General features: G+C 73.2%; 47 protein-coding genes (1 of these 47 running past the window's edge). 23 read left to right on the forward strand and 24 right to left on the reverse strand.

Annotated elements, in window-relative coordinates; translation table 11 throughout:
- On the reverse strand, window positions 1–340 hold the 5' portion of the coding sequence (locus ACGF4C_RS10180; RefSeq protein ID WP_051823151.1) for an RNA polymerase sigma factor. 203 nt of this gene lie to the left of the window's left edge; 340 of the gene's 543 nt are visible here — the first part of the coding sequence; its start codon is at window positions 338–340; the stop codon falls past the left edge of the window.
- Window positions 337–612: a hypothetical protein gene (locus ACGF4C_RS10185; protein ID WP_393564933.1), complete on the reverse strand. Its 276-nt coding sequence runs from the start codon at window positions 610–612 to the stop codon at window positions 337–339. The genes ACGF4C_RS10180 and ACGF4C_RS10185 overlap by 4 nt, the downstream gene beginning before the upstream one ends.
- 770 nt (window positions 613–1382) lie before the next feature.
- Between ACGF4C_RS10185 and ACGF4C_RS10190 the strand changes: the two genes are divergently transcribed.
- The gene (locus ACGF4C_RS10190) at window positions 1383–2084 is read left to right on the forward strand and encodes a transglycosylase family protein (RefSeq protein WP_393564934.1); all 702 of its coding nucleotides are present in this window, start codon (window positions 1383–1385) and stop codon (window positions 2082–2084) included.
- Window positions 2085–2288: 204 nt separating this feature from the next.
- On the opposite strand, the gene ACGF4C_RS10195 is transcribed toward ACGF4C_RS10190, so the two are convergent.
- On the reverse strand, window positions 2289–2723 hold the full coding sequence (locus ACGF4C_RS10195; protein WP_030411793.1) for a CBS domain-containing protein: 435 nt from the start codon (window positions 2721–2723) through the stop codon (window positions 2289–2291).
- Window positions 2724–2841: 118 nt separating this feature from the next.
- Here ACGF4C_RS10195 and ACGF4C_RS10200 point away from each other — a divergent pair, with 118 nt between their 5' ends.
- A complete protein-coding gene (locus ACGF4C_RS10200) occupies window positions 2842–4914 on the forward strand; it encodes a M3 family metallopeptidase (protein WP_393564936.1) in 2073 nt (690 codons plus the stop codon).
- 66 nt (window positions 4915–4980) lie between these two features.
- Here ACGF4C_RS10200 and ACGF4C_RS10205 read toward each other — a convergent pair whose 3' ends face one another.
- Window positions 4981–5598, reverse strand: a complete 618-nt coding sequence (locus ACGF4C_RS10205) for a maleylpyruvate isomerase family mycothiol-dependent enzyme (protein ID WP_393565022.1) — start codon at window positions 5596–5598, stop codon at window positions 4981–4983.
- Window positions 5599–5702: 104 nt separating this feature from the next.
- Here ACGF4C_RS10205 and ACGF4C_RS10210 point away from each other — a divergent pair, with 104 nt between their 5' ends.
- On the forward strand, window positions 5703–6668 hold the full coding sequence (locus tag ACGF4C_RS10210) for a LysR family transcriptional regulator (protein ID WP_393564937.1): 966 nt from the start codon (window positions 5703–5705) through the stop codon (window positions 6666–6668).
- Here ACGF4C_RS10210 and ACGF4C_RS10215 read toward each other — a convergent pair.
- The 5 genes from ACGF4C_RS10215 to ACGF4C_RS10235 form a co-directional block, all read right to left on the reverse strand.
- The gene (locus ACGF4C_RS10215) at window positions 6647–8107 is read right to left on the reverse strand and encodes an SDR family NAD(P)-dependent oxidoreductase (RefSeq protein WP_393564938.1); all 1461 of its coding nucleotides are present in this window, start codon (window positions 8105–8107) and stop codon (window positions 6647–6649) included. The two genes, ACGF4C_RS10210 and ACGF4C_RS10215, sit on opposite strands and share 22 nt — an antisense overlap.
- Window positions 8108–8242: 135 nt before the next feature.
- Window positions 8243–10831: an MFS transporter gene (locus ACGF4C_RS10220; RefSeq protein ID WP_393564939.1), complete on the reverse strand. Its 2589-nt coding sequence runs from the start codon at window positions 10829–10831 to the stop codon at window positions 8243–8245.
- Entirely contained in the window at window positions 10828–11379 is a 552-nt protein-coding gene (locus ACGF4C_RS10225; protein ID WP_393564940.1) for a MarR family winged helix-turn-helix transcriptional regulator, read from the reverse strand. Before ACGF4C_RS10225 ends, ACGF4C_RS10220 begins: the two co-directional genes overlap by 4 nt.
- A gap of 158 nt (window positions 11380–11537) precedes the next feature.
- Window positions 11538–11882, reverse strand: a complete 345-nt coding sequence (locus ACGF4C_RS10230; RefSeq protein ID WP_393564942.1) for a PASTA domain-containing protein — start codon at window positions 11880–11882, stop codon at window positions 11538–11540.
- 13 nt (window positions 11883–11895) lie between these two features.
- Window positions 11896–12801: a DMT family transporter gene (locus ACGF4C_RS10235; RefSeq protein ID WP_393564944.1), complete on the reverse strand. Its 906-nt coding sequence runs from the start codon at window positions 12799–12801 to the stop codon at window positions 11896–11898.
- 384 nt (window positions 12802–13185) lie between these two features.
- On the opposite strand from ACGF4C_RS10235, the gene ACGF4C_RS10240 reads away from it, so the two are divergent.
- The 12 genes from ACGF4C_RS10240 to ACGF4C_RS10295 all read left to right on the forward strand — a co-directional run bounded on the left by ACGF4C_RS10240 (window position 13186) and on the right by ACGF4C_RS10295 (window position 25967).
- Window positions 13186–13413 carry a ferredoxin family protein gene (locus ACGF4C_RS10240; RefSeq protein ID WP_030411784.1) on the forward strand — a complete coding sequence of 76 codons (228 nt, stop codon included), beginning with the start codon at window positions 13186–13188 and terminating at the stop codon, window positions 13411–13413.
- A 13-nt stretch (window positions 13414–13426) separates the two neighbouring features.
- On the forward strand, window positions 13427–14803 hold the full coding sequence (locus ACGF4C_RS10245) for an ABC transporter substrate-binding protein (RefSeq protein ID WP_393564947.1): 1377 nt from the start codon (window positions 13427–13429) through the stop codon (window positions 14801–14803).
- Entirely contained in the window at window positions 14800–15729 is a 930-nt protein-coding gene (locus tag ACGF4C_RS10250; protein WP_393564949.1) for an ABC transporter permease, read from the forward strand. Before ACGF4C_RS10245 ends, ACGF4C_RS10250 begins: the two co-directional genes overlap by 4 nt.
- On the forward strand, window positions 15726–16505 hold the full coding sequence (locus ACGF4C_RS10255; RefSeq protein WP_393564950.1) for an ABC transporter ATP-binding protein: 780 nt from the start codon (window positions 15726–15728) through the stop codon (window positions 16503–16505). Before ACGF4C_RS10250 ends, ACGF4C_RS10255 begins: the two co-directional genes overlap by 4 nt.
- A 13-nt stretch (window positions 16506–16518) precedes the next feature.
- Complete coding sequence (locus ACGF4C_RS10260; RefSeq protein ID WP_393564951.1) at window positions 16519–19242, forward strand: fumarate reductase/succinate dehydrogenase flavoprotein subunit; 2724 nt, start codon at window positions 16519–16521, stop codon at window positions 19240–19242.
- A 96-nt stretch (window positions 19243–19338) separates the two neighbouring features.
- Entirely contained in the window at window positions 19339–20052 is a 714-nt protein-coding gene (locus ACGF4C_RS10265) for a flavodoxin family protein (RefSeq protein WP_393564952.1), read from the forward strand.
- A gap of 20 nt (window positions 20053–20072) precedes the next feature.
- Window positions 20073–21191 carry a PP2C family protein-serine/threonine phosphatase gene (locus tag ACGF4C_RS10270; RefSeq protein WP_393564954.1) on the forward strand — a complete coding sequence of 373 codons (1119 nt, stop codon included), beginning with the start codon at window positions 20073–20075 and terminating at the stop codon, window positions 21189–21191.
- A gap of 134 nt (window positions 21192–21325) precedes the next feature.
- Window positions 21326–21511 (forward strand): hypothetical protein, encoded by a 186-nt coding sequence (locus tag ACGF4C_RS10275; RefSeq protein ID WP_234442032.1) that lies wholly within the window; start codon window positions 21326–21328, stop codon window positions 21509–21511.
- A 212-nt stretch (window positions 21512–21723) separates the two neighbouring features.
- Window positions 21724–22023, forward strand: a complete 300-nt coding sequence (locus ACGF4C_RS10280) for a hypothetical protein (RefSeq protein WP_362137598.1) — start codon at window positions 21724–21726, stop codon at window positions 22021–22023.
- A gap of 390 nt (window positions 22024–22413) precedes the next feature.
- Complete coding sequence (locus ACGF4C_RS10285) at window positions 22414–24219, forward strand: M4 family metallopeptidase (protein WP_393564956.1); 1806 nt, start codon at window positions 22414–22416, stop codon at window positions 24217–24219.
- A 104-nt stretch (window positions 24220–24323) separates the two neighbouring features.
- The gene (locus ACGF4C_RS10290) at window positions 24324–25529 is read left to right on the forward strand and encodes an MFS transporter (protein ID WP_393564958.1); all 1206 of its coding nucleotides are present in this window, start codon (window positions 24324–24326) and stop codon (window positions 25527–25529) included.
- 45 nt (window positions 25530–25574) lie between these two features.
- Window positions 25575–25967: a DUF6578 domain-containing protein gene (locus ACGF4C_RS10295; RefSeq protein WP_393564960.1), complete on the forward strand. Its 393-nt coding sequence runs from the start codon at window positions 25575–25577 to the stop codon at window positions 25965–25967.
- A 25-nt stretch (window positions 25968–25992) separates the two neighbouring features.
- Here the strand turns inward: ACGF4C_RS10295 and ACGF4C_RS10300 are convergent, their stop codons facing one another.
- Window positions 25993–27231: a cytochrome P450 gene (locus ACGF4C_RS10300; protein WP_393564962.1), complete on the reverse strand. Its 1239-nt coding sequence runs from the start codon at window positions 27229–27231 to the stop codon at window positions 25993–25995.
- Window positions 27232–27531: 300 nt separating this feature from the next.
- Here ACGF4C_RS10300 and ACGF4C_RS10305 point away from each other — a divergent pair, with 300 nt between their 5' ends.
- Window positions 27532–27762: a hypothetical protein gene (locus tag ACGF4C_RS10305; protein ID WP_393564964.1), complete on the forward strand. Its 231-nt coding sequence runs from the start codon at window positions 27532–27534 to the stop codon at window positions 27760–27762.
- Window positions 27763–27790: 28 nt separating this feature from the next.
- Here ACGF4C_RS10305 and ACGF4C_RS10310 read toward each other — a convergent pair whose 3' ends face one another.
- The gene (locus tag ACGF4C_RS10310; protein ID WP_393564965.1) at window positions 27791–28873 is read right to left on the reverse strand and encodes an isopenicillin N synthase family dioxygenase; all 1083 of its coding nucleotides are present in this window, start codon (window positions 28871–28873) and stop codon (window positions 27791–27793) included.
- Window positions 28874–28932: 59 nt separating this feature from the next.
- Window positions 28933–29703, reverse strand: coding sequence for a TIGR03086 family metal-binding protein (locus ACGF4C_RS10315; RefSeq protein ID WP_393564967.1), 771 nt, complete (start codon window positions 29701–29703; stop codon window positions 28933–28935).
- A 52-nt stretch (window positions 29704–29755) separates the two neighbouring features.
- Between ACGF4C_RS10315 and ACGF4C_RS10320 the strand changes: the two genes are divergently transcribed.
- Entirely contained in the window at window positions 29756–30241 is a 486-nt protein-coding gene (locus tag ACGF4C_RS10320; protein ID WP_393564968.1) for a MarR family winged helix-turn-helix transcriptional regulator, read from the forward strand.
- 82 nt (window positions 30242–30323) lie between these two features.
- On the opposite strand, the gene ACGF4C_RS10325 is transcribed toward ACGF4C_RS10320, so the two are convergent.
- Window positions 30324–30587 (reverse strand): hypothetical protein, encoded by a 264-nt coding sequence (locus ACGF4C_RS10325; protein WP_030411767.1) that lies wholly within the window; start codon window positions 30585–30587, stop codon window positions 30324–30326.
- A 164-nt stretch (window positions 30588–30751) separates the two neighbouring features.
- Window positions 30752–33496 carry a SpoIIE family protein phosphatase gene (locus ACGF4C_RS10330; RefSeq protein ID WP_393564970.1) on the reverse strand — a complete coding sequence of 915 codons (2745 nt, stop codon included), beginning with the start codon at window positions 33494–33496 and terminating at the stop codon, window positions 30752–30754.
- A 418-nt stretch (window positions 33497–33914) separates the two neighbouring features.
- Between ACGF4C_RS10330 and ACGF4C_RS10335 the strand changes: the two genes are divergently transcribed.
- Window positions 33915–34262 (forward strand): hypothetical protein, encoded by a 348-nt coding sequence (locus ACGF4C_RS10335; RefSeq protein ID WP_393564971.1) that lies wholly within the window; start codon window positions 33915–33917, stop codon window positions 34260–34262.
- A 254-nt stretch (window positions 34263–34516) separates the two neighbouring features.
- On the opposite strand, the gene ACGF4C_RS10340 is transcribed toward ACGF4C_RS10335, so the two are convergent.
- Window positions 34517–35986 (reverse strand): APC family permease, encoded by a 1470-nt coding sequence (locus ACGF4C_RS10340; protein WP_393564972.1) that lies wholly within the window; start codon window positions 35984–35986, stop codon window positions 34517–34519.
- Window positions 35987–36310: 324 nt separating this feature from the next.
- The gene (locus ACGF4C_RS10345; RefSeq protein WP_393564974.1) at window positions 36311–38395 is read right to left on the reverse strand and encodes a SpoIIE family protein phosphatase; all 2085 of its coding nucleotides are present in this window, start codon (window positions 38393–38395) and stop codon (window positions 36311–36313) included.
- A gap of 448 nt (window positions 38396–38843) precedes the next feature.
- Here ACGF4C_RS10345 and ACGF4C_RS10350 point away from each other — a divergent pair, with 448 nt between their 5' ends.
- Window positions 38844–40388: an AMP-binding protein gene (locus ACGF4C_RS10350; protein ID WP_393564976.1), complete on the forward strand. Its 1545-nt coding sequence runs from the start codon at window positions 38844–38846 to the stop codon at window positions 40386–40388.
- 55 nt (window positions 40389–40443) lie between these two features.
- Here ACGF4C_RS10350 and ACGF4C_RS10355 read toward each other — a convergent pair whose 3' ends face one another.
- The 3 genes from ACGF4C_RS10355 to ligD all read right to left on the reverse strand — a co-directional run bounded on the left by ACGF4C_RS10355 (window position 40444) and on the right by ligD (window position 43340).
- A complete protein-coding gene (locus ACGF4C_RS10355) occupies window positions 40444–40755 on the reverse strand; it encodes a hypothetical protein (RefSeq protein ID WP_393564979.1) in 312 nt (103 codons plus the stop codon).
- A 154-nt stretch (window positions 40756–40909) separates the two neighbouring features.
- Window positions 40910–42139: a PP2C family protein-serine/threonine phosphatase gene (locus ACGF4C_RS10360; protein WP_393564981.1), complete on the reverse strand. Its 1230-nt coding sequence runs from the start codon at window positions 42137–42139 to the stop codon at window positions 40910–40912.
- A gap of 178 nt (window positions 42140–42317) precedes the next feature.
- Window positions 42318–43340 (reverse strand): non-homologous end-joining DNA ligase, encoded by a 1023-nt coding sequence (ligD, locus tag ACGF4C_RS10365; protein WP_393564983.1) that lies wholly within the window; start codon window positions 43338–43340, stop codon window positions 42318–42320.
- 74 nt (window positions 43341–43414) lie between these two features.
- Between ligD and ACGF4C_RS10370 the strand changes: the two genes are divergently transcribed.
- On the forward strand, window positions 43415–44476 hold the full coding sequence (locus tag ACGF4C_RS10370) for an ATP-dependent DNA ligase (RefSeq protein ID WP_393564985.1): 1062 nt from the start codon (window positions 43415–43417) through the stop codon (window positions 44474–44476).
- A 235-nt stretch (window positions 44477–44711) separates the two neighbouring features.
- Here the strand turns inward: ACGF4C_RS10370 and ACGF4C_RS10375 are convergent, their stop codons facing one another.
- The 4 genes from ACGF4C_RS10375 to ACGF4C_RS10390 all read right to left on the reverse strand — a co-directional run bounded on the left by ACGF4C_RS10375 (window position 44712) and on the right by ACGF4C_RS10390 (window position 49314).
- On the reverse strand, window positions 44712–45698 hold the full coding sequence (locus tag ACGF4C_RS10375; RefSeq protein ID WP_393565024.1) for an MASE1 domain-containing protein: 987 nt from the start codon (window positions 45696–45698) through the stop codon (window positions 44712–44714).
- Window position 45699: 1 nt separating this feature from the next.
- A complete protein-coding gene (locus ACGF4C_RS10380; protein ID WP_393564986.1) occupies window positions 45700–46596 on the reverse strand; it encodes a PP2C family protein-serine/threonine phosphatase in 897 nt (298 codons plus the stop codon).
- Window positions 46597–46746: 150 nt separating this feature from the next.
- The gene (locus tag ACGF4C_RS10385) at window positions 46747–48333 is read right to left on the reverse strand and encodes an APC family permease (protein WP_393565026.1); all 1587 of its coding nucleotides are present in this window, start codon (window positions 48331–48333) and stop codon (window positions 46747–46749) included.
- A 189-nt stretch (window positions 48334–48522) separates the two neighbouring features.
- On the reverse strand, window positions 48523–49314 hold the full coding sequence (locus ACGF4C_RS10390; protein WP_393564988.1) for an ArsR/SmtB family transcription factor: 792 nt from the start codon (window positions 49312–49314) through the stop codon (window positions 48523–48525).
- A 64-nt stretch (window positions 49315–49378) separates the two neighbouring features.
- On the opposite strand from ACGF4C_RS10390, the gene ACGF4C_RS10395 reads away from it, so the two are divergent.
- Window positions 49379–50869, forward strand: coding sequence for an MFS transporter (locus ACGF4C_RS10395; protein WP_393564990.1), 1491 nt, complete (start codon window positions 49379–49381; stop codon window positions 50867–50869).
- A complete protein-coding gene (locus tag ACGF4C_RS10400) occupies window positions 50866–51120 on the forward strand; it encodes a hypothetical protein (RefSeq protein WP_393564991.1) in 255 nt (84 codons plus the stop codon). Before ACGF4C_RS10395 ends, ACGF4C_RS10400 begins: the two co-directional genes overlap by 4 nt.
- A 22-nt stretch (window positions 51121–51142) precedes the next feature.
- Here the strand turns inward: ACGF4C_RS10400 and ACGF4C_RS10405 are convergent, their stop codons facing one another.
- Window positions 51143–51526: an acyl-CoA carboxylase subunit epsilon gene (locus tag ACGF4C_RS10405; RefSeq protein ID WP_393564992.1), complete on the reverse strand. Its 384-nt coding sequence runs from the start codon at window positions 51524–51526 to the stop codon at window positions 51143–51145.
- Window positions 51527–51847: 321 nt separating this feature from the next.
- On the opposite strand from ACGF4C_RS10405, the gene efeB reads away from it, so the two are divergent.
- A complete protein-coding gene (gene efeB, locus ACGF4C_RS10410) occupies window positions 51848–53101 on the forward strand; it encodes an iron uptake transporter deferrochelatase/peroxidase subunit (protein WP_393564994.1) in 1254 nt (417 codons plus the stop codon).
- Window positions 53102–53402 lie beyond the last annotated feature (301 nt).

Below are 53402 nucleotides of genomic sequence, written 5' to 3' on the forward strand. Positions count from 1 at the left end.
GGTCGAGCGGTTCGCAACTGCGCAGCTCCTGGAGGTAGGCGGTGTCCGGCGGGTCGGCGTAGGGCTGGACCCGGCTGTTGCGGATCTCGCGGCGGTAGAAGTCGGAGATCACGCCGTGCAGGATCGTGTAGGTCATGGCCTTGGGGTTGACGTGGGCGAGGATGCGTTCCCATTTGACGTACATGCGGCGGCCGGCTTCCAGCGTGGCCTCCTCGGCGTCCCGGCGGTCCCGGAGCCGGGACGCGGCGACGGCGAGGAGGGCCTTCTGCTCGCGCTGGAAGAAGACCTCGAAGTCCAGTGGCAGATCGGTGGGGCTGGCCAGGGGAGAGTGCTCGTTCACCGGCTCTCCTCGCAGCGGGAGCCGGCCGTGGGCCGCAGTGGCGACGGGGTGACGTCCGGGAACGCGCCGGGGCGCGGGCGGTACGGGCCGAGGGGGCCGCGCGGGGCCGGGCCGGCGTACGGACGGGCGGGGGCGTACGGGTGCTCCGCGCGGACCTGCGAGGCGGCGCGGACCACGCGGCGGACAAGGGCGTCGAGTCCTGTGGCGGTCAACCGGTAGGCGCCGACCAGTGCCAGCGCGTACCAGGGCCATTCGTGCCGCAAGTGCTCCACGAGCCCTCCCTTCTTGTGAGGTGCAGCCCCGCTCCGCGTCGTTGCGGAGGGGGGCGGAACGGAAAGCCGTTCCTGTCCCTCTCACCGATGAGAGGGGGCCTCAGGGTTAATCAGGCTTCGCACAGAATCAGCAGAAAGTGATCGATCAATTGCACACTGTGCTCCCGACCTGCGCTTTTGTTCATGCGGCGTGATCAATGCCACATTGACGCGAGGTTTAATCACCGGTAACTAGCGTTCGAAACCCGGGGGTTGGGTTCGCGCCGAACGCGACGGTGCGTCAGCAGCACTGCGCTCACTGGCGATGCGGGTGGCGGCCCGCACACCCTGGTGCCCGACGAGCCGTAGCACTGGCCAGAGGTCTGTGCGCGGTGCGTGCGTGCCTGCGCAGCGCATGCACCAGGAGACCCGGATGCGCTCGGCGGACACCCCCCGGAGCGGGTGGGTGATCGCCGGCAGCACCGGAGGGATGCGCCACGGCACGGGGGATGCGCCCCCGCCGGTCACAGCCGGTGCACCCTTCGCAGGCACGGCCGCCCCGCCGCGGCAAGGGGGCAGGGCGGGCCGCGGCGGCGCTACCGCGCGCTCTCCCGGGCCGAACTCGGCGCATGGTTGTCTCTTGCCCGTCGAATTCACGGCGTCGCACCGGGAATTCGCCGACGAGTGCACGAGCACCCCCGCACCACCGCACTCGGCCGCGAAATCCGATACGGCGTCAGGTGTCCCGAAGAGCCGCCAGGAAACTGCGCGGCGAGCGAGGGGAGCAACGCATGGAATTTCCTCAGGTATCGGAATCGACCGCCCGGGGTGAGTTCCGGGGCAATGGGGTCCGGGGCATCACGGCGGCGGCCGTCCTGCTGGCGGCCGGGGCGCTGAACGTAGCGGCGGAGCAGCCCGCGGACGCGGTGACCGGCGGCACCTGGGACCGGCTGGCCGGGTGCGAGAGCGGCGGGAACTGGCGGATCGACACCGGCAACGGATTCTCCGGAGGGCTGCAGCTCGCCCACCGCACCTGGCGCTCGTTCGGCGGCCAGGCATACGGCTCGCGCGCCGCGCACGCCAGCCGGGCACGGCAGATCCAGGTGGCGGAACGGGTGTTGGCGCGCCAGGGCTGGGGGGCCTGGCCCGCCTGCTCGGCCCGGCTGGGGCTCAACTCGGCGGCCCGGCACACCACTCCACGGTCCGGCACCGCGCACCTTGCACCGCGGCGGCACGTCCAGGCGCCGGACCGCGCCCGGGTCCACCACCCGCACTTCCACGAAAAGCGGTACAAGGCCATTCGGCACCGGAGCAACCACGGCCCGATCGTCGTCAATTCCGGCGACACGGTGAGCAGTATCGCCGCCGCCCACGGATTCCGCTGGCAGGAATTCTACCGGGTCAATCACAAGGTGATCGGCGCGAATCCGGACCTCATTTTCCCGGGGACCCGGCTCGCCGTACCGCGCTCGCGCTCCGGCGCCACCGAGTGAATTCGGTAGCCGCCGAAGGGCGTTGGGGAATTCCTGGAGGTCCGGTGTGCCGGATCATCCGGGCAACCCGGCTCACCGGCTTACCGGTTGACGCACGGTGAGGATTGCAGGCCGTCCGTGGCGCCGCGGACGGCCTGCCCGCATGCCCGGCCGGGGGCCGGGCCCGCGGGCGGACGGGTGCGGGCCGCGCCGAGGGCGTTCCCCTCAGGCGGTCGCGTACACGCGGGTGGCGAACTCGGCGATCTGGCGGTCGCTGAGGTTCTTGGCCAGGTTCTGTTCGGTGATCATGCCCACCAGACGGTGGCCCCCGGCGACGTCGATCACCGGCAGACGCTTGATGTGGTGGTTCTCCATGGTCTGCAGGACCTCGTTGGCGTCCGCGTCGGCGTCGATCCAGTGCAGTTCCCCGCCCAGCGAACCGGCCTGCACGGTCGCCGGATCCACGCCTTCGGCACAGCAGGTGATGACGATGTCGCGGTCGGTGATCATGCCCATGAGCTTGTTGTTGTCACCGCAGATGGGCAGGGCTCCGACTTCCAGGTCGCGCATCATCTTGGCCGCGTCCTGCAGCGATTCGTGCGCGCCGATACAGCGCACACCGCCGGTCATGATCTCTCGGGCTCGCAGCTTGCCGGCCATGATTCCTCCCGTCTCAGGAGCGTTGCTTGCCTCGCCCTTCGATGACACCACGAAAGGACCCCCGACGCTTCCCGGGAACGGCCCCGGCCGAGCCACCCCCGGCGTAGGCTCAAAACCCGTGACGTCGAACCCCTTCTTCGAGCCGAGTGATCTTCCCTACGAGCTGCCGCCCTTCGCGCGGATCCGCACCGATCACTATCTGCCCGCCTTCGAACGCGGCATGGCCGAGCAGCTGGACGAGGTCGCGGCGATCGCCGGCCGGACCGGGCCGCCGACCTTCGAGAACACCGTGGAGGCACTGGAACGCAGCGGCACGCTGCTGGACCGGGTGCGCCGGGTGTTCCACCTCAAGGCCGGGGCGGACACCGACGACGAGATGGAGGCGCTGGAGGCGGAGATCGCGCCCCGGCTGGCCGCCCACGACGACGCACTGCTGCTCGACCCCGGCCTGTTCGCGCACCTGGACGCGCTGTACGCCCGGCGCGAGCAGCTCGGCCTGGACCCGGAACAACTGCGGCTGCTGGAACGCCACCACACCCTCCGGGTACGGGCCGGCGCGCGGCTCACGGCCGTACAGCAGCGCCGGTTGCGGGAGATCAACGGCGAGCTGGCGACGCTGTCCACGCGGTTCGAGCAGAACGTCCGGGCGGCCACCGCCGCCGCGGCGCTGATCGTGGACAGCGCCGGGGAGCTGTCCGGACTCCCCGAGGCTCAGATCGCCGCCGCGGCGGAGAACGCCCGGGCGCTGGGCCACGAGGGCCGGTTCGCGCTGGTGCTGAAGAACTTCACCCAGCAGACCGAGCTGGCCGCGCTGGACGACCCCGCGCTGCGGGAACGGCTGCTCGCCGCCTCCCTGGGCCGCGGCACCGACAGCAACGGCCCGGTCGCCGTGGCGCTGGCCCGGCTGCGCGCCGAACGCGCCGCACTGCTCGGCCATACCAGCCACGCCGCCTGGGAGGTCGCCGACCGGACAGCCGGCACCACGGACGCGGTGGAGGAGATGTTCGCCTGGCTGACCGGGCCCGCCCTCGCCAATGCGGAACGGGAGGCCGCGGCGCTGGCCGAGGCGGCCGGGGTGCCGAAGATCCGCGCGGCCGACTGGCAGTACTACGCGGAACGGGTCCGCAAGGAGCGCTTCCACCTCGACGCGGCCGACCTGCGGCCCTATCTGGAGCTGGAGACCGTACTGCACGACGGGGTGTTCCACGCCGCCGGACTGGTCTACGGCATCACCTTCACCGAGCGGCCCGACCTGGTGGCGTACCACCCGGACGCCCGGGTCTTCGAGGTGCACGACGCGGACGGCGGCCCGCTCGGCCTGTTCCTCGGCGACTTCCATTCCCGCCCGTCCAAACGGGGCGGCGCCTGGATGAACTCGCTGATCCTCCAGTCCCATCTGCTGGGTCAGCGGCCGGTGGTCGTGAACAACCTGAACATCGCCAAACCGCCGGCCGGCGAACCGGTGCTGATGACCTGGAGCGAAGTCACCACGCTCTTCCACGAGTTCGGGCATGCGCTGCACGCGCTGTTCTCGGACGTCCGGTATCCGCTGCTGTCCGGTACCCAGGTGCCGCGGGACTTCGTGGAATTCCCCTCCCAGGTCAACGAGATGTGGGCGGAACGGCCCGAGGTGCTCGCGCACTACGCCTGGCACCACCGCACCGGCGAGCCGATGCCCGCCGAGCTGCCGGCCCGGCTGCGCGCGGCAACGACCTTCGGCGCGGGCTTCCGGATGGTGGAGCACCAGGCCGCCGCGGTGCTGGACTGGGCCTGGCACTCGCTGTCCGCGGACGACGGCCTGCCGGACGCCGACCAGGCCGAGGCGTTCGAGGCGGCCGCACTGGAGCGCGCGGGCCTGGCGTCGGCGGCGATCCCGCCGCGCTACCGCACCGGCTACTTCAACCACATCTTCGCCCACGGCTACGCGGCCGGCTACTACGGCTACCGCTGGGCCGAGGTGCTCGACGCGGACACCGTGCGGTGGTTCCGGGAGAACGGGCGGCCGGTCCGTGAGAGCGGGGAGATCTTCCGCCGCGAACTCCTCGCCCGGGGCGGCAGCGTCGACGCCATGGCAGCCTTCCGTGCGGTGGTCGGACGCGACCCGGACATCGCCCCGCTGCTGGCCCGGCACGGACTGGACGCCCCCAAGACGGACGGCCCCAAGACGGACGGTCCCGGGCCCGCGAGCTGATTCCCGTCGTTCCCGTCGTTCCCGGAGTTCCCGGGGTTCCCGGGGTCCGCGACAGGGCCGGGCGGCTCAGGCGGCCAGGAACCGGTCCTGCTGCGCGCCGTGCAGCCGGCCCGCCGGGAGCTTGCGGCCGAAGGCGACCAGCAACAGGTCCTGGGCGCTGCCGGTCAGCGGGGTGCCGGTGCCGAAGGACCAGTCGAGGTCGTCGGCGTGCAGGGCGAGACCGCGGAGGTCGGCGCCGAAGAACTTGGCGGACCGGAGGGTGACGTGGTCCAGCAGGACGCGCAGCCGGTCCTCGGGGACCCGGCGGTCGATGCCCAGGGGGACGGTGATGTCGAGGCCGTGGACGACGTCGTGGCCCAGGGCCGAGGCGAGTCCGCCGACCGGCGGCTTCCAGGGGTGGTGCGCGTGCTCCCGCAGGAAGCCGGCGAGCTGCCGCGGGGTGGCGGCCGCCGCGTCCTTGCGGGCGAGCCGGTCGGCCATCCGGTTGATGTTCCCGCCGGACTTGAGGAGTTCGGCCGCCACCTTGGGCAGCGGGTGACGGAAGCCCATCGACATGTGGGCCGCGACCTCGCGCACCCGCCAGCCCGCGCACAGCGTCGGCGCGTCCCACCGCGCCTCCGGCAGGCCGTCCAACATGTCCGCCAGCTCCCGGCGTTCGGCCGCTATCGCCGCTCTGATGTCCATACCGTCCATACCGTCAAGGATCTTGGTCCGGCGGCCATAAGTCCAAGAGCAACTGGTTCTGCCCGCCAGAAGCAGTGGTTATGGGGCTGGTTAGGATCGCCGGTATGGAACTCCACCAGCTCCGGTACTTCGTCGCGGTCGTGGAGGAGGGCGGCTTCACCCGGGCCGCCGCCCGGCTGCACCTGGCCCAGCCGGGGGTGAGCGCGCAGATCCGGCAGCTCGAACGGGAGCTGGGGCAGCCGCTGTTGGACCGTTCGGGCCGCCGGGTGACGGTGACGGAGGTGGGCGCGGCGGTCCTCGGGTACGCCCGGGCCGCGCTCGCCGCCGTCGACGGGATCCGGCACACCGTCGACGAGTTCACCGGGCTGCTGCGCGGCCGGGTCGCGCTCGGCCTGGTCTCGGGCGCCGCCCTCGACGCCTTCGAGGTGCCGGCGCTGCTGGCCGCCTTCCACGACGACCATCCTCAGGTGGAGATCTCCCTCACCGAGGACACCTCGGAGCGGATGCTGGCCGCGCTGCGCGGCGGGGAGCTCGACCTCGCGGTCATCGGGCTGGCGCAGGAGGAGGCCCCGCCGGGCATCTCGCTGCGGCTGGTGGTCGACCAGCCGCTGGTCGCCGCGGTGGCCCCGGGCGATCCGCTGCTCACCCCGCCGGACCGGGCCGCGGTCCCACTGGCCGAGCTCCAGGGGCGTCCGCTGATCAGCCTGCCGCGCGGGACCGGCCTGCGCGGGGTGCTGGAGCGGGCCTGCGCCGAGGCCGGCATCCGGCCCCGGATCGCGTTCGAGGCGGCGGCCCCGGCAGTGCTGGCGCAGCTCGCCGCGCGGGGGCTCGGGGTGGCGGTGGTCCCGGCGCTGCCGCCGGACGTCGCGGCGCACCACGGGCTGCGGACCCTCGCCCTCACCGATCCGAAGCCACGCGGCCGGGTCGCCCTGGCCTGGCGGACGGCGGGCCCGGCCACGCCCGCGGCCCGGGCGCTGCGTGACCGGCTGCACACGGCGCTGCCGGTGCCGGTGGGCGGGGACGCGGCACCGGCCGGGCCGGCCCGGGATCACCAGGGGCTGGGCGCGTAGTCCTTGAGGAAGCAGCCGTGCAGGTCCTCGCCCTGTTCGCCGCGGACGATGGGGTCGTAGACCCGGGCCGCGCCGTCGACCAGGTCGAGCGGGGCGTGGAAGCCCTCCTCGGCCAGCCGCATCTTCTCGGGGTGCGGGCGTTCGTCGGTGATCCAGCCGGTGTCGACGGCGGTCATGAGGATGCCGTCGGTCTCCAGCATTTCGCGCGCGCTGGTGCGGGTGAGCATGTTCAGCGCGGCCTTGGCCATGTTGGTGTGCGGGTGGCCGGGGCCCTTGTAGCCGCGGCTGAACTGCCCTTCCATGGCGGACACGTTGACCACGTACTTGCGGCGCGCGGGAGATGCGGAGAGCGCCGGGCGCAGCCGGCTCACCAGCAGGAACGGTGCGGTCATGTTGCACAGCTGGACCTCCAGCAGCTCGACCGGGTCGACCTCGTCGACCTTCTGGATCCAGCTGTTGGTGGCGTGCAGGTCCGGTACCAGCCCGCCGGCGTCGATCGCGGTGCCCGCGGCGATCCGCGCGGGGGTGGTGGAGCCGGTGGTCAGGGCGAGTGCGGTGACGTCGTCGGCGGTCAGGGCGCCGGTGGTGCCCGGGGCGGCGGGCAGTGCCGCCGGGGCGCCGCTGCCGAAGTGGCCGAGGACCAGGGAGACGGGCAGTTCGCCGGCGGGCAGCGGTGCGGACTCGGCGGCGAGGAGCTGGCCGTACGCCTCGGGTGAGCGGCGCACGGTCTGGGCGGCGTTGTTGATGAGGATGTCGAGCGGGCCTTCGGCGGCGACCGCGTCGGCGAGCGCGAGGACCTGCGCCGGGTCGCGCAGGTCGATGCCGACGATCTTCAGCCGGTGCAGCCAGTCGGCGCTGTCGGGCATGGCCGTGAAGCGGCGGATGGCGTCGTGGGGGAAGCGGGTGGTGATCGTGGTGTGCGCGCCGTCGCGCAGCAGCCGCAGCGCGATGTACATGCCGATCTTGGCGCGGCCGCCGGTGAGCAGGGCGCGCCGGCCGGTGAGGTCGGTGCGGGCGTCGCGGCGGGCGCGGTTCTCCGTGGCGCAGTCGCGGCACAGCTGGTGGTAGAAGGCGTCGACCTCGGTGTAGCGGCTCTTGCAGACGTAGCAGGAGCGCGGGCGCTGAAGGATGCCGGCGATCTCGGTGGTGACGGAGCTGGTGAGGGCCAGGCCCTGGGTCTCGTCGTCGATCCGGTCGGGTGCGCCGGTGGCGGTGGCCGCGGTGACCGCCCGGTCGTTGGCCGTCTTCGCCGCCCGGGACTCCTGCCGCCGGCGCTGCTTGACCTTGCGGTAGATGCCGGAGGTGGCGCGGCGTATGGTGACCGCGTCGGGGTGGTCGATCGGCAGCGCGTCCAGCTCTTCGAGCACGCTCAGGCAGATGGCCATGCGCTCCGCGTCGATGCCCGTGCCCTCGGCCCGGCCTGTTTCGGTCACCGTCATTCGCCGCTGCCGTTTCCTGGATCTGTGTTCGATTGCTGTACCGGCGGAACTGTACGTAGCCGGGGCCGGGTCCGCCAAACCGGTGCGGGGCCCGGCACGCTCACGCACCGGGCCCGCACACCTCCGAGGCAGCCGTCAGTTCACCGCGTCATGGCTCAGCTCGATGTCGCAGTCGCTCTGCCCGGCGGCGCCGAGCCGGAGCGGGGTGGCGACCGGCGGGTACCCGCTGGCGATCAGCGTGTAGTCGCCGCTGTCGAGGTCGGTGAAGACGTACTCGCCGTCCTGGCCGCTGGTGGCGGTGCCGACCACGTTGCCCGCCGGGTCGAGCAGGGTCACCCGGGCGTCGTCGACCGGGGCGCCCTGGGCGGTGCGGACGGTGCCGCGGACCTGGGCGCCGAGCGTCAGCCGGATCTCGTACCAGTTGCGGGTGCCGGCGGTGACCTCCACCTGGAGGGCGGAGGGGCGGTGCTGCTCGGCGCTGACGGCCAGGGTGTAGCTGCCCGGGGTCAGTTCCCCGAAGGCGAAGCCGCCGTCCTGGCCGGCCACACCGGAGGCCACGACCTCACCGCGCACATCGGTCGCGACGACCAGCGCGCCGGGCACCGGATCGTCGCCCTTCTCCTCGCGGACCTCGCCGGCGAGCCCGGCGGCGCCGCTGAGCACCAGGTCGTACCTGAGCGGTCCGTCGCCGACGACGACGGTCACGGCCTGCGGCTGCCGGGCACCGGCGGAGGCGATCAGCACATAGGTGCCGGCGCCCGTGGTGAGCAGCGCGTAGCCGCCGTCGTCCGTGGTCCGGGTACGACCGAGCTGCCGGCCGCCGACGCTGATCAGGGTGACCGCGGCGCCCGTCACCGGCTGCCCGGAGCCGTCCCGGACCGCGCCGCTGATGGCCGGTCCGGTGGCGTCGGCCGCGGCGGTCGCCGGGGTGTGCGCCGGTACCGGTACGGCGTCACCGGCCGGGGCGGCGGCGGGGGCGTCCGCTCCGGCCGGTTCGGCCGGAGCCTCGGCGGCTTCCGCGGCGGGCGGGGCCTCGCCGTTGGCCTCGGCCTCCGCCTGGGCCCGCGCCTGCAGTCCGGAGATCTGCCGCAGCGGCACCTCCTTGATGAACCACATCAGCAGGAACGCCAGCGCCACGACGACCGCGCCCATGAGGAACACGGTGTGCATCGAGTCGGCGAAGCCGCGCTTGAACGGCTCGGCGAGCCGCGGGTCGAGCTGCTGGATGAACGACGAATCGCTGAGCACGCCCGAGGAGTTGCCGTTGCCCGGGTGCTTGAGCATGTCCAGCACCGGCTTGTTGGCCGGGTCGTGCAGGACGGCGGGGTCGTGCAGGGCGGCCTGGAAGTGCCTGGTGCCCGCCGCGTCCCGGAACGCCGAGGCGATCTTGTCGCCGACGGTGCTGAACAGCACCGACAGGAAGATCGCGGTGCCGGCGGTGGCGCCCATCTGCCGGAAGAAGGTGGACGACGCGGTCGCCACGCCCATGTCCTTGGGCGGCACGGCGTTCTGCACCGCCAGCACCAGGGTCTGCATACAGCCGCCCAGGCCGAGGCCGAAGACGAGCATGTACGCCATGGTCTCGCCCAGCGGGGTGTCCCACTGGACGCGGTAGTGGAAGAGCAGCATCGCCGCGATCATCAGCGCGGTGCCGACGATCGGGAAGACCTTGTAGCGGCCGGTCTTGGCGGTGATCTGGCCGGACGCGATGGAGGCGATGAACATGCCCGCCATCAGCGGCAGCATCTCCAGGCCGGACCTGGTGGGGCTGGCGCCCTTCACGATCTGGAGGTACTGCGGGATCATCAGCATCCCGCCGAACATGCCCATGCCGATCAGCACGGACATCAGGCTGGTCTTGCTGAAGGTGCCGTTGCGGAAGAGCCGCATCGGGATCAGCGCGTCCTCGCCGATCCACCGCTCCACGAAGATCCAGGCGATGATGCCGACCACGCCGATGACGTAACAGGCGATCGACCGGGACGAGTCCCAGCCCCACTCCCGGCCCTGCTCGGCGACGAGCAGCAGCGGGACGACGCCGACGGAGATGGTGAGCGCGCCCCACCAGTCGATGCGGTGGTCGCGCCGGGTGTGCGGGATGTTGAGGACCTTGGCGACGACGAACAGCGCGATGATGCCGACCGGCACGTTGACCAGGAAGACCCAGCGCCAGCCGGTGACGCCCAGCAGCTGGTCCTGGCCGGCCAGCGCGCCACCGATCAGCGGTCCGGCGACGCTGGAGGTGGCGAAGGTGCCGAGCATGTAGCCCTGGTAACGGGCGCGTTCGCGGGGCGGGACGATGTCACCGATGATCGCCAGCGCCAGCGACATCAGACCGCCGGCGCCCAGCCCCTGCACCGCGCGGAACGCGGCGAGTTCGGTCATCGAGGTGGAGAAGGTGCACAGCACCGAGCCGATGACGAAGATGCTGATCGCGGTGAGGTAGTAGGGCTTGCGGCCGTGCAGGTCGGACAGCTTGCCGTACAGCGGGGTGGCGATCGTCGAGGTGATCAGGTAGGCGGTGGTCGCCCAGGCCTGCTGGCTGAGGCCGTGCAGGTCGTCGGCGATGGTCCGGATGGACGTGCTGACGATGGTCTGGTCGAGCGCGGCGAGGAACATGCCGAGCATCAGGCCGCTGAGGATGGTGAGGATCTGACGGTGGGTCAGTGCTCCGGACCCGGGTATCGCCTTGGCTCCCGCCTCGGGCGGGGAGGTGGTGCTCATGTACGTATCTCTCCCTGCTCCACGGCGGCACCCTGGTCTCCCCCGGGACCCAGCCGTGTGTGTTGTCGTGTCGCCATGTCCTCGTTGAGCCGGCCCAGCAGCCGGATGAGGTCGGCCCGGTCCTCGGGCGACCACGGCGCGAGGAGCGCGGCCAGTTCGGCGTCGCGCTGACGCCGGTAGTTCTCGAACGCGGCCCGTCCGGCGTCGGTCGCGGCCAGCAGTGACCCGCGGCGGTCCTCCGGGTCGGGACGGCGGGCCACCAGGCCGCGCTCGACCAGCGAACGCACCTGGCGGCTGACCGTCGACAGGTCCAGGAACGCATCGGCGGCCAGGTCGGTCGCCCGCATGTCCCCGCCGACCACCAGCCGGGCCAGCAGCACCCGGTCCGCGGCCCCGCCGTCGGTCTTGGCCCGCTGCTTCCAGGCCGCGAGCAGCCGGGAGAAACGGACGATCTCCGTGCCCAGCCCGGCCGCCGCCTCTTCCAGCGCCGACTCGACGGTGATCCGCGGGGCCGCCCGGTCACATCCCGGCACGAGACCCTTACTCATCGTGTTGATCCTTAGCGGTGAAGCATCGATCCGGCTCGATTCGGCCAATATTGCTTGTACCTAGCAAGGTTAGCGCCCTGGAGTCGGTGCTGCGCCCCCGGGGCGGTGGCGTTCCGGTGCGACCGTCCGGCGGCTCGGGGCGGCCGCACCGCTGGTCCTCACGCGGCCGGAACCGCGCACTCCTCGGTGGCCTTGACCACGGTGAGCGTGATCTTCCGGTCGTCCATCGGCGTGCCCGGTGCCGGGTCCTGACCGCAGACCTTCCACGAGGCCGGCCAGAGCACGAGGCGGCCGGCTCCACGGCCGTCCCGGAACCGGACGGCGGTGTTGTAGTTGAGCTCCCCGTAGGCGGTGACCAGGTTCTTGCCCGTCACATCGGGCATCGGGCGGCCGTCGGCGCGGGCCGGTGCGGCCGGGCCGAGCAGGGAGACGGCGAGGGCCGTGGCGGCGGTGGCCGTGGCAAGGGCGGTTCTGGTGGGGCCGGTGTGGTGGGTGTGGTTCATCTCCGGTGAACGATCAGCGGGCGGGCCGGTCACTTACCGCCGAAGGGGTCTCCTGGCCGGTGACCACGTCCCTGGTCAGTGCGACGCGGGAGAGGTACAGGGCGCCCCACAGGACCAGGGCGATGCCGGCGCATTCGGGGATCAGCCACCAGCCGGTGCGGACCCGTTCGTCGAAGAGGGTGACGCCCAGCGACAGGCTCACCAGCGCGTCGCCCAGGGTGAGCACCGGCTGGGAGGCGGTCAGCGGGCCGGACTGCATGGCGTTCTCGAAGAGGAAGAGGGCCAGCACGCCGACGACCGCGAACCCGTAGGTCTGCCAGGAGGCGAAGAAGGTGGCCGGGCCGCCGGTCTGCCAGGCGTGTGTGGCGTCCTTCATCAGGGCCGCGGTCAGGGCGTAGGAGACGGCCGCGGCGGCGGCGAAGCAGGCCGCCCGTACGCCGCCGGCCCCGCGGCGCAGTGCGGCTCCGACCGCCGTCCCGACCACCGCGGCACACACCGCCAGGGCGAGTACCCAGCGGCTGAGCGGGGCGTGGTCGGTGCCGATGGTGGGGGCGGCGGCGGCCAGCGCGGAGCCGAGCCCGACGACGATCAGCGCCACGCCGGTCCAGCCGCCGCGGGAGATCCGCCCGCCGAGCAGCAGCCGGCCGATGAGCAGGGCCAGCGGGAGTTCGAGGACGAAGATCGGCTGGACCACGGACAGCGCGCCCTGGGAGAGCGCCAGCGCCTGGAAGCAGGCCGCGGCGATGACGGCGAGCATGCCGCCGAGCCAGGCGGCCCGGTGCAGCAGGTCGACGAGCAGGCCCACGCGCAGTCCCCGGGCCAGCGGGACGGTGCGGGCCGCACGCCGCTGCAGCACCGTGGCCAGCGCGTTGCTGGCCGCGGCGAGCAGCGCGAAGAGCACGGCCGGCCATGTGGCCATGCGGCAACCTCCCGGGTACGGCGGCGGAGCCTTGGAGCTTCGACGCTAACCGGAGGCGGCACGGCCGGCCTGCCGACACGGGGCCGGGTGGGCCGGCCGGCGGCACCGCACCCGACCCGCACCCGGCCGGCCCGCCCGGTGGCAGATCTTCCCCCCGACCGCACACAAGCGCAGGTCACAGCGGGTGCCTCGGGATCCGTGGGTGGCGCAATACTGCGGCAACACCACTGGCCGGAAGGCATCGCTATGGTCCCGGCATACCCGCCGAGCGCCCCGGCCGCTCGCCGGGCCGCTCCCCCACGCGGCCCGCGCCCCGCTCCCGCCTCCCGCTCCCCCAGCCTCCTCCGCTTACCGCTTACCGCTTCCCGCTTCCTGGAGACCGCCATGCCTCTGACGTCGCAACGGGCCGATGTGCCGGTGACCATCGACGAGTCCAAGTGCATCGACGGCTGCACGCTCTGCGTCGACATGTGCCCGCTGGACTCACTGGCCATCGATCCGGCCAGCAACAAGGCGTACATGCACGTCGACGAGTGCTGGTACTGCGGCCCGTGTGCCGCTCGCTGTCCCACCGGCGCGGTCACGGTCAACATGCCCTATTTGTTGCGATGAGAGGCACGTCCCCATGCGGCACACCACCCTGAAGCGCACCAGGCCCGCGATCCCCCTCGCGGCAGCGGCCCTGCTCCTCCCCCTCGCCCTCACCGGCTGCGGCGGTGCCGCGGAGGCGGGCGACGGCAAGCACGTCACCGTCACCGTCGGCTACCAGTCCAAGACCATCAACACCGTCACCGCCGGCACCCTGCTGCGCTCGCTCGGCTACTTCGAGCGGGAACTGCGGGCGCAGGGCGAGCGCGACGGCCGGACGTACAAGGTCGCCTGGCAGGACTACGCGACCGGCGCGCCGATCACCGCGCAGATGGTCGCCGGAAAGGTCGACATCGGCTCGATGGGCGACTTCCCGCTGCTCATCAACGCCGCCCGCGGCAAGCAGCTGCACGCCCCGACCCGGCTGGTGTCGGTCACCGGCTACAACCTGCGCGGCGCGCTCAACACCATTGTGACCAAGCCCGGTTCGGCGCTGCGCTCACTGCCGGACCTGCGCGGCAAGAACGTTTCCAGCAGCGTCGGCTCGGCCTCCGACGGGACGCTGGTACGGGCCCTGCAGCGGGCCGGCATCGACCCGGAGCAGGGCGTCCACAAGCTCAACCAGCAGCCGGCGGTGGGCGCCTCGGCGCTGCAGTCGGGCAGCGCCGACGCACTCTCGCAGTTCGTCGCCTGGCCGGGACTGCTCGCCTTCCAGGGCAAGGCGCAGGCGTTCTACGACGGCGGCGCGCTCGGTCTGCCCACCTTCCACGGCGTGACCGTGCGGGACGCCTTCGCCGGTCAACGCCCCGGTGTCGTCAAGGCGTTCCTCGCCGCGCAACGGGACGCGACCCGGTACGTGCAGCGCCACCCGGTCGACGCCGCCGAGCGGGTCGCCAGGGCCACCGGCCTGCCGGCCGAGGTGGTCTACCTCTACAACGGCGCCGGCGGCATCGCGACCTTCGACCCCACCCTCAAGCCGCAGCTGATCGCCGCGCTGAAGAAGGACGTCCCGGTGCTGCGGGCGGCCCGGCTGACCGGGCCGGTCGATGTCGACTCCTTCGTCAACGACCGTTTCGTCAAGGCGAGTTACGGCAGCGGTTACGCCACGGCCGTGCGCTCCACCGCGCATCCGTCCGCCGACGAGGTGTGGCTGCGCGGCGAGGACCGCACCCACCCCTTCGCGGACCCGGCGGCCCTGCTGCACTTCGTGGCCGCGCACCGCGCCTCGGTGCGGGCCGCGTACGTGGCCGATGCGACGACCGGCAGCCGCTGGTTCGCCGACAAGGCGGTCTGGGTCAAGGACGGCGGGCGGCTGCTGCCGTTCGTCACCCGGGCCACCGCGGACGCCTGGACCCACCAGCACCCCGGTGCCCGCACCGTCGGCTACGCCGCCGCCCTGGAGCAGGCCCGGTGAGCGCGCCGTGGACCCGGCGCGCCCGGCGTGCCGCGGCGGTCCTGGCGGCGCTGGCCGGCTGGCAGTTGCTCGCCGAGTTCCGGGTGAACCTGTGGCTGCGGTTCGGGCAGTTCCCGACGGTCACCGAGACGGCGGGCGAGTTCGTCCGCCGGCTCGGCACCGCGACGTACTGGCAGGACGTCATCGACAGCCTGACCCGGATCGTCAGCGGCTTCGCCCTCGCGGCCGTGCTGGGCGTGGCCGTCGGCACCGCCGTCGCCCGTTCCCCGCTCGCCTCCGACCTGCTGGACCCGCTGCTCGAAGTGCTCCGCCCGATACCGGCGATCGCGCTGGTGCCGGTGGCGATCCTGCTGTTCCCGAGCAATGAGCAGGGCATCGTCTTCATCACCTTCGCGGCGGCGTTCTTCCCGGTCACGGTCTCCACCCGGCACGCGGTGCGGGCGGTGCCACCGGTGTGGGAGGAGGCGGTGCTGACCATGGGCGGCGGCCGCTGGCGGGTGCTGCGGTCGGTGGTGCTGCCGGGGGCGCTGCCGGGGATCCTGGGCGGGCTGTCGGTCGGCATCGGGGTCTCGTGGATCTGCGTGATCTCCGCGGAGATGATCTCCGGGGAGTACGGCGTGGGCTACCGCACCTGGCAGGACTACACCGTCGTCGACTACCCCGGCGTTTTCGTCGGGATGGCCACCATCGGTCTGCTGGGACGGCTGACCGCCACGGTGGTGGAGCTGACGGGGCGGCGGCTGGTGCGCTGGCTTCCCGACAGGGAAGGAGGTCGGGCGCCCAAGCGCCGGCTGCCCCGTACGGAGGAAGGGCGGGCGACGGCCGAGCGCGGGGTCGCCCCCGGCGCAGAGGGTGGACCGGAGGCCTCGGCGGCCGGGCAGGAGCGGCCGCGGGCCGGCCTGGCGACACTCGGAGGACGCACATGACCCGCACCGAACTCACCGCCCCGGCGCCCGCCGAGGCACCCGCGCAGGGCCTGCGGCTGACCCTGGCCGATGCCGTGCTGGGCCGGCCCGGCGCGCCCGTTCTCCAGGGCCTGGACCTCGATGTCGCCCCGGGCGAGCTCCTCACCGTCGTCGGCCCGTCCGGCTGCGGCAAGTCCACGCTGCTGCGCACCCTCGCCGGTCTGCTGCCCCCGCTGGGCGGCCGGCTGAGCCAGGACGGCGAGCCGGTCACCGGGCCCGGCGCCGACCGCGCCCTGGTGTTCCAGGAGGACGCGCTGCTGCCCTGGCGCACCCTGCGGGGCAACGTCGAACTCCCGCTCGCCGTAAGGGGGTTGGCGCGTGCCGAGCGCCGGGCGCGGGCCTCCGGATGGCTGACCCGGGTCGGGCTCGGCGAGCAGGCCGCCCGGCTGCCGCACCAGGTCTCCGGCGGCCAGCGGCAGCGCGCCCAGCTCGCCCGCGCGCTGGCCGGCCGGCCCCGTGCGGTCCTGATGGACGAGCCGTTCGGCGCGCTGGACGCCCGGACCCGGGCCGGGATGCAGGAACTCCTCGTCGAGGTGCTGCGGGGCACCGGCGCCACCGTCGTCTTCGTCACGCACGACGTCGACGAGGCCCTCTTCCTCGGCGACCGGGTGGCCCTGCTCGGCACCGGCCGGACCCCCCGTGTCGTCCGCGTACCCCGCCCCCGCGACCGCGCGGCGCACACCGATCCGGCCACGGCCGAGCTGCGCCGTACCGCCCTCGCCTCCCTCAGCAGCTGAAAGGCAGATCCCCATGGACATCCCCGCCCTCGCCGACGCCGAGGAACTGGTCTGTGACGTCCTGGTCATCGGCGGCGGCACCGCCGGCACGATGGCCGCGCTCACCGCAGCCGGGCGCGGCGCGTCCGTCCTCCTCCTGGAGAAGGCGCACGTCCGGCACTCCGGTGCGCTGGCCATGGGCATGGACGGGGTCAACAACGCGGTCATCCCCGGCCGGGCCGAGCCCGACGACTACGTCGCCGAGATCACCCGCGCCAACGACGGCGTCGTCGACCAGTCCACCGTCCGGCAGACCGCCACCCGGGGCTTCGCGATGGTGCAGCGGCTGGAGCGGTACGGCGTGAAGTTCGAGAAGGACGAGCACGGGGAGTACGCGGTCCGCCAGGTGCACCGGTCCGGCTCGTACGTGCTGCCGATGCCCGAGGGCAAGGACGTCAAGAAGGTCCTCTACCGGCAGCTGCGGCGGCGCGAGATGCGCGAGAGGATCCGGATCGAGAACCGGGTGATGCCGGTGCGGGTGCTGACCGGCGACGACGGCCGGGCGATCGGGGCCGCGGGCTTCCACACCCGTACGGGCCGGTTCACCACGGTCCGGGCGGGCGCGGTGATCCTGGCCACCGGCGCCTGCGGCCGGCTGGGGCTGCCCGCCTCGGGCTACCTCTACGGCACGTACGAGAACCCCACCAACGCCGGTGACGGGCATGCGATGGCGTACCACGCGGGCGCCGAGCTGACCGGTATCGAGTGCTTCCAGATCAACCCGCTGATCAAGGACTACAACGGCCCGGCCTGCGCCTACGTCGCGAACCCCTTCGGCGGGTACCAGGTCAACCGGCACGGCGAGCGGTTCGTGACGTCGGACTACTGGTCGGGGCAGATGATGGCCGAGTTCGCGGCGGAGGTGGCCTCCGACCGCGGCCCGGTGTACCTGAAGCTCAGTCATCTGCCCGAGGAGTCGGTGGCCGCCCTGGAGACGATCCTGCACACCACGGAACGCCCCACCCGCGGCACCTTCCACGCCGGGCGGGGGCACGACTACCGCACCCACGACGTGGAGATGCACATCTCCGAGATCGGGCTGTGCGGCGGCCATTCGGCGTCCGGGGTGCGGGTCGACGACCACGGCCGCACCACCGTGCCGCGGCTGTACGCGGCGGGCGACCTGGCCTGCGTCCCGCACAACTACATGATCGGCGCGTTCGTCTTCGGTGATCTGGCGGGCGAGGACGCGGCCCGATTCCGCGCCTACGAAGGCGAGTTGCCCGCTGACCAGCTGCGCGCCGCACACGAGCTGATCTACCGTCCGCTGCGCCACCCCGACGGCCCCCCGCAGACGCAGGTCGAGTACAAACTCCGCCGCTTCGTCAACGACTACGTCGCCCCGCCCAAGAGCGGCGCCCGGCTGTCGCTGGCCGTCGAGCACTTCGAGCGGATGCGCGGCGAGATCGACCGGATGGGCGCGCGTACGCCGCACGAGCTGATGCGCTGCGCCGAGGTGCACTTCATCCGCGACTGCGCCGAGATGGCCGCCCGGTCGTCGCTGGCCCGCACCGAGTCGCGCTGGGGCCTGTACCACGAGCGCACCGACCATCCGTACACCGACGACGCCCGCTGGCTGCACCATCTCGATCTGCGCCGGTCGGCGGCGGGACGGATGGAGTTCACCGCCCGCCCGGTGGCGCCGTACGTGGTCCCGGTGCCGGAGTACGCGCCGACCGGCGGCCCGTCCCGGTTCCTCGGCGAGGTCGAACCGGAGCAGGTCGCCACCGCGGGCCCGCGGGACACCCCACCGGTGGGGTCGCGGACGGCCGGTGACGGATCGCCGGGCGGCGGGCCGGCGCACCCGGTGGCCGCGGGCGGCCCCGCGCCGCGGCTGCTCGGGCTGCTCGCGCTCGCCGAGGAGCAGCCCGGTCTGGCGGCCCTGCGGCCCTACCTGGCCGATCCCGATCCGGCCGTCCGGCGGGCCGCGGTCGACGCGCTCACCGAGGGCGTACCGGCCGGCACCGGCCCGGCGCTCGCCGCCGCGCTCGCCGATCCCGACCCGGCCGTACGGGCGGCCGCCGGTGCCTCGCTGCGGGAACTGGTCGAGGTGCTGGAGCCGGAGCCGGAGCTGGGCACGCCGCTGGCCGCCGCGGTGCACGACGGTCTTGACGCGGCGGTCCGGGCGGCCGCGGTGGAGGTGCTGCGGGCGCTGCGCCTGGGCGACCGGGCGCTGTTCGCCGGTGCGCTGGACGACCCGGCCGTGGAGGTCCGGATCCAGGCCGTACGCGCCCTGGTGTCCCTGGACGCCGTCGCCGACCTGCGGCGGGCCGCCGGGGACGGGTCGCGTGAGGTGCGGGTGGCGGCCGCGCACGGGCTGGGCCCGGCCGGCGGCCCGGACGACCTGGCGGCGCTGCTGGCCGACCCGGACCCGCTGGTACGGGCCGCGGCACTGGCGGCGCTGGCCACCACGGGCTGCCCGCCGCCGTACGACGCCGCCGCGGTCGCCGCGCTCGACGACCCGGCGTGGCAGGTCCGGGCCGGCGCCGCCCGGGCGCTGGCCGCCGCCGGGGCGGGCGTCGCGGTGCCCGCGCTGGGCTCGGCCCTGGCCGATCCGGAGGCGGACGTGCGCCGGGCCGCGGTGCTGGCGCTGCGCGCCCACGCGGGGCGGGCGGACGCGCGGAGCGCGCTGGCCGCGGCCGCCGACGACCCGGACGCCGATGTCCGGGCCTACGCCCGGCTGGCGGCGAAGGGGTGACACACGTTCGGGCCGTCCGGGTGGCCGGGGGCACGGCCGGGTTGAAGGCTCGGGGAGAGGCCCCCGAAGGCGCAGCCGCCCGTGCAAGGAGCATTGATGACCCCCGAGTACCGCTACGACGACCTGAGCGCCCTCTTCATCAACTGCACGCTCAAGCGCTCGCCGGAGACCAGCAACACCGAGGGCCTGGTCGAGCGGAGCCGGGCCGTCATGGCGGGCAACGGGGTCACGACGGAGGTGCTCCGGGCGGTCGACGAGGACATCGCGACCGGGGTGTGGCCGGACATGACGGAGCACGGCTGGGCGTCCGACGCCTGGCCGGAGCTGTACCGCAAGGTGCTGGCCGCGGACATCCTGGTGCTGTGCGGACCGATCTGGCTCGGGGACAACAGCTCGGTGATGAAGCAGGTCATCGAGCGGCTCTACGCCTGTTCCAGTGTGCTCAACGACCGTGGCCAGTACGCCTATTACGGCCGGGCGGGCGGCTGCCTGATCACCGGCAACGAGGACGGCGTCAAGCACTGCGCCATGAACGTCCTCTACAGCCTGCAGCACCTGGGCTACACCGTCCCGCCGCAGGCCGACGCAGGCTGGATCGGTGAGGCCGGGCCCGGACCGTCGTACCTCGATCCGGGCTCGGGCGGGCCGGAGAACGACTTCACCAACCGCAACACCGCCTTCATGAGCTGGAACCTGATGCATGTCGCGGCGATGCTCAAGCGGGCGGGCGGCATCCCGGCGCACGGCAACCAGCGCACCGAGTGGGACGCCGGCTGCCGCGCGGACCAGGCCAATCCGGAGCACCGCTGAGCACCCGCGCCGGGTCGGCGGTGGCCGATCCGCACGCGTCCGCGCCCGCGCTCCGGCCGCCGGCCGTGCGCTGGCCCCGTTACGTGCGGCTCGCCCCGGCCGTCCTGGTGGCCGGCGGTCTCCTCTGGGACGCGCTGTCGCCGCAGGACTACTGGGGCGATCCGATGCTGACCGCGGCCAGTGTGACGGCGGGTGCGCTGCTGTCGCTGCGGCACACCGTCGCGATCGGGCTCGCCCTGGTGCTCGGGGTGTTCGCGCTGACGGTGAAGGACGGCACCGCCGGTGACGCGGTGGGTCATCTGGAGCTGGCCAACACCCTGTTCGCCGCGCTGATGGGCATCGGGGTGAACCGGGTGATCGCCCGGCACGGCCGCCACCTGGACGTGGTGCGGATGGTGGCGGAGGCGGCGCAGCTCGCCGTGCTGCCGGCCCCGCCGGAGCGGATCGGGCCGCTGTCCGTCGCGGCCCGCTACCAGGCCGCCCAGAGCGAGGCCCGGATCGGCGGTGACGCCTATGCCGTGCAGCGGACGCCGTACGGGGTGCGGTTGCTGATCGCCGATGTGCGGGGCAAGGGGCTGGGCGCGGTGAGCGCGGTGTCGGTGCTGCTGGGCGCGTTCCGGGAGGCGGCGGAGCAGGAGCGGGAGCTGACCGGGCTGGCCGAGCGGCTGGAGCGGTCGTTGCTGCGGGCGGGCGAGCAGCTCTCCCAGGAGAGCCGTCTGGAGGGCTTCATCACGGCCCTGCTGGCGGAAGTCCGGCCGGACAGCGATGAGTTGGGGCTGCTGAACTGCGGCCATCCGGCGCCGTATCTGTGCCGGGACGGTGAGGTGCGGGCGCTTGCGACCGGTGAACCGGGGCTGCCGCTGGGCCTGGGCGGACTCGCGGTGGCCCGGCCGGAGCCGGTCGGCGTGCCGTTCCCGGTGGACAGCACCGTGCTGCTGGTCACCGACGGGGTGACCGAGGCCCGGGACCGCGGCGGGCGGTTCTACGACCCGGCGGCGCAGCTGGCGGGCCGCGGTCCGTTCGGCGGCCCGCAGGAGCTGATCGACGTCCTGGTGCGGGAGGTCGAGCGGTGGACCGGCGGGCCGCGCGACGACGACATGGCGGTGCTCGCGGTCACCCGGCGGGCAGCGGCCGGTTGACTACCCGGATCGGGTGGCCGGCCTGCGCCGACAGCGTGTGCTACCGGGGATTCGGGGCGGCGGATGAGAAGATCGATCACAGCATCAGCATCCGCCCCGAGCGGTCCTCCGCTCCCGCGCAGATCGGAGTTGATGTGTCCGAGAACAGATCAGCCCTGCTGAGCCAGCGCGCCGCCGTCATCTTCCTGCTCGGCGCCCTCACCGCCCTCGGCGCCGGTGTGCTCACCTGTGTCAACGGCGGAACCCTGGCGTCCGCCGCTCTGGTCGGCGGAGCGGCATTCGGCGCCGGGGTCACGTTCTTCCATACGGTCATCGATTGAGTGCCGATCCGGGGCACCGGGGACCGCACCGGTGCACAGCCGTCCGCTCACGCCGCGCGGCCGGCGCGGCGTGAGCGGACGGTCACAGGGCGTCGCGGGCCGGTGGCGGAATCCGTGCCCCCGCATGCGGTGCGCCGCCGGACGGCAGATGCGAAACTGAAAGACACCGCGCCCGGCCGCCGGCCGGTGCCCTTGCCGCCGAGGGGAACATCATGACCTGGGCATCTTGGACCACTGTCGGGATCCACGCGCTCCCCGGCGCGGTGCGCGCGGAGGAGATCGGCGTGATGAACGGCGATCTGACCATCCACACGACCTGGTCGGAGAATCTGGCGCACGTAGCTGTGCAGTACACCGGGTCCTCGGACTGGTACACGATGGCCGGCAGTCCCGTGCCCTGCGATTCCGAAGCGGCCAGCCGCAGCTTCCACCAGGCCGTGGTGGAGGCGGTCCGCGGCGGGGACCGGGCCGAGGCGTCCCTCGACGAGCTGTTCCACCGGCAGGAGCAGTAACGGCCAGCGGCGCCAAAGCGGGCAGCGGGCGCCCGGATCGTCCTTGAGTGCCGGAATCCTCCGCTGAAGTCCGGGCCGGCGTCCCGGCCTTGCGAGTCCACGACCTGACGGGTCGTGGACTTTTTGCTGCGCCGGCGGAGCAACCAATTCCGGTCGCATCCAGTCTCCCCTGACAACACAGGCACCGTTGGTCACCTTGCCATCACCCAAAGGTGATCAATTGTCAAATTTTCACCACGAATCTCGCATACCGAGCATATGGCTTTACATGCTCATGCCAGGCAGACCAGGGTTTGCGCGGGGCCGACCGGTCCCCGCGGTGCCCAACGGCACCGCGTGTACGGGCGGTTGGCGTGCCCACCGCCCCCGCAGCGCTAAGGACCCACATCTGTGCGTAGACCCCACATACGCAGCCACCGCCTGGCCATCGCGGTCGCGGTGACGACGGCCGCGACCCTGACGGCCGGCGTGGCGGGCGCCGCCACCGCGCACCACTCGGCCGCTCCGGCCGCCGCCCCCTCCGCTGCCCCCTCCTCCAGCAAGATCGTCGAAGCCGCCCGCGCCGCCGCGGTCGCGCACGGCTCGGCCACCGGAGTCGGCAAGAAGGACACCCTCAAGGCCGTCGACACGATGGTCGACCCGGACGGCCGGCAGCACGTCCGCTTCGTCCGCACCCACCGCGGGCTGCCCGTCCTCGGCGGCGACCTCGTCGTCCACCTCAGCGCCCACTCGGCGTACGAGGGCGTGACCCGGGCCTACCGGCACCAGGTCGACCTCTCCGACACCGACCCGAAGCTGTCGGCCGGTCAGGCCGAGGCGAAGGCCGCCAAGGTGGCCGAGGGCGAGGCCGGTACCGCCCAACTGGTCGTGGACGCCCGGGACGACCGGCTCACCCTGGCCTACCAGGTCGAGGTGGCGGACAGCCGTACCGACGAGGCCGGCGGCGCCCGTACGGTCGTCCTCGACGCGGCCACCGGCGCGGTGCTGAGCAACGCCCCCGCCAACGACTCCTTCCTGTCGCCGGCCCTGCAGGAGAAGCTGCGCAAGCGGGGCGAGCGGCTCAACCCCGCGACCCGGCAGTTCTCGCCCGCCGCGCCGGCCACCGGCCAGGCGGCCACCACCGCCGGCTACCCGACCGCCGCCAAGGGCACCGGCGCGTCCTTCTTCGTCGGCAGCGTGCCGCTGTCCACCACGCGGACCGCCAAGAAGTCCTTCGTCCTCAAGGACTCGACGCGCGGCAACACCGAGACCCGCGACGCCGGTGACAAGGAGCTGGAGAAGTTCTCCGGGGGCAAGGCGTTCACCTCCGCCACCAACCGCTGGGGCAACGGCACCACGAGCGACCGGACCACCGCCGCCGTGGACGCCCAGTACGGCATCACCAGCACCCTGGACTTCTACAAGAAGACGTTCGGCCGCAAGGGCATCAAGAACGACGGCCGCGGCGCGCACGCCCTGGTGCACTTCGGCAAGAACGTGGGCAACGCCTTCTGGTCGTCGGACTGCGGCTGCATGCTCTACGGCGACGGCGACGGCAAGACGTTCGCCAAGCCGCTGGTCGTCCTGGACGTCACCGGCCACGAGCTGACCCACGGCGTGGTCGACGCCACCGCCAACCTCCAGCCCACCCGCGTCGACGAGGAGGGCAACCAGTTCGGCGAACCGGGCTCGCTCAACGAGTCGCTGGCGGACATCTTCGGCAGCGCGGTGGAGTTTGCCACCAACAACCCGAAGAACCCGCCGAACTACCTGATGGGCGAGAAGCTGGGCCTGGAGCAGAAGTTCCTGCGCCGCCTGGACAAGCCGTCGCTCGACAAGCTGGAGGGCACCGTCGACTACTGGTCGAAGGCGTCCTACGACACCGAGGTGCACGCCGGCTCCGGCGTCTCCTCGCACGCCTTCTACCTGCTCGCCGAGGGCAGCGGCAAGAAGACCATCGGCGGCGTCGCCTACGACTCCCCCACCCGCGACGGCTCGCGGGTGACCGGGATCGGCCGCACCAAGGCGCTCGCCATCTTCTACCGGGCGCTCACCCGGTACATGGTCTCCACGACCGACTTCCACGACGCCCGGACCGCGACGCTGCACGCGGCGAAGGACCTCTACGGCGCCACCAGCACCGAGTACAAGACGGTGAACAAGGCCTGGTCGGCGGTGAACGTGACGGCGGCCAACGCCCCGTCGGCCAAGCACTGAGCCCGGACCTGTTCCCACGGTGCCCCCGCCGGCCGGCGGGGGCACCGTGCCGCTTTGTGCCGCGCTCCTCGACGCCCCGGCCGGCCGGCGCCTACGTTGAGGCCATGATCAGCGATCGCAAGGCAGCAGCAACCGGCCGGCGTCCCGGATATGCCGTGGCGGCCGGCGTGTTCGCCATCGGCATGGCCGGCACCACCCTCCCCACCCCGCTGTACGGGCTCTACCGCCAGGAGATCGGGTTCTCCGAGCTCATGGTGACCGTGGTCTTCGCCGTGTACGCCCTCGGCGTGATCACCGTGCTGCTGCTCGCCGGCAACGTCTCCGACGACGTGGGCCGGCGCCCGGTGCTGTTCTGCGCCCTGGCGCTCTCCGCGGCCAGCGCGCTCTGCTTCATCTTCGAGGGCGGGCTGCCCTTTCTCTTCCTGGGCCGGGTGCTCTCCGGATTCGCCGCCGGGCTGTTCAGCGGTGCCGCCACCGCGGCCGTACTGGAGCTGGCCAAGCCCGGCCAGGAGGCGCATGCCGGATTCTCCGCGACCGCCGCGAACATGGGCGGGCTCGGCTGCGGCCCGCTGCTGTCCGGGCTGCTCGCCCAGTACGCGCCCTGGCCGCTGGTCCTGCCGTTCGCGGTGCACCTGGTGCTGGTGGCGGTGGCGGCCGTGGCGACCTGGCTGCTGCCGGAGACCGTCCGCGATCCGCACCGGCCGCACCGTCTGCGCCCCCAACGCCTCCACCTGCCGCCCGAGGTACGCGGCGTGTTCACGCCCTCGGCCGTCGCCGCGTTCGCCGGCTTCGCGCTGCTGGGCCTGTTCACCGCCGTCGCACCGAGCTTCGTCGGACAGACGCTGGGCGTGACCAACCTGGCCGTCGCCGGGGCGATCGTGTTCTCCGTGTTCCTCGGCTCGACCGCCGGCCAGTCGCTCGCCGGGCGGATCGGGGTGCGCAAGGCACTGCCGGGCGGCTGCCTGGTGCTGGTCATCGGTCTGGCACTGGTGGCCACCTCACTGGCCGTCACCTCACTGCCGGTGCTGGTCCTCGGCGCCCTGTGCGGCGGCACCGGCCAGGGCCTGGCCTTCCGCGCCGGACTGACCGCCGTGGGCCGGGCGGCGCCCGCCGCGCACCGCGGCGGCACCATCTCGGCGTTCTTCCTCGTCGCCTACTTCGGCATCTCGCTGCCGGTGGTCGGCGTCGGCGCGCTCACCATGGAACTGGGACTGCGCGGCGCCGGCCTCACCTTCGCCGGCTGCGTCATCGTGCTCGCGGTGACCGTCGGCCTGTACGTCCTGCGCCACCCACCGGCCGTCGACGACTGAGGGCCCCGGGCCCGAGCCGGGACCGGGCGGGCAGAATCGGGAGGTATGAACACCACGGTCTGGATGGACAGTTGGCAGATGGAGTGCTGCGGTGAGCCCTTCGCCCTCGGGTCGGAGGTGTCCTGGGCGGTCGTCGCCCCGGACCGGGAGTGGCTGACCACGGTGCTCGGCGCCAGGGCCGCGGCCACGGTCGACGGCGTCGAGGAACATCACGGCGGTCGCCCCGAGCAGCCGGCGCCGGTCCGCGGCACCGTCACCGGCATCAGCGCCGTGCACTGCCGCTTCGCACCGCTGCCCGGCGAGCCCGGCCACACCCGTCATCCGGTGCCGGGCAGCGGTACGCTCACCCCGCTGTCCTCGGCCCCCCGGTGGAACGCCGACCGCGGCGACCTCCGGTTCGTGGGCTTCCTCATCGAACTCGACGCCCCGGCCCGGTGAGCAACCCGACGGCCCTGGGCCGGTTTCAGGCCGTCTTCCGCCCCCCTTCGCCCCGCCCGAGCCGTAATCGCAGGTGGCCGGGGCCGCGGGTGAAGACGCCGGTGTCGGCCGGCGGCGTCCCGTCCGCGAAGGCCACCTCGGGGAACGCGTCGAGGAGTTGGTTGACACCGGTCTCCACCTCGGCCCGGGCCAGCAGGGCCCCCACGCAGAAGTGCCGGCCGAGTCCGAACGCGACGTGCTGGGCGGCCGCGGTGAAGGCGCCGGCCGGGCTGAGGTCGGGACGGAAGATGTCGAACTCGTCGGGCCGGTCGTAGTGGTCCGCATCGCGGTTGGCGGCGCCGATCAGGCAGGTGACCGTGGCGCCGGCGGGTATCGTGCCGCCGCTGACGGTCACCTCCGCGGCGGGCTGCCGCATGATCATCTGGACCGGCGGGGTGTACCGCAGCGTCTCGGCGAACGCGGCGGGAATCAGCGACCGGTCGGCGCGCACCGCCGCGAACTGCTCGGGGCGGGCGAGCAGATTGCGGAAGATCAGCGCGATGGCCTTGTCGGTGGTCTCCCCGCCCGCGGCCAGCAGCAGACTGACGAACGCGATGATGTCCTGGTCGGTCATCCGGACCCCGTCGACCTCGGCGGTACAGAGCCGGGAGAGCAGGTCGGCGCCGGGAGCCGCGCGGCGTTCCCGGATGACGGGCCGGAGGTAATGGGCGATCTCCTCGCCCGCGCGCCGTCCGGCGGCCGCGACCCCGGGGTCCTGGGCGAGGTTGGAGATGAAGGCCACCACCGCGGTGTACCAGCCGTGGAAGCGGTCGTGATCGGCCCGGTCAAGTCCGAGCATGTCGACGATCACGTTGATCGGGAAGCGGGTCGCGAACCGCGCCACCAGATCGGCCTCCTCGGCGTCCCGGAAGGTGTCGATCAGCTCGCGGGCGTTGCGCTCGATGACCGGCAGGAACGTCTCCTGCAGTTCACGGCCGCGGAAGGCCGGCGCCACCAGGGCGCGGCGCACCGCGTGCTCCCGGCCGTTCATCTGCGGCAGGGTGCGGCCGCCGTGGGCCGGCTCGATCTGCCAGGCGTAGTTGTCGGTGGTGAACACCGGCTCCCGGAAGGCACGTTGGACGTCTTCGTAACGGGAGAGGAGGTAGCTGCCGGTGCCCTTGTCGTGGAACAGCGGGTAGTGCTCGCGCAGGATCCGGTACGCGGGGTAGGGGTCCGCGGCGAACTCCGGGGACAGGATGTCGGGCGGCGGAGGAAGGGTGGTCACGCCGCCGGACGCTAGGGCCGGGGCGCGGGGGCGTCGAGGGTGCGTGGGTGGTGTGCGGGTGCGCCGGGGGCGCATCGTTGGCCGCTGGTCCACACGTCCGGGGCGCCCTCTTCACCCGGACGGTCGGCCGCCGTCACTCCGCTGCCTCGTACGGCACGCCCCGCCCGCCCCCGGCGTCGACGCTGGGAGCCGCACGACCGCTCCGGGACCGGAGCGCGACCGTCCCAGACAGGGGTGAGACCCGCTATGCCCGCGTCCGACCCACCACCGCCACGCCGCCGCCTCCGCCGCGGATTCGCCGTGGCCGCCACGCTCGTCGCGCTGCTGTACGCCGTCGCCGCCCCGGTCGCGGCCGGCCAGCGGTCCGCCGCCGGGCCGCCCGGGAAGCCCACCAGCGCGGCGGCCGGCAGCAAGCCGCTGGTGTTCATGGGCCTGGGTACGGTCGCCGGCCTGGCCGTGCTCGCGACCGCGGGCCTGGTCACGGCCGCCCGCAGGCGGTACGTCAACTCGCATGCGGCCGAGAGGAGTTGAGGCGAGCGCCGCCGGCCCCGGGCAGGGCTCAGTCACTCCCGGCGGCCCGTAGGCGGGCGGCCTCGCGGGGTGAGTTGTCGTTCCGGCGGCCGGCCCGGGAGCCCGCCAGTTTCCCGGTCAGGTGCCGGCCGACCGTGGTGGGCGGATGACGCGGTGCGGTGCCGGGCGGGACGCAACCGGGCAGCGCGCTGATCTCCGCGTCCCAGTTGCCGTCGTGGAAGTACGCGGCGGAGCGGCGCCGGACGACCCGCCCCCGCTCGTCGGTGGGCGGCAGCACCCGGTGCATCGTGGACCGCCAGCGGTCGTTCGTCCAACGGGCCAGCAGATCACCGAGGTTGACCAGCAGGCACCCTGGCTCCGGCAGGACGTCGCGCCAGCCGCCGTCCCCGTCGAGGATCTGCAGGCCGGGGACGCGGTCGGCCCACAGCACGGTGACGATGCCGTAGTCGGTGTGCGCACCCATCCCCATCCGGCCGCGGTCGACGGTGGGTTCGCGGTCCGGGAGCGGATAGTGGTTCATGCGCAGCACGTCGAGGGAGTGGTCGGTGAACGGGGCGAAGTAACCCTCCGGCAGCCCCAGTGCGTGCGCGAAGATCACGGTCATCCGCCGGGCCGGCCCGCCCGCCCGGCGGCACCACTCCTCGACGGCCTGGCGGAAGCCCGGCAGCGACGGCCAGATGTTGGCCGGGTAGTGCGCTTCGGGCAGGTCCAGCCCGGGGAACGACGAGGCCTCGGAGCCGACGTTGAACGCCTCGAAGAGGTCCTCGGCGGCCGCGGGCACGCCGAGGCTCAGGCTGAGTTTCTCGGTACGCGGCGGGGTGTAGCCGCGGTTGATGTCGGGGGACGGCGCCCGCAGTCGCTTCTTCTCCTCCATGGGCAGTGCGAAGAAGGCGTCCAGGGCGTCGGCGAAGGCTCCGGCGGCGTCCTCCGGGATGCCGTGGCCGCGGATCTGCAGGAAACCGACGGTGCGCGCCGCCCGGTCGACGGCGGCGGCGAGGGCCGTACGGGCGGCCTCGGTGCCGTACTCCCAGCCGGAGATGTCGATCACGGGTACGTCCAGCACACCGTCCGTAGCGGCCCGGTCGCCGGTCCGCCCGTCGCTGCTGCCCATCGTGGGACGCCCTTTCGTCTCGCCGGGGGCACGGGGTACGGCCACCCCTGTCCACCTGGTCACCATTCTGCTGACAACGGAACGCCCTGTCTCCGCCCGGAACCGGCCGCTACGCGTCGCGCGGAGCTGCCGGTCCGGCGCTGTGCCCGGGGGCGCGCCAGGACGGGGAGCGGCCGAGCAGCGCCAGGATGCGGTCCAGGTCGTCCGCGGTGTCGTCGACGGGGAGGCCGGGCCGGAAGGCGCTGCCGGGGGGCGAGCCGGGAGGCGTCGTCCGGGACGGCGCGGGCTATCGGCAGGGCGGCCCGCAGGAGCTCGGGGCCGGGGTCGTGGCCGAGGCCCAGGGCGCGGGCGACGTCCCAGCTGTGGACGACGTAGTCGATGAGGTGGAAGCCGATCGCCCGGCGCGCGGGGAAGGTCCGCGCGGCGGTGAATTCGGGGAGGTGGCACTCGCGGTCGGGGTTGTCGACGGCCGCGAAGGCGGCGATGACCTGCTCCGCCGCCGAGCCGTACGCCGCGACCGGGTCCGGCCCGAGCGGGCGGACCGCCCAGTGCGCCGGGTCGCGGCCGTCCCCGCGCGCGGCCGCGGCGAATCCATGGTGCTGGACGGTCATATGGGCGAGCAGATCGGCCAGCGTCCATGCGGCGCACGGGGTCGGCCGGTTGAGGTCGTCGGGGCGGATCCGGCGGACCAGCGCCACGCTGTCCCGGACCGCTTGCGCGTGCAGCCGCTTGAGCCGGACGAAGTCCGCGACGCGAGAGTCCGTGGGGTGGGGGTCCGTGGAGCGGGGGTCCGTGAGCGCGCCGTCAGCAGTTCCCTCATTAATAGGCATGCGCTTACGATCTGCTTCCGCGTATGAATTTGTCAACGGGTATTTTCGTGCCATGACCGAGAACCCGGCCGACCGTGGCACCCCTTCCGGAGAACGGGCGGACCGCCCCGATCTGGCGGCGATGATGGTGCCGTTGGGCCGCGCCCTGATGGCCGCCGAGCAGCCGGCCCTCGACGCGCACGGGCTGACCATGTGGGGCTACTCGGTCCTGCTGCACCTCGACGAGACGCCGATCCGCACCCAGGCCGCGCTCGCCGAGGCGATCCGCGCGGACAAGACCCGCATCATCGCCGTCCTCGACGACCTGGAATCCCGGGAACTGATCCGCCGTCAGCCCGACCCCGGGGACCGCCGGGCACGGCTGCTGTCACTCACCCCCGAGGGGCGGCGGGTGCGCGACGCCACCCGGGCGGCGATCCAGGAGAACGAGGAACGACTGCTGGCCCGGCTGCCGGCCGCGGACCGCGCCGCCTTCCTCCGCGCACTGCAGACCTTGTCGGCGCTGCCCGAGCTGCGACCGCCCCGCAAGCGGCCCTAGAGGCGCGCGAACACACAGAAGCCGGTGCCGGCCCCCGCGACCCGTGGTCGCCGGGGCCGGCACCGGCCGGAAGCTGCTGGAATCACTTCCAGTCGCCGTCGCCGCCCCAGCCGTAACCGCCGTGCTGGCAGCCCTCGCTGAAGTACGGGCCGAAGTAGTCGCTGACGCCCGCGTTCAGCCAGCAGCCACCGTAGTTGCCGTGACCGCGGTGGTGGTTGTAGTGGTGGTGGCGCTTGTGGTGGTGCTTGTAGCCGTGGTCCTTGCCGGAAGCCATGGCGGCGCTCGCACCGCCCATGACGATGCTGGTGGCCAGGGCGCTAGCGGCGATCGCGGCGCGAATGCGCATGTCTGCTCCTCAGGAGGATCAAAGAGGTATATCGACCTTTTCAGGGATCACCTTCACAGAACCTCCTAAAACCTGACTCATCGTTAATTGGGCGAGTCGGAGTAATCCACTGCCGTCCTGGTCAGAAAGGGGCGCCCGGCGTGACCTGCCGGGCCGATGCCCTGTCACGTGCCGGGATCCTCGCCGTCGACGGTCCCCGCGAGCAGCTCGTCCGCCCCGGCGAACGGAGCGCCGTCGGCCGGCGCCTGTTCGGTCCAGATGACCTTGCCGCCGGCGGTGTAGCGGGTCCCCCACCGCTCGGCGAGCTGGGCGACCAGGAAGAGCCCCCGGCCGCCCTCGTCCGTGGTGGCGGCCTGGCGCAGGTGCGGTGAGGTGCTGCTGCGGTCGGAGACCTCGCAGATCAGGGAGGTGTCGCGGATCAGGCGCACGCCGATCGGGCCGGAGGCGTAGCGGATGGAGTTGGTGACCAGTTCGCTCAGGATCAGCTCGGTGGTGAACGCCTCGGCGGCCAGGCCCCATTCGATCAGTTTGCGCACCGCGGCGGCCCGGACCTGGGCCACCGCGGAAGGGTCCGGCGGGACGTCCCAGTCGGCGATGTGCGCGGCGTCCAGCACCCGGGTGCGGGCGACGAGCAGCGCGATGTCATCGCTCGGGCTCTCCGGCAGCAACGCGTCGAGCGCGGCCTCGCAGGTCTCCTCCGGGGTCCGCCCGGGCCGGTCGGCGAGGGTACGGGCGAGCAGCGCGGTGCCCTCGTCGATGTCCCGGTCGCGGTCCTCGACGAGCCCGTCGGTGAACAGCACCAGCCGGCTGCCCTCCGGCAGTTGGTGCTGCCAGGTCTCGAACGGCAGGCCCCCGAGGCCCAGCGGCGGGCCGCCCGGCACCTCGGCGGTCTCGACGGTGCCGTCGGGCCGCAGCACCATCGGCTGGACGTGCCCGGCGCGGGCCATGGTGCAGGTGCCGGACGCCGGGTCGTAGATGGCGTACAGGCAGGTGGCGCCGGTGATCGAGCCGCCGGCCTCCTCCGCGCCCTCGTCCTGGTCGATGCGGGTGACCAGTTCGTCGAGGTGCCAGAGGATCTCGTCGGGCGGCAGGTCGAGGTTGGCGAAGTTGTGCACGGCGGTCCGCAGCCGGCCCATCGTGGCGGCGGCGTGCAGCCCGTGGCCGACGACGTCGCCGACGACCAGCGCGACCCGGGCGCCGGGCAGCGGGATGATGTCGAACCAGTCGCCCCCGACACCGCCGAGCCCGCCGCGGCCGGCCTGCGCGGGCAGATAGCGGTAGGCGGCCTCGACGGCGTTCTGCTCGGGCAGTGCGCGCGGGAGCAGACTGCGCTGGAGGGTGATCGCCATGGTGTGCTCGCGGGTGTAGCGGCGGGCGTTGTCGATGCTCACCGCGGCCCGCGCGACCAGCTCCTCGGCGAGCGAGAGCTCCTCCTCCTCGAAGGGCCCCGGTTCCTGGGAGCGCCAGAAGAGGACCACGCCCAGGATGGCGCCGCGGGCCCGCAGCGGGACGGCGATCATCGAGTGGATGCCGTGCGCGACGATCCGCCGGGCGCGCTGGGGATTCTGCAGGTGCCAGCCCCGGAAGGCGGTCAGGTCCGGTTCGAGGACCGGCTCGCCGCGGTCGATGCCGGAGCCCACCGAGGTGGACGGGTCGAAGCGGACCAGGTGGCCGACCGGGTACAGACCGCTGTCCGGCGGTGCGCCGCTGACGGCCGTGCGCCGCATCTCCGTACCGGTGCCCGCGGTGTCGGTGGGTTCCTCGCCGGTCAGCACGTCCTCGGCCAGGTCGACGGTGACGATGTCGGCGAACCGGGCCGCGGCGAACTCCGCCAGTTCCTCGCAGGTGCGCACGACGTCGAGCGTGGTGCCGATTTCCGTGCCGGCGTCGTAGAGCAGCTTGAGGCGGCCGCGGGCGGACTCGGCGCGGCCGGTGAGCGCCCGGAGCTCGGTGGTGTCGCGGAGCGTGGTGACGCTGCCGGGCGGGCCGCCGGCCTGTGCGGTGGAGCGCTGGTTGACGGCCAGCAGGCGGTCGCCGACCGGGTGGACCTCGTCGGTGACGGTCCGGCCGGAGGACAGCAGCCGGGCGGTGTCCGGGTCCAGCCCCAGGTCGGCGACCGGACGTCCTTCGACGTCCGCCGCCAGACCGAGCAGCCGGCGGGCCTCGTCGTTGGCGAGCAGCAGCCGCCCGTCGGCCCCGACGATGATCACGCCCTCCCGTACGGCGTGCAGCACCGCGTCGTGGTGCTCGTACATCCGGGTCATCTCGGCGGGGCCGAGGCCGTGCGTCTGGCGGCGCAGTCGCCTGCTGACCAGGGCGGTGCCGCCGGTGGTCAGGAGCAGCACCCCGGCCGCGGCGCCGAACAGCAGCGGGAACTGCTGGTCGACCACGCCGCTCACCTTCCTGATGGTGATGCCGGCCGAGACCAGCCCGACGACCTTGCCGTCGTGGCCGAAGACGGGGACGACGGCCTGGACCAGCGGCCCGATGGTGCCGGTGATCCGTTCGGTGACGATCCCGCCGGCCAGTGCCGGCGCCAGCGTGCCGACGAACTTCTTGCCGATCCGGTTGGTGAGGGGGTGGGTGTAGCGGATGCCGTCGGTGTTCATCACGACGATGAAGTCGACGCCGGAGAGCTTGCGGGCGGCCTCGGCCCGCGGCTGGAGGACGGCGGTCGGGTCCGGGCTCTTGAGCGCGGCCTCCATTCCCGGTGCGCTCGCGAAGGTGCGGGCGACCGCGACCGATCGGTTGCTGGCCTCGCGTTCGGAGTCGGTCCGGGACTGCAGCACGAGGGCGGCCATGGCGGCGGCGACGAGCAGGACCACGATCGCCACCTGCAGGAGAAAGACCTGACCTGCGACAGTTCGCATCCTGAGAACCGAACGCGGGCGGCCGTAGCGTCCGGCCATGTCCTCTTTCTACACCTCCCGCATACGGTGGGCGAGCCGCGCGTTGCGGAGCGCAGCCGCCGCCGGCCGGCCCCGCGGCACGCGACCGAGCCTCATGGTCTGTCCGCAGATCGTCCCGTGATCCGGGTCCGGGCGCCAGAGGGCGGGAAGACCCCTCGGTACGTTTTACTGCCGCACATATGCGAACGTCTTCGACGAAGGGGACATACGGGAGCCCGAGTTCTGGACCGTCCATGTAACTCTCCCCACAGGTTTATTCCCGCTTCCGTTCGGCCGGTGCCGCTCGGGTGATCCGCACCGCGGGGCAAGTTGCCTGGTCAGCACGGTTCACCGGGTTCCGGTGGAGGCCGTGGCGACGGCTGTGGGGACACCCTCGGCCGCCTACGCGCCGGCCGGCCGGTATGAGACGTTCTTGGGCATGCATGTTCCCGAGGAGATCCGTGCCGACGCGGCCGCCCTCATCGACCACCACGCGCTCGGCCGGTGGAAGCCGAACGACGCCGACCGCCGGGTCGCCGTCGCGCTGTTCCGCTTCCTGGAGACCGGGCTGCCGCTCACGGGCGAGCAGATCCGGTCCGCCCTGGCACCCCCGGCACCGGCGGACCCGGTCGACGAGCGGCTGGTGAGGCTGCTGCACGGCACCGCCGCGCTGCTCGACGACGCCCCGGAGGCCGACGGCCCCGCCGGGCGGGACGCCGTCGACCACGTCTGCCTGCTGCTGGACGCGCTGGCGCTGTCCCGCCCCGCGGAGTCCTCCGGCCGGTAGAAGCCGGCAGCCGGGCCCCCAGGCGCACGTACGAGCCCTCGTACGCGCACCTGGGGGCCCGTCGTTGGTGCGCCGCCGACTCCCGTGGTTCGCCCTCGACTCGGGGCCCACGCGGCTGCCCCGGCCACGGCTGTTCGGTCACGACTGTCGGTCACGGCTGCCCGGCCACGACCCTCAAGGACCACACACGACGAGGCCCGCCCGGGAGCGATGCTCCCGAGCGGGCCTCGTGGTGTGCCTGGGCGTCCGTGCCGCTACCCGGTCAGCCCGGGCAGGGGGGCCGTGGTGGCCGGCGGCGCCTCGACGGGGGCCTGCTCGTCCTCAGGGACCGAGATGACCCAGTGCGTGGCCTGGCGCGGGCGGAGGTAGACCGCCCAGTAGACCGCGGCGGCGGCGACGAGGGCGCCGGTGATGAGCAGGCTCTTGGTGCTCTGCTGGTAGAGCACCCAGGCCAGCACCACGATCAGCAGCGCCGGGACCACCGGCCACAGCGGCATCCGCCAGGCCATCCGGTGCTTGTGCTCGCCGCGGCGGGAGACCAGGGCGCCGAGGGCGACGAAGACGTACATCGCGGCGACGGCGACACCGGTGACCTCGCTCAGGGTGTCGAGGTTGACGAAGCAGAGCGCCGCTCCGGGGACGCCGACCACGAGGGTCGCCACCCAGGGGGAGCCGAAGCGCCGGCCGACGTGCGAGAAGGCGCGGTTCACGGCGGTCGGCCAGGCAGCGTCGCGGGCCGAGGAGAAGACCACCCGGGAGTTCTGGATCACCATCACGATGGTGGCGTTGATGATGGCCAGGGCGATGCAGAGGCTGACGAAGGTTCCGACGCCGGAGTTGCTCCAGCTCTGGACCATGCCGGCCACGTCACCGGCGCCGAGGGTCTTCAGGTCGGGCGCGCCGAGGGTGATCGCGATCACCGGGATCAGCACGACCGCGGCACCGATGCCGAGGGTCCACAGGACCGTGCGGGAGACGTTGCGGCGCGGGTTCTCCATCTCCTCCGCGAGGTACACGGCGGTGGAGAAGCCCTGCAGGATGAAGAGCGCGGTGGCCAGTCCCGTCACGATCAGTCCGGCGGTGACGGCGGTGCTGTGTCCGTGTCCGGCGTCGATCACGGGGTGGACGAGCACGGAGGCGGAGCGGTGGGTGTGGGTGAAGCCGAGGTAGGCGACGACCGCGCAGGCCACGACCTCCAGGACCAGGAAGATGCCGGTGATCCAGGCGTTGGCGCGCAGGTCGAGCAGGCCCATGGCGGTGGCCAGCAGCATCACGCCGGCGGCGGTGTACTGCGGATCGAGATGGACGATCGGCGCCAGATAGTCGGCGGTGCCGAGCGCGATGATCGGTGGCACGATCATGACGACGATCAGCGAGAGGATGAAGACCAGCCAGCCGGCGAGGCGGCCCATGAGGGTGCCGACCATCGCGTATTCACCGCCGGAGCTCGGGATCAGGGTGCCGAGCTCGGAGTAGGTGAAGGCCACGCCGATACAGAGCAGGCCCGCGATGGCGATGGTCAGGGCGGTGCCGGTGCCCAGGCTGGCGAACGAGTCCGGCACGATCACGAAGAGCGACGAGGCCGGCGTCAGGCAGGAGAGCGTGAGCAGGGTGCCGCCGACCACACCGATGGACCGGGTGAGTTTGGGCGCGGCGGCGGTTCCTTCCGCCGCACTGGCGGTGTCCCGCTCGGACGCTGCGGGGGCAACAGGCGTGTAGGGCATATCGGTTATCCGTGTCCCATCGGTGCGGGGGCCAGGAGGGGCGCCTCGTGGGGGAAGAGCGCCATGAGCAAAAGCGCCCGGCTGACCACGGGCGCCGCTTCGATGCCCGAATAAAACCCTCGCCGTCGAGGTCCGTCAATACCCTGTTAAGAGTGTGAGACGACGAAATCCGTCGTCAGTGGCCACTCTGAAACATGGATCCATTTACTAACTGCCGTATGGGAGCGGATTTCGCGGCGCCGGGGAGCGGGTGCGGATTCTGCGCCCGGCAGCCGGAAACCGGCGCAGGATTCTCCCGCTCACGGGCGGACGGCGTGCCCCCGGTCACTTGCCGTCGCTGCGGGCCCGGGCGATGAGCAGGGCGACGTCGTCGTGGCCGTGCTCGGAGCGCAGCGCGCTCAGCAGGCGGTCACACAGCCCCTCCAGGTCCCCCTCGGGCTCGGCGAGCACGGTGAGCAGGGTGTCCAGGCGGGTGTCGATGGCCTGGTCGCGGGTTTCGATCAGCCCGTCGGTGTAGAGCACCAGCAGGTCGCCGTCGTGCAGCGGGACCGTGGTCTGCTCGAACGGGACGCCGCCGACGCCGAGCGGGGCGCCGGTGGGCAGGTCGAGCAGTTCGGGCGGGCGGCCCGCCCGGAGGACGACGGGCGGCAGATGCCCGGCGACGGCGATCCGGCAGCGGTCGTGCTCCGGGTCGTAGACCGCGTACAGGCAGGTGGCGAAGGCCGGGTCGAGGCCGGCGGCGATGTGGTCGAGGTGGCTGAGCACCTCGGCGGGGTCCAGATCGAGATCGGCCAGCGCGCGGGTGGTGGTGCGCAGCTGGCCCATGGTGGCGGCGGCGTTGATGCCGCTGCCCATGACGTCGCCGACGACCAGGGCGGTCTTGTCGCCGGCCACCGGGATGGCGTCGAACCAGTCGCCGCCGACCTCGCTGGCCGCCTGCGCGGGCTGGTAGCGGTAGGCGATCTCCATGGCCGTGGGCTGCGGCGGCCGGTGGTTCATCAGGTGGCGCTGGAGGGTGAGCGCGGTCCGGCGTTCGCTCTGGTAGGAGCGGGCGTTGTCGATGCAGACCGCTGCCCGGGCGGCCAGTTCGACGGCGAGCAGCGCGTCGTCCTCGTCGAACGGCACCTGGTTGCGTACGCGGTAGAGCGAGAGCGCGCCGAGCACCTCGCCGCGGGCGATCAGCGGCACCGCGAGATAGGAGTGCAGTCCGGCCCGGCGCAGCAGGGCGGCGCCCTCGGCGTCGGCGGCGATGTGCGGCAGGTCGTCCTCGGCCACCTGGGCGACGAGCACCGGGCGGGCGTCGGTCACACAGCGGGTGATCAGCCGGTCGGTGTCGTAGGAGGCGATCTGGCCGGTGGGGTCGGCGGCGCGGACGGCGTCGGTGGCGTAGGCCGCGGAGACCGCGAGGGCGCGGAAGCGGGCCGGGCCGCCGGTGGCGAGCGCGGCCGGGCGCCGGCCCTCCAGGACGGCGTCGAGGACGTCGACCGCGGCCAGGTCGGCGAGCTCGGGGACGATGACGTCGGCGAGCTCGTGGGCGGTCTGGTCGACGTCGAGGGTGGTGCCGATGGTCGCCGAGGCGTCGGCGATCAGGGCCAGCCGCCGCCGGGCGCGGGCGGCCTCGGTGGCGGCGCTGTGCTGTTCGGTGACGTCCACGACGGAGGTGGCGAGCCCGAGGACCCGGCCGCCCGGGTCCTCCAGCCGGTAGTACGACACCGACCACGCCTGGTCGGTGTGCGGATCGGCGGCCGTGCGGCCGACGGTGAACTGGTCCAGCAGCGGCCGTCCGGTCTCCAGGACCTCCCGCATCCGGTCCACGATGACCTCGGTGTCGAGGAACGACAGCGCCTCCCGGACGTGCCGGCCGATGTGCCGGTCCGCGGGCAGGTCGTTGATCCGCTCCAGTGCCGGGTTGACCATGACGAAGCGCAGGTGGGTGTCCAGGACGGCCAGGCCGATCGGTGACTGGGCCACCAGGCGTACCGACAGCGCCAGGTCACGCTCGACCCGGCGCAGGACGGACTGGTCGGTGGCGATGCCGAGGGCGTAGGTCTCGCCGCGCTCGTCCAGCAGGCGCATGTTGCGGAACTCGACCAGCCGGGTGCTGCCGTCCTTGTGCCGGACGGGGAAGACCCCGGCCCAGCTCTCGCCGCCCGCCATGACCTCGGAGAACAGCTGCAGGACGAGGTCGAGGTGTTCCGGCGGGACCAGCAGTTTGGCGGCGGGCCGGCCGAGCGCCTCCTTGGCGGTCCAGCCGAAGAGTTGCTCCGCCTGGGGACTCCACAGGGCGATCCGGCCGTCCGCGTCCAGCATCACCGCGGCCACGCCCAGTACGTCGAGCAGGCCGCCGGGCTGCCCCGGTGTGGCCCCGACCGGGGCGGCACCCTCGGGGAACGCGTCGGTCGCACCCATCCAGGCACTCCTTCCGCCGGTCCCCCTGGGACCGACAGCCGTGGCGCTCTCCGTACATCGGCCGATTCTCGCCGTGTTTCCGCTGCCCTCCATCATCTCTCGCCACGGGACGGCCCCGCAGGGAGAGCGGGAGCGGCAGGGCCGGGGCGCCCGGTGCGCGAGGGAGCATTATCCGCCGCGGGTGCCGGGTCGGCGACCTTGTCGACGATATTCGGGGCGACCATTCCGGCCGTCGTGCGGCCCCGGTGGCACGGCGGGACGGGCAGGTCATGGCCGTGGTGGTGTCCCCACGGGCCGCGGCGCCACCTCCCCGCCGGGAGCTCCGAGTTGGAGATGTCGATCACCAGGGATTACCCTGAATCTTTAGTTGCCTCTAGCAACTAAAGATCTGCGAACGCACCCGGCGGCCGCGACCGGGCCCGCCGGCGTCAGGAGGAAGCCCGACATCATGTCCATCGCTGACCGGACATTTAGCACCTACGTGGAGGAGAACCTCGATGTACTTAGCTCCGACCCGGCACACGAAGCCGTGGTCCACCAGGGCCGCCGGGTAACGGCGGGCGAGTTCCGCACCCTGGTCCACCGGATGGCGCGGGCGCTGCGGGCCCGCGGCGTGGCCCGCGAGGACACCGTCACCCTGCTGAGCGGCAACCTCCCCGAGGCCCTGGTCGCGCGCTACGCGGCCAACCTGATCGGCGCCCGGGTCAACCACCTCTACAACAAGCTGTCCGCCGAGTCCCAGGCCGATATCGTCCGCGACGTCGAGACCCGGGCGCTGATCGTCGACCCGCGGTACGCCGAACGCGCCGCCGAGGTAACGGAGTTGGCGCCGGTGCCGGACGTCCTCGTCCTCGGCCCGGCGAAGCTCGGCACGGACCTGCTGGAGCTGGCGGCCGAGCAGCCCGACGAGCCGTTCGCGAGCCTGGCCCGGCCGGACGACGTCTGCACCATCCGGCACACCGGGGGCACCACCGGCCACCCCAAGGGCATCTGCACCACCTTCGAGCAGGCCCGCTGGTTCCGCGGTGTGCTGCCGGAGGAGGAGGGCGAGCGGCGGCAGCTGGTCGTGACGACGCTGGCGCACGCGGCCGGCGCGATGGCCGACAGCACCCTGTACGCCGGCGGTACGGTCGTCCTGCTCGACGACTTCGAGCCCGCCGAGGCGCTCGCCGCCATCGAGCGCGAGCGCATCACCGACCTCTTCCTGCTGCCGCCGCTGCTCTACCAGCTGATGGACCATCCGGACCGGCCGCGCACCGACACCTCCAGCCTGCGCAGGGTGGCCTACGGCGGCTGCCAGGCGTCCCCGGCCCGGATAGCCGACGCGATCCGGGCGTTCGGCCCGGTGCTGATGCAGGGGTACGGGCAGAACGAGGCCGGCGGCATCAGCGTGCTCGCCCCGGAGGACCACGACCCGGACCGGCCGGACCGGCTGCGGTCCGCGGGCAAGGTGCTGCGCGACGTCGAGGTGGCGATCCGCGACGAGTCGGGCCGCGATCTGCCGAACGGCGAGCACGGCGAGGTCTGTGTGCGCTCGGCCATGATCATGCAGGGCTACTGGAAGCAGCCGGAGCTGACCGCCGAGGTGCTGCGGGACGGCTGGCTGCACACCGGCGACATCGGATTCCTCGACGACGAGGGGTACTTGACCATCGTCGACCGGATCAAGGACATGATCGTCGTGGTCGGCGGCCATGTGTACACCACCGAGCTGGAGGACCTGCTGAACACGCACCCGCAGGTACTCCAGAGCGCCGTCTTCGGGGTCCGGGACGCCGACCGCATGGAGCGGGTGCACGCCGCGGTGGTGCGGGCGCCGGGCAGCACGGTCGACGGGCCGGAGCTGCGCGCGATGGTGTGCGCGGAGCGCGGCGCGATGTACGAGCCGGCGCACCTCACGTTCGTCGACGCGCTGCCGCTGACCGATGCGGGCAAGCCGGACAAGAAGGAACTGCGCCGGCGGACCGAGCAGGAGGCCGCCGCGGCCGGCTGACGCAGTGGGGCCGCCGCAGCTCAGCGCTGCGGCGGCCTCGCTTTGCTACTGCTGGTCAGAGCCAGCCGAACAGGCCACCGAGCCCGAAGGGACCGAAGCCGTTCCCGTAGCCGTTCCCGTAGCCGAACCCGTTGCCGTAGCCGTTGCCGAAGCCGCCGTAGCCGCCGAAGCCGAAACGGTCGTAACCGTGGTGGTGGTGGCAGCCGTGGTGGTGGTGACGGTGGTGGTGACCGCGGCCGTAGTGGTCGTGGCCGGACGAAGACGCCGCCGGCTTGGCGGGAGCGGCGGAAGCCACACCGGCGAGCGGGACGACGGTGGCAGCGGCAATCGCCGCGGCGGCCACGGAGCGACCTATGATCTTGCGCATTGCGTTTCTCCTGTTTGGCAGGAAATCTGACATTCCGATGAGTACCGCGCGGAGTCCCGATCCGCGCAGACACGACGAAGAGCCACTCCAACGGCCCCAAGAATTGCTCCAGTCGCGGTAATGAAAAGGCAAAGTCGAGCGGGGAACACACAGGTCAGAGCCGGATGACGACGAGCGCGGTGTCATCGGTCGCCCCGTCGGACGGCAGCAGCTCGGCCAGCAGCGCATCGGCGAGCGTCTCCGCTCCGGCGCCCCGGTGCCTGGTCAGCGAGGCGGCCAGCCGCGCCAGCCCGACGTCGATGTCCTCGCCGCGGCGCTCGATCAGCCCGTCCGTGTACAGCACCAGCACGGCGTCGTCGGCGAAGGAGACCTGGGCCTCGGGGCGGTCCACCTGCTCCGGCCGCGCCCCCAGCGGCGGATCGGTCGCCCCGTCCAGGAACTCCACCCGGCCGTCCGGGTGCAGCAGCGCCGGCGGCGGATGGCCGGCGCTGCTGTAGGCGAGGGTGTGGGTGGTCCAGTCGATGAACGCCTCCACCGCGGTGGCGGATTCGGCGCCCTCCACCGAGTGGGCGTAGACGCCCAGCACCTCCAGCGCCCGGGCCGGCCCCGGGGTGACCAGCGTGGCGGCGCTCAGCGCACTGCGCAGCTGCCCCATGACGCAGGCGGCCTCCAGCCCGTGGCCGACGACGTCGCCGACCGCCACCGCCATCCGGTCCCCGGGCAGCTCCGCCAGGTCGTACCAGTCCCCGCAGACGTTGAGCGCCCCGACCGCGGGCCGGTAGCGCACCGCGGCCCGGTGGTGCCCCACCGGGCGGGGTGCGGGCAGCATCGCGGCCTGGAGGGCCAGCACCACCAGCCGTTCCCGGGCGTGGGCCTGGCGGAGCCGGTCGTTGAGCTGCTGGAGCTCCTGGGCCCGGGCGTAGAGTTCGGCCGCCATCCGCTGCCGGGCGCCGCCGTCCTCCCGCGGGGCGCCCGCCCGGACGATCTCGGTGACCTCCTCCACCCGGTGCACGATCAGCCGCACCTGCCCGTCCGCGTCGAGGACCGGTGCGTTGACGGGGCTCCAGTAGCGCTCCTCGAACTCGCCCGGGCGGCCGGGCAGTTCGACGTCGTAGCGCTGCAGGGCCATGGTGTCGGTCAGGCCGGTGGCCAGCACCCGCTCCAGGGACGCCCGCAGATTGCGCACACCGGTGGCGCCAGGGTCCTGGGGGTTGTCGGGGAACACGTCGAAGAGGTGGTGCCCGATCACCTGACGCCGCTGCCGGCCGGCCCGGCGCAGCAGGGCCTCGTTGGCGTCGGCGATCACGAGGTCGGGGGTGAGCAGCAGCGCGGCGCCCGGCAGCGCCTGGAAGACCGCCGCGTAATCGATCGGGAAGTCGTTCACGGCCCGCCCGCCTTCTCGTTCGCCACGTGCGGAATGATCTCGGCCGGCGGGCCGCCGCGCACACCGGGCGACCGGCCGCGGGCCGCCTCCCGCGGGCGAACCGCGAGGCCGCCCCGGAGGTGCACCGGCCGGGGCGGGTACGGCCGTCCGGGGCATCCGGTGCCGGCCGGCCGGGGCGTCAGCGCTTGCGGGCCCGGCTCGGCTGCACCCGGGTCGGCTCCCCCGGCATCTTCGGGTGGTCGGGCGGATAGGGCAGATCGCCCAGCCCCTCGTCGGCCGCCTGCCGGTCCGCGAGGTCGAAGACGGACTCCAGCCCGAAGGCGTGGTCCGCCATGTCGGCGTGCACATCGCCGAGTTCCGCGAACCGCCGCGGCATCGTGCGCAGGTCGAAGTCCTCCGGCACGGCGTCGGACAGCTCCTCCCACCGCAGCGGGGCGGAGACCGTGGCCCGCGGCCGGGCGCGCAGCGAATAGGCCGAGGCGATGGTGCGGTCCCGGGCCATCTGGTTGTAGTCGACGAAGATCTTCGCGCCGCGTTCCTCCTTCCACCACGCCGAGGTGACCAGCTCCGGCAGCCGCCGTTCCATGGCCCGCGCCACCGTGATCGCGGCCCGTCTGACCTCGGTGAACGTCCACTGCGGCCGGATCGGCACATAGACGTGCACGCCCCGCCCGCCGGAGGTCTTGGGCCAGCCGCGCAGCCCGTGCTCGTCGAGCAGTGCCCGCAGCTCGTGGGCGACCCGTACGGCGTCCGCGAAGCCGGTGCCGGGCTGCGGGTCGAGGTCGATCCGCAGTTCGTCGGGGTGCTCGGTGTCGTCGCGGCGGACCGGCCACGGGTGGAAGGTCAGACAGCCGAGGTTGGCCGCCCAGACCACGGCGGCGGGCTCGGTGGGGCACATCTCGTCGGCGAACCGCCCGCTGGGGAAGGCGATCCGGGCGGTGGGCAGCCAGTCGGGCAGGCCCTTGGGCGCCCGTTTCTGGTAGAAGAACTCGCCCTCCACGCCGTCGGGGAAGCGCTGCATCGTGGTCGGCCGGTCGCGCAGCCCGCGCAACACCCCGTCCGCGACCGCGAGGTAGTAGCGGGCGACGTCCAGCTTGGTGAAGCCGCGCTCCGGGTAGTACGTCTTGTCCGGGTTGGACACCCGCACCGTGCGCCCCGCGACGTCCAGCTCGACGGCCTCGTTGGCCCGACCTCCGGTCATGCCTCCACGCTAGAGCGTGCCCGGGGGTTCCGCCCGGCGCGCGGGAAGCGGCCCGAGCCCTCAGGATCGGGACCATGGACCTGCCCGTCATGCCCCCGGTCTCCCCCATGCTCGCCAAGCCGGTGTCCGGCATCCCCGCCGGCATGCAGTACGAGGCCAAGTGGGACGGCTTCCGGGTCATCGTCTTCCGGGACGGTACGGAGGTCGAGATCGCCAGCCGTACGACGAAGTCGCTCAGCCGCTACTTCCCCGAGGTCATCGCGGCGGTCCGGGACGAGCTGCCGCCGCGCTGCGTCGTCGACGGCGAGATCGTCATCGCCCATGACGGCCGGCTGCACTTCGAGGAGCTGCTGGAGCGCATCCACCCGGCGGACTCCCGGGTCCGCACCCTCGCCGAGCGCACCCCGGCCTCCCTGGTCGCCTTCGACCTGCTGGCCCTGGGCTCCGACTCGCTGCTGCGCGAGCCGCAGGCGGCGCGCCGGGAGGCGCTGGTGGCGGCGCTGCGGACGGCCGAGCCGCCGGTGTACACCGCGCCCGCCACCACCGATCAGGAACTGGCGCAGCGCTGGTTCACCCAGTTCGAGGGCGCGGGGCTGGACGGGGTGATCGCCAAACCGCTGGACCTGCCGTACCGGCCCGGTGACCGGGTGATGTTCAAGGTGAAGCACGCCCGCACCGCCGACTGCGTCGTGGCCGGCTACCGGCTGCACAAGAGCGGCCCGGTGGTCGGCTCGCTGCTGCTGGGCCTGCACGACGACACCGGTCAGCTGCAGCACGTCGGGGTGTGCGCGTCCTTCCCCATGGCCCGGCGGCGCGCACTGGTCGAGGAGCTGGCGCCGCTGCGGATGGACGATGCCGGGCAGCACCCGTGGGGCGCCTGGACGGACGAGGAGGCGCATGCGTCCCGGCGGATGCCCGGCGGGCCGAGCCGGTGGAGCGGCGGCAAGGACCTGTCGTGGGTGCCGCTGCGCCCGGAGCGGGTGTGCGAGGTGGCCTACGACCACATGGAGGGCAGCAGGTTCCGGCACACCGCCCAGTTCCGCCGCTGGCGCCCGGACCGTACGCCGGAAAGCTGCACCTACGCCCAGCTGGAGGAGCCGGTGGGCTACGACCTGGGGGAACTGCTGCGGGACTGACCGTCGGAGACCCGCGGGGCGTCTCCGCCTAGGCCCTGTCGTCAAACTCCCGTCGTTCGCCCGGAGGGCGGGCCTCGCGGCGTCTGGTGCGTGCGATCGCAAGGCGGAGGGTCATCCCGGTACTGGGTGTACCGGGACGAGCCCGACAACGGTGGGGTACCCCCACGCCGTTCAGGCGTGGGGGAGAGCGTGCGTGCCAGGCGTCGCGAGGCAGGCGGGAGTTTGACGACAGGGCCTAGCGTCCGTCCTCCTCCGGCGGCCAGCGGCGCCGGCTCTCCCCCGGGGCGAGGCGGTCGACGACCTCGGCCAGTTCCGTGCAGGCCAGCTCGATCTTGCGGCGGACGGCGATCTGCTCGGTGACGATCGCCGACAGCAGCAGCGCGGTCAGCGCGGCGGAAGCGTTCAGCGCCTGCAGGTTGACCATGGCCTCCAACAGGCTCTGGCCCTCGAAGGGCCCGGTCCGGTCGGTCGCCGCCGAGATCGCCAGGACGGACACCACCAGCACACAGGGCGCCGCACCGGCCAGCTGGAAGCGCAGCGCCGCCCACACGATCACCGGGAAGACCAGGAACAGCAGCGACAGCGTGCTGTGCACCGCCAGGAGGGAGACGAGGACCGCGGCGGCCAGCAGCGCCGCCGCCTCGGCCGACCGGAACACGGGCAGCTCCCGGGGCGGCCGCAGGGTGCGGAAGGCGAGCACCAGCGGGGTGACGACGAGGACGCCCATCGCGTCGCCCACCCACCACGCCGCCCAGGTCCGCCAGAAGTCCCCGGCCGGCAGGTCACCGGTGATGACCTGGGTGCCGCTGCCGAAGGTCGCGCTGATCACCATGCCGGCGAACGCGCCCAGGGCGACCAGCGCGACGCCGTCCCGCAGCCGGTCCAGTTCGGTCCTGAACCCCACCTTGCGCAGCATCAGACAGGCGCACACCGGGGCGAGGGTGTTGCCCGTCATGATGGCGAGGACGGATCCGTCGAGCGGGCCGAGCGAGGCGACGACGAAGAGCGTGCCGAGGAAATAGGCCGGCCAGGTCCACAGCCCGATCAGCAGCAGGCTGCTGAGCGCGATGCCGGTGGGCGGCCATAAGGGCGTCACCACGGCACCGGCGACCACCACCTGCTCCAGCAGCCCGATCCGGGCGGACGCGTAGTAGACGGCGGCGAGGACGAGGATCGTCAGGGCTGCCGGTGCGAGACGGCGGAGTTGCTCGGTACGCACCACATCAGCCATCAGACAACGCCGGCGACCGGGCGCCGGCCACGACACGCGCGCCCCGCTCGCGCTTCACCCACTCCTGGCCCCCGGCGCCGTCGAAGCGCAGCACGAGCACCGCGGAGTCGTCGGTGTGCCCGGTCAGTTCCGCCACGCTCATCGCCGCCGCGGCGACCGCCGCCGGATCGCTGCCCGCGTTGGCCCGCACCAGCCGCATCACCTGCGTCAGCCCGGCCTCCATCGGGAACGACGGTCCCTCCACGACCCCGTCGGTGACCAGCGTGAACGCGCCCGCCATGGCGAGCCGGCGGCGGGTGACCGGGTACTCCTCCCCCGGCACGATGCCCAGCGGCAGGCCCCCGGCGTCGTCGGCGAGGCCGAACCGGCCGTCGGTGGTGGCCCAGATGGCCGGTACATGGCCGGCCCGGGCGCTGGTCAGCTCCCAGCCGGCCGGGTCGAAGCGGAGGAAGGTGCAGGTGGCGAAGAGCCCGCAGTCGACGGAGAGCAGCAGGTCGTTGGCGCGGCTGAGCACCTCGCCGGGGTCGGCGGCGTGCACGGCGACGGCCCGCAGCCCGAGCCGGATCTGGCCCATGAAGGCGGCCGCCTCCACGTCGTGGCCCTGCACGTCGCCGATGCAGAACGCCAGTGACCCGTCGGGCAGCGGAAAGCCGTCGTACCAGTCGCCGCCGATGTCCAGGCCGTGCCGGGCCGGGGCGTAGGTGGCGGCGGCGCGCAGCCCGGGGAGCTGCGGCAGCCGGGCCGGCAGCATCTCGCGCTGCAGCGCCTCGGCGAGCTCCACGCGGGCCCGCTGCTTCTCGGCGCCCTCCCGCGCCTGGGCGGTCAGCCGGCCGAGCGTGGCCAGCAGATCGTCGGCGCTCGCCGACCGCGGGGGACGACGCCGAAGCATGGATCGCTCCCGGGGGCATCGGTGCCTGGGCCACTGCGGCGGCGCGCTCCGTGCGGCTGATCCGCGGGGGCCTCCTGACCTGGGCTCACGGGGCTCTCGGAGGGAGCCCGCCTGTCCGGTTCATCATATTTCTGCGGGGTGACTTCCGCTTCACGACGCCGGGCCCTCCCCGGCCGCGGAGCGGTTCACCGCCAGATGGCGGACGCCGGACCGTACGGCCCAGAAGAAGACCCCGAGGGCGAGGACGCCCACCGTGATCGAGTCGTACGGGGCGGGCAGCCGGCCGGAGCCCTCGAAGGTGCCGAGCCCGGAGAGGGCGGTCAGGGCGAGGAGGTAGACCACCAGCCAGGCGCCGGTGCGCAGTTCGGCGGAGAGCGGACGGAGCGGCCCGGCGCCGTCGCTCTCGACGGCCGCGGTGCCGCCGCGGGCGCCCGGGCGCCGCATGACGAGGAAGATCAGCAGGCCGGCGAGGACCAGCGGCAGGGCCAGCCGCAGGTCGTGCCAGCCCGACCAGTAGACGAACTCGCTGGCCACGACGAAGCTGACCGGCGCGATCCAGCGCAGGCCGGGCACCCAGCCGGCGGTCTCCTCGCCCGGGGCGGCGCGGAACACCGCGACCGCGACCGCCGACGCGGCGTAGATCAGCAGGTACATGTCGCCCATGACGCTCACGATGTCCTGCCAGCCGCCGAAGGGCAGCAGGAAGACCACGATGACCAGGAGGTTGACGGCCAGCGCCCGGCGCGGGACGCCGAACCGCTCGTTGACCTTCATGAAGTACCGCGGGATCGTGCCGTTCTTGGCGAGCGCGTAGGTGTGCCGGGCGTCGATGGCCACACCGACGTACGCCGAGCCGCCGGGCGAGATCACCGCGTCCGCGTAGAGCAGGCTGGACAGCCAGTGCAGGTTGAGGATCAGGGCGAGCTGACCGAACGGCGAGTCGAAGGACACGCCCTGCCAGCCGTGGCCCAGCAGGCTCTCGGGGACGGTGAAGAGGAACGCCAGCTGCAGCGCCAGGTACATGGCCACGGCCAGGCCGATGCCGGTGAGGACCGCCCACGGGATGGTGCGGCGGGGGTTGCGGGTCTCGCCGGAGAAGTCCAGCGGGGCCTGGAAACCGTTGACGGAGTAGACGATGCCGCCGCCGGCCAGCGCGGTCAGGCAGGCCACGTAGCCGTACGGGGCGAAGCCGCCGTGGTCGGTGAGCCGGCCGGAGTTCCAGCCGGAGGCGAGCAGCGCGATCACGGTGACGACCGGTACGGCGATCTTGAACACCGAGATCAGGTTGTTCATCCGGGCGAACATCCGCACCGCGTACCAGTTCAGCGCCGTCAGCAGCACGCTGAGCCCGGCGGCCAGGCCGAGCCCGCCGAGGGTGAGGGTGTGGCCGTTGTAGAGGCCGGGGAGGTAGTGCGCCGTGTACTGCATGATCGCGCTGATCTCGGCCGCGGTGCCGCCCACGGACAGCAGGGTCGACCAGCCGATGAGGGTGCCGACCAGCCGGCCGCTGGCGAACAGCGGCCAGCGGACCGTACCGCCGCCCTCCGGCCGGGACGCGCCGAGCTCGATCAGCACCAGGGCGACCAGACCGCACAGCAGACCGGCGCCGACCCAGGACAGCAGCGCCGCCGGACCGGCCGTCTGCGCCGCGTACAGGGCCGCGAACAGCCAGCCGGAGCCGACGATGTTGGAGAAGCCGATGCCGGTCAGTCCCCAGAAGCCCAGGTCCCGGCGCAGCCGGCGCTCCTCGACCTGGACCTCCGGCGCGCCGGCCCCGTCGGACCCCGCTGATACGTGACTCTCCGCCACAAAAGACTCCTCGTCGCACTGTCCCGGCCGGGTCCCGGCCGGTGTCCCGGTTCGCCGGACCCTACTTGACCGGCACCGGAGAGGAATCCCCCGTCCGCACTACGGGCCTGCAGTGGGTCAGGAGAGGCGGTCCGCGGGCACCCCGAAGGTCACGGTCAGGCCCTCCCGGCCGGCGTCGGTGAGACGGACCACCCGCCGGTACGTGCCGTGCCGCAGCCAGTCCAGGGCGAACATGCGGGTGGTGAGGGCGGCGCCCAGCGCGCCGGCGAGGTGGTGGCGCTGTTCGCCCCAGTCGACGCAGTAGCGGACCGTGGGGCGGCGACGCGGCAGCCGGTCGGTGTCGACGCCGAAGGCGGTGAGCTCCCGGCGGCCGTGCGGGGTGAGGTGGTAGCTGACGGCGCCGGGGGCGGTGCCGTCGCCGCCCGCCGCAGCGTGCTCGGCGGTGAGGACGGCGCGCTCCTGGAGGGCGTCCATCAGGGCGACGCCGAGCCGGCCCGCCAGGTGGTCGTAGCAGAGGCGGGCGCGCAGGAGGGCCCTGGCGCGGGTGTCGGCGTTGAGCGAACGGACCGGCAACGGGCGGGCGATCAGGGCGAGTTGTTCGAGGGCGCGGGCGACGTCCGTGGTGGCGAGCCGGTAGTAGCGGTGCCGGCCGTCGAGCTCGACGGTGAGCAGCCGGGCGTCGAGGAGCCTGGCGAGGTGGCCGCTGATGGTGGAGTTGCTGACACCGGCCTCGGCGGCCAGTGCACTGGCCGGCAGTGCGCCGCCCCCGGCGAGCGCCAGCAGCACCTTGGCGCGGGAGGGGTCACCGATCGCCGCCGCGACGTGGGCGACGTCGGTCTCGGTACGGGCGTCGGTGCGGGCCTCCGCATCGCGGGGGCGGGTCTTCGCGGCTCGGGTCCGGGGCTCCATGTCTCGACGGTACGCCGACGACGTTTCGGCGGATGCCGTACCGATCTGGTCCGAGACTGGCCGCATGAACTGTCCGTCAGCCCTGCTCCGTGCCCCCGCCCCTGACCGCGATGGCCCCGGCCGGCCCTCCCTGCTGCCGCTGGTCGCGGTGTGCCTGGGGTACTTCATGGTCATTCTGGACGTCACCGTCGTCACCGTGGCGCTGCCGGTCATCGGGGCCCGGATGCACGCCGGGGTCACCGGCCTGCAGTGGGTGGTGGACGGTTACACCCTGGTGTTCGCCGCTCTGCTGCTGTTCTGCGGCGGCCTGGGCGACCGGCTGGGCGGGAAGTCCGTGTTCCTGGGCGGTCTGGTGGTGTTCACCCTCGCCTCGGCCGGCTGCGCACTGGCCCCGACGACCGCGGTGCTGGTCCTCGCCCGCCTGGCGCAGGGCCTGGGCGCGGCTCTGACGGTGCCGTCCTCGCTGGCGCTGCTGCGGACCGCGTACCCGGGCCGGGCGGCCCGGGCCCGGGCGTTCGGCGCGTGGGGCACGGTCGCCGGCCTCGCCGCGGGGGCCGGCCCGGTGCTCGGCGGGGTGCTCGTCGCGGGGCTCGGCTGGCGGTCGGTGTTCTTCCTGAACCTGCCGGTGGGCCTGGCCGCGCTGCTGCTGACCGTACGGTACGTGCCGCGGCCCCCGGCGGACGGGTCACGGCCGGGACTGGACCTTCCGGCCCAGCTGGCGGCGGCGGTCTGCCTGGGCGGGCCGGCCACCGGCTGCATCGAGGCCGGGGCGCTGGGCCCGGCCCATCCGGCGGTCCTCGGCGCATTCGCGGCCGGCGCCGCGGGCCTGGTGGCGTTCCTGGTGCTGGAGCGGCGCTCGCCGGCCCCGATGCTCCCGCTCACGCTCTTCCGCAACGCCGCCTTCTCCGCCTCCGCGGTCATCGGTGTGCTGCTCAACGCCGGTTTCTACGGGCTGCTGTTCCTGGCCCCGCTGTACTTCCAGCAGCTGCACCACTACAGCGCACTGCGGACGGGATGTGCGCTGCTGCCCGCCGTGGGCGTGGTGGCGGCCGGTTCGGCGCTCGCCGGGCGGCTGACCGCCCGTAGGGGACCGCGGCTGCCCATGGTGGTGGGCCTGCTGGTGGGCGCGGCCGGACTGGCCGGCTGGCTGGCCGCCGGGCCGGGCACGCCGTACGCGGTGCTGGTGGCGCCGATGGCGGCCGCCGGGTTCGGCACCGCGCTGACCATGCCGGCCGCCACCACGGCGGTGATGGAGGCCGCACCGGGCGGGCGGAGCGGCGCCGCGGCCGCGGTGTTCAACGCCGCCCGGCAGACCGGCAGCGCACTCGGCGTGGCGCTGTTCGGCACGCTGGTCGCCGGCGGCCTGATGACGGGCCTGCACACCTCGGTGGTCATCGGCGCCACGGGGTTCCTCGTCGCGGCCGCGCTCGCCGCGCGCCGGATTCCGGGCATCAACCGGCGGGAGCGGGTAGGAAGTGAGGAGGGAACAGAGGATCGATCGGTGCACGGGGGGATCCGTCCGTGGCCGGCGCACGAGGCGAGGAGAAGCCGATGACACTGCCCTGGCGTGAGGACGAGAGCTGGCGCCGCCGCTACCCGCAGCCGGGCCCCGACTGGACGCAGGGGATGCCGCAGGGCCCGACGGAACCGCTGACGCCCATGGGACGGATCGACCAGTACGGCAGGATGGGCAGCGCGCTGCGCGGCGGGTATGTCGCGCCCTGGCAGCGCAAGGTGATCCTCGGCTTCGTCCTCGGCGCCGTCGTGGTCACGGCGGTGGCGCTGCTGCTGGCCTTCTTCGGCTGACGAGGCACGGCCCGGCCGCGGCTCAGGCGCACGTCCAGCAGCCCGACCAGCAGGCGGAACGGTACGGGTGGTGCCCCGGTGCGTGCCGGCGGTCGGCCGGGCGTTCTTCCTCGGCCGGCTCCTGACCGTCGACGAGGGCCCGCAGTCCGGCGAGCCGGGCGGACAGCACGACGGTGAGCGCGGCGAGTTCCTCGGGTTCGGCATGCCCCCGTTCGATGCGGAAGGTCAGGCCGGGCGGCGCTTCCTCCGGCGGGCCCTGCTCGTCGACCGGCTGGGCGCCGAGCACCGTGACCAGGTCCAGCGGGAGGCCGGCGGGGTCGTCCGGCCGCGGCCGGCCGTTCGGTGTCCGCGCGCCGGCCGGCGGACTCTCGGCGGTCTGGGTGCTCTCGTCGGTGAAGGCGTTCATGTGCGGGGGTTCCTGGAGTCGGGGACGGGGCGCGGCCGGTGCCCGCCGGCCGCGTGGGGCGGCCCTGCCGGGAGCCGCGCCGGCCCCGGCCCGTGCCGTGTTCGGGCAGGTCACACGGGCGACGCTAAGAGCGCCCCGGCGCCCCCGCGCGCGGGGCGGCGGTCGGCTGCGCCGTTCGGGCGACCGGGCGGGGGCCCGAGGCGTGATATCCGGCGCCGAGGCCGTGTTGGTCCCGGCGCGTGCGCCCCCGGCGGCGAGCATCACGCACAGGTATGTGCAGGCACGCGGGTGCCGGATGACGCAGTCAGGATGGGCGGGACGATGAGATGTGATCAGGCCGGAGACGGGCGTGCCGCGGCACGGGGCGACGGGCGACGGGAATTCCTCAGATGTGCGGCCGGTGTCGCGGGGGTGGCGGCCGCCGGGAGCCTCGGCGGCGAGGCGGTCGCCGCGGACCGGCCGACGGCCGGGCGGCGGGGCGGCCGCGAGGACCTGCCCGACCGTGTGCCGTTCCACGGCCACCACCAGGCCGGTGTGGTGACGCCGCAGCAGCTCTTCGCGGGTTTCGTCGGTTTCGACGTGCTGGCCGAGGACCGCGACGGTCTGGTGGAACTGTTCCAGAAGCTCACCCACCGCTCCCGGGTCCTGACGGGCGGGGTGAAGCCGCGCGACGAGCGGGTGTCGTCGGAGCGCCCGACGCCGGACTCGCTCACCATCACGCTCGGCGTGGGCGCCTCGCTGTTCGACGACCGTTACGGGTTGTCCGGGCACAAGCCGCGCCATCTGAAGGCGATGCCGGCGTTCCCCGACGACCGGCTGGAGCCGTCCCGCTGCCACGGCGACCTGTCCCTGCAGATCTGCGGCGAGCACCCGGACGCCATCGTGCACGTACTGCGCGACCTGGCGCGGGAGACGGACGGCCTGCTGCGGCCGCGCTGGCGGACGGACGCCTTCCTCAACCCGTCCCGGCCCTCCGGGGCACGGCGCAACCTGCTGGGCTTCAAGGACGGCATCGTCAACCCGGACACCGAATCGGCCCGCGAGATGGACCGGCTGATGTGGGTGACACCGCCCTGCGGCGAGCCGGACTGGGCACTGGGCGGCTGCTACCAGGTGCTGCGGCTGATCCGCTTCCACGTGGAGAAGTGGGACAAGGTGCCGTTGCGGCGGCAGGAGAGGATCTTCGGCCGGCACAAGGCGAGCGGTGCGCCGCTGGACGGCCGGCACGAGACGGACGCACCGGACTACCGCAACGACCCGCACGGCCGGATCGTCCCGCTCGACTCCCACATCCGGCTGGCCAACCCGCGCACCCACCGGACGGACGGCTCCCGCTTCCTGCGGCGCAGTTACAACTACGACCAGGGCTTCGACCACACCGGCCGGATGGACCTCGGCCTGGTCTTCTGCGGCTACCAGCAGGACCCCGAGCGCCAGTTCGCGACCGTACAACGACGCCTGCAACACGAGCCGCTGGCCCGCTTCATCACCCCCATCGGCGGCGGCTACTTCTTCGTCCTCCCGGGCGTCCGCGACGAGGACGACTGGTTCGGCTCCCACCTCCTGAAGGCCTGACGCTGCGCTTTGCGGTGCCGCCCACGTACCTGTCTGTCCCGCCGCGGTTGTTGCTCGCCGTTGCGCTTTGCGGCGCCCCCGCACGTAGCCGTCTGTCCCACCGCGGGGCTTGTTCGCCGTTGCGCTTTGCGGCGCCCCGCACGTACTTGGCCGTCCCGCCGCGGGGCGTCTCGTCGTTGCGCCTGCGGCGGGCTGGGGTGTTGTTGGGTGCGGTGACGGGCCGGAGGGGCCGGTTGTGTGGACAGGTGTAGCGTTTATAGCACACAAACCCCCCCCCCCCCCCCCCCCCCCCCCCCCAGGC

Origin of the sequence: Streptomyces sp. NPDC048197 (genome assembly GCF_043202395.1) — a bacterium.
Lineage (GTDB): Bacteria > Actinomycetota > Actinomycetes > Streptomycetales > Streptomycetaceae > Streptomyces > Streptomyces siderophoricus.

Coding starts and splice junctions, on each gene's coding strand:
- ACGF4C_RS10190 (WP_393564934.1), top strand. CDS start 1,383: ATGGAATTTCCTCAGGTATCGGAATCGACCGCCCGGGGTGAGTTCCGG.
- ACGF4C_RS10195 (WP_030411793.1), bottom strand. CDS start 2,723: ATGGCCGGCAAGCTGCGAGCCCGAGAGATCATGACCGGCGGTGTGCGC.
- ACGF4C_RS10205 (WP_393565022.1), bottom strand. CDS start 5,598: ATGGACATCAGAGCGGCGATAGCGGCCGAACGCCGGGAGCTGGCGGAC.
- ACGF4C_RS10210 (WP_393564937.1), top strand. CDS start 5,703: ATGGAACTCCACCAGCTCCGGTACTTCGTCGCGGTCGTGGAGGAGGGC.
- ACGF4C_RS10215 (WP_393564938.1), bottom strand. CDS start 8,107: ATGACGGTGACCGAAACAGGCCGGGCCGAGGGCACGGGCATCGACGCG.
- ACGF4C_RS10220 (WP_393564939.1), bottom strand. CDS start 10,831: ATGAGCACCACCTCCCCGCCCGAGGCGGGAGCCAAGGCGATACCCGGG.
- ACGF4C_RS10225 (WP_393564940.1), bottom strand. CDS start 11,379: ATGAGTAAGGGTCTCGTGCCGGGATGTGACCGGGCGGCCCCGCGGATC.
- ACGF4C_RS10230 (WP_393564942.1), bottom strand. CDS start 11,882: ATGAACCACACCCACCACACCGGCCCCACCAGAACCGCCCTTGCCACG.
- ACGF4C_RS10235 (WP_393564944.1), bottom strand. CDS start 12,801: ATGGCCACATGGCCGGCCGTGCTCTTCGCGCTGCTCGCCGCGGCCAGC.
- ACGF4C_RS10240 (WP_030411784.1), top strand. CDS start 13,186: ATGCCTCTGACGTCGCAACGGGCCGATGTGCCGGTGACCATCGACGAG.
- ACGF4C_RS10245 (WP_393564947.1), top strand. CDS start 13,427: ATGCGGCACACCACCCTGAAGCGCACCAGGCCCGCGATCCCCCTCGCG.
- ACGF4C_RS10255 (WP_393564950.1), top strand. CDS start 15,726: ATGACCCGCACCGAACTCACCGCCCCGGCGCCCGCCGAGGCACCCGCG.
- ACGF4C_RS10260 (WP_393564951.1), top strand. CDS start 16,519: ATGGACATCCCCGCCCTCGCCGACGCCGAGGAACTGGTCTGTGACGTC.
- ACGF4C_RS10265 (WP_393564952.1), top strand. CDS start 19,339: ATGACCCCCGAGTACCGCTACGACGACCTGAGCGCCCTCTTCATCAAC.
- ACGF4C_RS10280 (WP_362137598.1), top strand. CDS start 21,724: ATGACCTGGGCATCTTGGACCACTGTCGGGATCCACGCGCTCCCCGGC.
- ACGF4C_RS10290 (WP_393564958.1), top strand. CDS start 24,324: ATGATCAGCGATCGCAAGGCAGCAGCAACCGGCCGGCGTCCCGGATAT.
- ACGF4C_RS10295 (WP_393564960.1), top strand. CDS start 25,575: ATGAACACCACGGTCTGGATGGACAGTTGGCAGATGGAGTGCTGCGGT.
- ACGF4C_RS10310 (WP_393564965.1), bottom strand. CDS start 28,873: ATGGGCAGCAGCGACGGGCGGACCGGCGACCGGGCCGCTACGGACGGT.
- ACGF4C_RS10315 (WP_393564967.1), bottom strand. CDS start 29,703: ATGCCTATTAATGAGGGAACTGCTGACGGCGCGCTCACGGACCCCCGC.
- ACGF4C_RS10320 (WP_393564968.1), top strand. CDS start 29,756: ATGACCGAGAACCCGGCCGACCGTGGCACCCCTTCCGGAGAACGGGCG.
- ACGF4C_RS10325 (WP_030411767.1), bottom strand. CDS start 30,587: ATGCGCATTCGCGCCGCGATCGCCGCTAGCGCCCTGGCCACCAGCATC.
- ACGF4C_RS10330 (WP_393564970.1), bottom strand. CDS start 33,496: ATGGCCGGACGCTACGGCCGCCCGCGTTCGGTTCTCAGGATGCGAACT.
- ACGF4C_RS10335 (WP_393564971.1), top strand. CDS start 33,915: ATGCATGTTCCCGAGGAGATCCGTGCCGACGCGGCCGCCCTCATCGAC.
- ACGF4C_RS10340 (WP_393564972.1), bottom strand. CDS start 35,986: ATGCCCTACACGCCTGTTGCCCCCGCAGCGTCCGAGCGGGACACCGCC.
- ACGF4C_RS10345 (WP_393564974.1), bottom strand. CDS start 38,395: ATGGGTGCGACCGACGCGTTCCCCGAGGGTGCCGCCCCGGTCGGGGCC.
- ACGF4C_RS10350 (WP_393564976.1), top strand. CDS start 38,844: ATGTCCATCGCTGACCGGACATTTAGCACCTACGTGGAGGAGAACCTC.
- ACGF4C_RS10355 (WP_393564979.1), bottom strand. CDS start 40,755: ATGCGCAAGATCATAGGTCGCTCCGTGGCCGCCGCGGCGATTGCCGCT.
- ligD (WP_393564983.1), bottom strand. CDS start 43,340: ATGACCGGAGGTCGGGCCAACGAGGCCGTCGAGCTGGACGTCGCGGGG.
- ACGF4C_RS10370 (WP_393564985.1), top strand. CDS start 43,415: ATGGACCTGCCCGTCATGCCCCCGGTCTCCCCCATGCTCGCCAAGCCG.
- ACGF4C_RS10380 (WP_393564986.1), bottom strand. CDS start 46,596: ATGCTTCGGCGTCGTCCCCCGCGGTCGGCGAGCGCCGACGATCTGCTG.
- ACGF4C_RS10390 (WP_393564988.1), bottom strand. CDS start 49,314: ATGGAGCCCCGGACCCGAGCCGCGAAGACCCGCCCCCGCGATGCGGAG.
- ACGF4C_RS10395 (WP_393564990.1), top strand. CDS start 49,379: ATGAACTGTCCGTCAGCCCTGCTCCGTGCCCCCGCCCCTGACCGCGAT.
- ACGF4C_RS10400 (WP_393564991.1), top strand. CDS start 50,866: ATGACACTGCCCTGGCGTGAGGACGAGAGCTGGCGCCGCCGCTACCCG.
- ACGF4C_RS10405 (WP_393564992.1), bottom strand. CDS start 51,526: ATGAACGCCTTCACCGACGAGAGCACCCAGACCGCCGAGAGTCCGCCG.
- efeB (WP_393564994.1), top strand. CDS start 51,848: ATGAGATGTGATCAGGCCGGAGACGGGCGTGCCGCGGCACGGGGCGAC.